General features: G+C 62.2%; 56 protein-coding genes and 1 tRNA gene (2 of these 57 only partly in view). 13 read left to right on the plus strand and 44 right to left on the minus strand.

Going from position 1 to position 56,575, the window contains the following annotated elements:
* The 3 genes in view from BMZ70_RS10145 to BMZ70_RS10155 are tightly spaced (each overlapping or abutting the next) and all read right to left on the minus strand, a layout consistent with a single transcriptional unit that may run on beyond the window.
* Positions 1-919: the 5' portion of an efflux RND transporter permease subunit gene (locus BMZ70_RS10145; RefSeq protein ID WP_092273178.1), read on the minus strand. The gene continues 2,309 nt to the left of window position 1, outside the view; only the first 919 of its 3,228 coding nucleotides appear in the window; the start codon lies at positions 917-919; its stop codon lies beyond the left edge, outside the window.
* Positions 916-4,026 (minus strand): efflux RND transporter permease subunit, encoded by a 3,111-nt coding sequence (locus BMZ70_RS10150; RefSeq protein WP_092273181.1) that lies wholly within the window; start codon positions 4,024-4,026, stop codon positions 916-918. The genes BMZ70_RS10145 and BMZ70_RS10150 overlap by 4 nt, the downstream gene beginning before the upstream one ends.
* Complete coding sequence (locus tag BMZ70_RS10155; protein ID WP_092273184.1) at positions 4,023-5,360, minus strand: efflux RND transporter periplasmic adaptor subunit; 1,338 nt, start codon at positions 5,358-5,360, stop codon at positions 4,023-4,025. The genes BMZ70_RS10150 and BMZ70_RS10155 overlap by 4 nt, the downstream gene beginning before the upstream one ends.
* A 254-nt stretch (positions 5,361-5,614) precedes the next feature.
* Between BMZ70_RS10155 and BMZ70_RS10160 the strand changes: the two genes are divergently transcribed.
* From BMZ70_RS10160 to BMZ70_RS10170, 3 genes are read left to right on the plus strand one after another with little or no spacing between them, the layout of a single operon-like run.
* Positions 5,615-6,067, plus strand: a complete 453-nt coding sequence (locus BMZ70_RS10160; protein ID WP_092273187.1) for a Spy/CpxP family protein refolding chaperone — start codon at positions 5,615-5,617, stop codon at positions 6,065-6,067.
* A gap of 12 nt (positions 6,068-6,079) precedes the next feature.
* On the plus strand, positions 6,080-6,808 hold the full coding sequence (locus BMZ70_RS10165) for a response regulator (protein ID WP_092273190.1): 729 nt from the start codon (positions 6,080-6,082) through the stop codon (positions 6,806-6,808).
* Positions 6,808-8,064 (plus strand): sensor histidine kinase, encoded by a 1,257-nt coding sequence (locus BMZ70_RS10170; protein ID WP_092273192.1) that lies wholly within the window; start codon positions 6,808-6,810, stop codon positions 8,062-8,064. Before BMZ70_RS10165 ends, BMZ70_RS10170 begins: the two co-directional genes overlap by 1 nt.
* Here the strand turns inward: BMZ70_RS10170 and sppA are convergent.
* The 4 genes from sppA to BMZ70_RS10190 all read right to left on the minus strand — a co-directional run bounded on the left by sppA (position 8,061) and on the right by BMZ70_RS10190 (position 13,020).
* Positions 8,061-9,935 (minus strand): signal peptide peptidase SppA, encoded by a 1,875-nt coding sequence (sppA, locus tag BMZ70_RS10175; RefSeq protein ID WP_092273195.1) that lies wholly within the window; start codon positions 9,933-9,935, stop codon positions 8,061-8,063. The genes BMZ70_RS10170 and sppA overlap by 4 nt on opposite strands.
* Positions 9,936-9,954: 19 nt before the next feature.
* A complete protein-coding gene (locus BMZ70_RS10180) occupies positions 9,955-11,412 on the minus strand; it encodes a sodium:solute symporter (protein WP_092273198.1) in 1,458 nt (485 codons plus the stop codon).
* A 46-nt stretch (positions 11,413-11,458) separates the two neighbouring features.
* Positions 11,459-12,670 (minus strand): MFS transporter, encoded by a 1,212-nt coding sequence (locus BMZ70_RS10185; protein WP_092273201.1) that lies wholly within the window; start codon positions 12,668-12,670, stop codon positions 11,459-11,461.
* A 92-nt stretch (positions 12,671-12,762) separates the two neighbouring features.
* Complete coding sequence (locus BMZ70_RS10190; RefSeq protein WP_092273204.1) at positions 12,763-13,020, minus strand: hypothetical protein; 258 nt, start codon at positions 13,018-13,020, stop codon at positions 12,763-12,765.
* Positions 13,021-13,127: 107 nt separating this feature from the next.
* Between BMZ70_RS10190 and BMZ70_RS10195 the strand changes: the two genes are divergently transcribed.
* The 5 genes from BMZ70_RS10195 (at position 13,128) to BMZ70_RS10215 (ending at position 16,414) form a co-directional block, all read left to right on the plus strand.
* Positions 13,128-13,352 carry a DUF3820 family protein gene (locus tag BMZ70_RS10195; protein WP_092273207.1) on the plus strand — a complete coding sequence of 75 codons (225 nt, stop codon included), beginning with the start codon at positions 13,128-13,130 and terminating at the stop codon, positions 13,350-13,352.
* A 180-nt stretch (positions 13,353-13,532) separates the two neighbouring features.
* Positions 13,533-13,871, plus strand: a complete 339-nt coding sequence (locus tag BMZ70_RS10200; protein WP_092273210.1) for a hypothetical protein — start codon at positions 13,533-13,535, stop codon at positions 13,869-13,871.
* A complete protein-coding gene (locus BMZ70_RS10205; protein WP_175500771.1) occupies positions 13,868-15,001 on the plus strand; it encodes a sensor histidine kinase in 1,134 nt (377 codons plus the stop codon). Before BMZ70_RS10200 ends, BMZ70_RS10205 begins: the two co-directional genes overlap by 4 nt.
* Positions 15,002-15,072: 71 nt before the next feature.
* The gene (locus BMZ70_RS10210) at positions 15,073-16,098 is read left to right on the plus strand and encodes a M4 family metallopeptidase (RefSeq protein ID WP_092273213.1); all 1,026 of its coding nucleotides are present in this window, start codon (positions 15,073-15,075) and stop codon (positions 16,096-16,098) included.
* Between the two features lie 10 nt (positions 16,099-16,108).
* On the plus strand, positions 16,109-16,414 hold the full coding sequence (locus BMZ70_RS10215) for a protealysin inhibitor emfourin (protein ID WP_229205366.1): 306 nt from the start codon (positions 16,109-16,111) through the stop codon (positions 16,412-16,414).
* Here the strand turns inward: BMZ70_RS10215 and BMZ70_RS10220 are convergent.
* The 5 genes from BMZ70_RS10220 to BMZ70_RS10240 all read right to left on the minus strand — a co-directional run bounded on the left by BMZ70_RS10220 (position 16,411) and on the right by BMZ70_RS10240 (position 21,658).
* Positions 16,411-16,776 carry a glutaredoxin gene (locus tag BMZ70_RS10220; protein WP_092273216.1) on the minus strand — a complete coding sequence of 122 codons (366 nt, stop codon included), beginning with the start codon at positions 16,774-16,776 and terminating at the stop codon, positions 16,411-16,413. The two genes, BMZ70_RS10215 and BMZ70_RS10220, sit on opposite strands and share 4 nt — an antisense overlap.
* Before the next feature lie 7 nt (positions 16,777-16,783).
* Positions 16,784-17,371, minus strand: a complete 588-nt coding sequence (locus tag BMZ70_RS10225) for a BPSL1445 family SYLF domain-containing lipoprotein (protein WP_092273219.1) — start codon at positions 17,369-17,371, stop codon at positions 16,784-16,786.
* A gap of 154 nt (positions 17,372-17,525) precedes the next feature.
* Positions 17,526-19,682, minus strand: a complete 2,157-nt coding sequence (locus tag BMZ70_RS10230) for a putative bifunctional diguanylate cyclase/phosphodiesterase (protein ID WP_092273222.1) — start codon at positions 19,680-19,682, stop codon at positions 17,526-17,528.
* The gene (locus tag BMZ70_RS10235; RefSeq protein WP_092273225.1) at positions 19,675-20,670 is read right to left on the minus strand and encodes an EAL and HDOD domain-containing protein; all 996 of its coding nucleotides are present in this window, start codon (positions 20,668-20,670) and stop codon (positions 19,675-19,677) included. Before BMZ70_RS10235 ends, BMZ70_RS10230 begins: the two co-directional genes overlap by 8 nt.
* Before the next feature lie 70 nt (positions 20,671-20,740).
* Positions 20,741-21,658, minus strand: coding sequence for a LysR family transcriptional regulator (locus tag BMZ70_RS10240; protein ID WP_092273228.1), 918 nt, complete (start codon positions 21,656-21,658; stop codon positions 20,741-20,743).
* 110 nt (positions 21,659-21,768) lie between these two features.
* Here BMZ70_RS10240 and BMZ70_RS10245 point away from each other — a divergent pair, with 110 nt between their 5' ends.
* The 4 genes from BMZ70_RS10245 (at position 21,769) to BMZ70_RS10260 (ending at position 25,700) form a co-directional block, all read left to right on the plus strand.
* Entirely contained in the window at positions 21,769-22,470 is a 702-nt protein-coding gene (locus tag BMZ70_RS10245) for a pirin family protein (protein WP_092273231.1), read from the plus strand.
* A 99-nt stretch (positions 22,471-22,569) separates the two neighbouring features.
* Entirely contained in the window at positions 22,570-23,208 is a 639-nt protein-coding gene (gene ribA / locus BMZ70_RS10250; RefSeq protein ID WP_092273234.1) for a GTP cyclohydrolase II, read from the plus strand.
* Positions 23,209-23,223: 15 nt separating this feature from the next.
* Positions 23,224-24,705, plus strand: a complete 1,482-nt coding sequence (locus BMZ70_RS10255) for a S1 family peptidase (RefSeq protein ID WP_092273237.1) — start codon at positions 23,224-23,226, stop codon at positions 24,703-24,705.
* The gene (locus tag BMZ70_RS10260; protein ID WP_092273240.1) at positions 24,702-25,700 is read left to right on the plus strand and encodes an FHA domain-containing protein; all 999 of its coding nucleotides are present in this window, start codon (positions 24,702-24,704) and stop codon (positions 25,698-25,700) included. The genes BMZ70_RS10255 and BMZ70_RS10260 overlap by 4 nt, the downstream gene beginning before the upstream one ends.
* A gap of 37 nt (positions 25,701-25,737) precedes the next feature.
* Here the strand turns inward: BMZ70_RS10260 and BMZ70_RS10265 are convergent, their stop codons facing one another.
* Positions 25,738-26,334, minus strand: coding sequence for a TetR/AcrR family transcriptional regulator (locus BMZ70_RS10265; RefSeq protein WP_092273243.1), 597 nt, complete (start codon positions 26,332-26,334; stop codon positions 25,738-25,740).
* 100 nt (positions 26,335-26,434) lie between these two features.
* Here BMZ70_RS10265 and BMZ70_RS10270 point away from each other — a divergent pair, with 100 nt between their 5' ends.
* The gene (locus BMZ70_RS10270; protein ID WP_092273246.1) at positions 26,435-27,679 is read left to right on the plus strand and encodes an MFS transporter; all 1,245 of its coding nucleotides are present in this window, start codon (positions 26,435-26,437) and stop codon (positions 27,677-27,679) included.
* On the opposite strand, the gene BMZ70_RS10275 is transcribed toward BMZ70_RS10270, so the two are convergent.
* From BMZ70_RS10275 to BMZ70_RS10425, 31 genes are all read right to left on the minus strand, one after another.
* Positions 27,676-27,981, minus strand: coding sequence for a hypothetical protein (locus BMZ70_RS10275; RefSeq protein WP_229205367.1), 306 nt, complete (start codon positions 27,979-27,981; stop codon positions 27,676-27,678). The genes BMZ70_RS10270 and BMZ70_RS10275 overlap by 4 nt on opposite strands.
* Before the next feature lie 189 nt (positions 27,982-28,170).
* Complete coding sequence (gene ispF / locus BMZ70_RS10280) at positions 28,171-28,659, minus strand: 2-C-methyl-D-erythritol 2,4-cyclodiphosphate synthase (protein WP_092273252.1); 489 nt, start codon at positions 28,657-28,659, stop codon at positions 28,171-28,173.
* 2 nt (positions 28,660-28,661) lie between these two features.
* Positions 28,662-29,369, minus strand: a complete 708-nt coding sequence (gene ispD, locus BMZ70_RS10285) for a 2-C-methyl-D-erythritol 4-phosphate cytidylyltransferase (protein ID WP_092273256.1) — start codon at positions 29,367-29,369, stop codon at positions 28,662-28,664.
* Between the two features lie 8 nt (positions 29,370-29,377).
* On the minus strand, positions 29,378-30,064 hold the full coding sequence (locus BMZ70_RS10290) for a hypothetical protein (RefSeq protein WP_092273259.1): 687 nt from the start codon (positions 30,062-30,064) through the stop codon (positions 29,378-29,380).
* The gene (locus BMZ70_RS10295; RefSeq protein WP_092273262.1) at positions 30,061-30,612 is read right to left on the minus strand and encodes an NUDIX domain-containing protein; all 552 of its coding nucleotides are present in this window, start codon (positions 30,610-30,612) and stop codon (positions 30,061-30,063) included. Before BMZ70_RS10295 ends, BMZ70_RS10290 begins: the two co-directional genes overlap by 4 nt.
* Before the next feature lie 33 nt (positions 30,613-30,645).
* Positions 30,646-30,951: a DUF2818 family protein gene (locus tag BMZ70_RS10300; RefSeq protein ID WP_092273265.1), complete on the minus strand. Its 306-nt coding sequence runs from the start codon at positions 30,949-30,951 to the stop codon at positions 30,646-30,648.
* Entirely contained in the window at positions 30,951-32,456 is a 1,506-nt protein-coding gene (gene nuoN, locus BMZ70_RS10305; protein WP_092273268.1) for an NADH-quinone oxidoreductase subunit NuoN, read from the minus strand. The genes BMZ70_RS10300 and nuoN overlap by 1 nt, the downstream gene beginning before the upstream one ends.
* A gap of 19 nt (positions 32,457-32,475) precedes the next feature.
* A complete protein-coding gene (locus tag BMZ70_RS10310) occupies positions 32,476-33,975 on the minus strand; it encodes an NADH-quinone oxidoreductase subunit M (RefSeq protein WP_092273271.1) in 1,500 nt (499 codons plus the stop codon).
* Positions 33,976-34,006: 31 nt separating this feature from the next.
* Entirely contained in the window at positions 34,007-36,088 is a 2,082-nt protein-coding gene (gene nuoL / locus BMZ70_RS10315; protein WP_092273274.1) for an NADH-quinone oxidoreductase subunit L, read from the minus strand.
* 36 nt (positions 36,089-36,124) lie between these two features.
* Positions 36,125-36,433, minus strand: coding sequence for an NADH-quinone oxidoreductase subunit NuoK (gene nuoK / locus BMZ70_RS10320; RefSeq protein ID WP_072780604.1), 309 nt, complete (start codon positions 36,431-36,433; stop codon positions 36,125-36,127).
* Complete coding sequence (locus tag BMZ70_RS10325) at positions 36,430-37,059, minus strand: NADH-quinone oxidoreductase subunit J (protein WP_092273277.1); 630 nt, start codon at positions 37,057-37,059, stop codon at positions 36,430-36,432. Before BMZ70_RS10325 ends, nuoK begins: the two co-directional genes overlap by 4 nt.
* A gap of 74 nt (positions 37,060-37,133) precedes the next feature.
* A complete protein-coding gene (gene nuoI / locus BMZ70_RS10330; RefSeq protein ID WP_092273280.1) occupies positions 37,134-37,622 on the minus strand; it encodes an NADH-quinone oxidoreductase subunit NuoI in 489 nt (162 codons plus the stop codon).
* A 12-nt stretch (positions 37,623-37,634) separates the two neighbouring features.
* Entirely contained in the window at positions 37,635-38,717 is a 1,083-nt protein-coding gene (gene nuoH, locus BMZ70_RS10335) for an NADH-quinone oxidoreductase subunit NuoH (RefSeq protein ID WP_092273285.1), read from the minus strand.
* Entirely contained in the window at positions 38,717-41,035 is a 2,319-nt protein-coding gene (gene nuoG / locus BMZ70_RS10340; RefSeq protein WP_092273288.1) for an NADH-quinone oxidoreductase subunit NuoG, read from the minus strand. Before nuoG ends, nuoH begins: the two co-directional genes overlap by 1 nt.
* Before the next feature lie 22 nt (positions 41,036-41,057).
* The gene (gene nuoF / locus BMZ70_RS10345; RefSeq protein WP_092273291.1) at positions 41,058-42,353 is read right to left on the minus strand and encodes an NADH-quinone oxidoreductase subunit NuoF; all 1,296 of its coding nucleotides are present in this window, start codon (positions 42,351-42,353) and stop codon (positions 41,058-41,060) included.
* The gene (nuoE, locus tag BMZ70_RS10350) at positions 42,350-42,829 is read right to left on the minus strand and encodes an NADH-quinone oxidoreductase subunit NuoE (RefSeq protein ID WP_092273294.1); all 480 of its coding nucleotides are present in this window, start codon (positions 42,827-42,829) and stop codon (positions 42,350-42,352) included. The genes nuoF and nuoE overlap by 4 nt, the downstream gene beginning before the upstream one ends.
* Before the next feature lie 18 nt (positions 42,830-42,847).
* A complete protein-coding gene (locus BMZ70_RS10355; RefSeq protein ID WP_092273297.1) occupies positions 42,848-44,101 on the minus strand; it encodes an NADH-quinone oxidoreductase subunit D in 1,254 nt (417 codons plus the stop codon).
* 4 nt (positions 44,102-44,105) lie between these two features.
* Positions 44,106-44,696, minus strand: coding sequence for an NADH-quinone oxidoreductase subunit C (locus BMZ70_RS10360; RefSeq protein WP_092273300.1), 591 nt, complete (start codon positions 44,694-44,696; stop codon positions 44,106-44,108).
* 17 nt (positions 44,697-44,713) lie between these two features.
* Positions 44,714-45,190: a NuoB/complex I 20 kDa subunit family protein gene (locus tag BMZ70_RS10365; RefSeq protein ID WP_008450353.1), complete on the minus strand. Its 477-nt coding sequence runs from the start codon at positions 45,188-45,190 to the stop codon at positions 44,714-44,716.
* 3 nt (positions 45,191-45,193) lie between these two features.
* On the minus strand, positions 45,194-45,553 hold the full coding sequence (locus BMZ70_RS10370) for an NADH-quinone oxidoreductase subunit A (RefSeq protein ID WP_072780614.1): 360 nt from the start codon (positions 45,551-45,553) through the stop codon (positions 45,194-45,196).
* A 159-nt stretch (positions 45,554-45,712) separates the two neighbouring features.
* Positions 45,713-45,797: transfer RNA gene (locus BMZ70_RS10375), tRNA-Leu, on the minus strand.
* 174 nt (positions 45,798-45,971) lie between these two features.
* Positions 45,972-46,355, minus strand: a complete 384-nt coding sequence (gene secG / locus BMZ70_RS10380) for a preprotein translocase subunit SecG (RefSeq protein WP_092273303.1) — start codon at positions 46,353-46,355, stop codon at positions 45,972-45,974.
* A gap of 61 nt (positions 46,356-46,416) precedes the next feature.
* Positions 46,417-47,163, minus strand: a complete 747-nt coding sequence (tpiA, locus tag BMZ70_RS10385; protein ID WP_092273306.1) for a triose-phosphate isomerase — start codon at positions 47,161-47,163, stop codon at positions 46,417-46,419.
* A gap of 126 nt (positions 47,164-47,289) precedes the next feature.
* Positions 47,290-48,270 carry an NAD(P)H-quinone oxidoreductase gene (locus BMZ70_RS10390; protein WP_092273309.1) on the minus strand — a complete coding sequence of 327 codons (981 nt, stop codon included), beginning with the start codon at positions 48,268-48,270 and terminating at the stop codon, positions 47,290-47,292.
* A gap of 44 nt (positions 48,271-48,314) precedes the next feature.
* Positions 48,315-48,923 carry a tetratricopeptide repeat protein gene (locus tag BMZ70_RS10395; RefSeq protein WP_092273312.1) on the minus strand — a complete coding sequence of 203 codons (609 nt, stop codon included), beginning with the start codon at positions 48,921-48,923 and terminating at the stop codon, positions 48,315-48,317.
* Between the two features lie 2 nt (positions 48,924-48,925).
* On the minus strand, positions 48,926-49,690 hold the full coding sequence (locus tag BMZ70_RS10400) for a GIN domain-containing protein (protein ID WP_092273315.1): 765 nt from the start codon (positions 49,688-49,690) through the stop codon (positions 48,926-48,928).
* Between the two features lie 192 nt (positions 49,691-49,882).
* Positions 49,883-52,360, minus strand: coding sequence for a family 20 glycosylhydrolase (locus tag BMZ70_RS10405; RefSeq protein ID WP_229205368.1), 2,478 nt, complete (start codon positions 52,358-52,360; stop codon positions 49,883-49,885).
* Between the two features lie 17 nt (positions 52,361-52,377).
* Positions 52,378-53,820, minus strand: a complete 1,443-nt coding sequence (locus BMZ70_RS10410; RefSeq protein ID WP_092273321.1) for an ATP-binding protein — start codon at positions 53,818-53,820, stop codon at positions 52,378-52,380.
* Positions 53,813-54,520, minus strand: a complete 708-nt coding sequence (locus BMZ70_RS10415; protein ID WP_092273324.1) for a response regulator — start codon at positions 54,518-54,520, stop codon at positions 53,813-53,815. The genes BMZ70_RS10410 and BMZ70_RS10415 overlap by 8 nt, the downstream gene beginning before the upstream one ends.
* Entirely contained in the window at positions 54,492-55,742 is a 1,251-nt protein-coding gene (locus tag BMZ70_RS10420) for an ABC transporter substrate-binding protein (protein WP_229205369.1), read from the minus strand. Before BMZ70_RS10420 ends, BMZ70_RS10415 begins: the two co-directional genes overlap by 29 nt.
* 141 nt (positions 55,743-55,883) lie before the next feature.
* Positions 55,884-56,575: the final stretch of a TonB-dependent receptor gene (locus BMZ70_RS10425; RefSeq protein ID WP_092273329.1), read on the minus strand. 1,912 nt of this gene lie beyond the right edge of the window; 692 of the gene's 2,604 nt are visible here — the last part of the coding sequence; its start codon lies off the right edge, out of view; the stop codon is at positions 55,884-55,886.

Raw genomic sequence — 56,575 nt, forward strand, 5'->3', positions numbered from 1 at the left:
GCGCGCGCACGCTGTCCACCGTTTCGATGACGTTGGCGCCGGCTTGCGAGCGCAGGATCACGATGATGGCCGGCTCGCCGTTGAACAGGCCGAGGTTATTCTGGTCCTCCACGCCATCCACCACTTCCGCCACGTCCTGCAGGCGAATCGGCGTGCCGTTGCGGAAACCGACGATCAGGTTGCGGTAGTCAGCCGCGCTGCGGCCGCCGATGGCGTTGGCCGATTCCGAATAAATCTGCAAGCGCCGGCCGTCGCCCTGCAAGGCGCCGCGCGGACGGTTTGCATTGGTGGCCTGGATGGCGGCGCGCACATCCTCCATCGCCAGCCCTTGCTTGTTCAGTGCATACGGATTCAGTTCCACGCGCACGGCGGGCAGCGAGCTGCCGCCCAGTTCCACGTCGCCCACGCCGGTCACTTGCGACAGGCGTTGCAGCACGATGTTGGAGACCGAGTCGTAGATCTGTCCAGGCGTGCGGGTCTTGGAGGTCAGCGCCAGGATCATGGCCGGCGAGCCCGAGGTGTTGGCCTTGCGGTAGGTCGGATTGCTGCGCAGCGAGGCCGGCAGGTCGACCCGGCTGGCGTTGATCGCCGCCTGCACTTCGCGCGCCACCGAGTCCACATTGCGGTTCAAGTCGAACTGCAAAATGACGTTGGAAGTGCTGGTGCTGGACTGCGAGGTCATTTCGTTGACCCCGGCGATGGTGCCGAGGTGGCGCTCCAGCGGCGTTGACACGCTGGTCGCCATCGTGGACGGGCTGGCGCCCGGCAGCGTGGCGTTCACCGAAATGATCGGGAAGTCCACCTGCGGCAGCGGCGCCACCGGCAGCACGAAGAACGCGCCGATGCCGGCCAGCGCCACGCCGATCGTCAACAGGACGGTCGCGATCGGGCGCTTGACGAATGGAGACGACAGGTTCACAGCGCACCGCCTTCAACTTGGGCCTCAGGTTTGCCGCGCAGGCGGCGCGCCAGGCTATCGAAGCCGAGGTAAATCACGGGCGTGGTGTACAGCGTCAGCATCTGGCTGACAATCAGGCCGCCGAAGATGGCCAGGCCCAACGGGCGGCGTAATTCCGCGCCCTCGCCAAAGCCCAGCATCAGCGGCACGGCGGCAAACAGCGCGGCCAACGTCGTCATCAGGATAGGACGGAAACGCAGCAGCGCGGCCTGATGGATCGCCTCGCGCGGCGGCTTGCCCTCATCGCGCTCCGCCTCGATGGCGAAGTCGATCATCATGATGGCGTTCTTCTTGACGATACCGATCAACAGGATGATGCCGATAATCCCGATCACGCCCAGCCCCTGCCCCGTGACCAGCAGCGCCAGCAAGGCGCCCACGCCGGCCGACGGCAGCGTCGACAAGATGGTCAGCGGGTGGATATAGCTTTCATACAGCACGCCCAGCACGATGTAGACGCAGATCACGGCGGCCAGGATCAGCCACAGTTGGTTCGACAGCGAGTTCTGGTACGCACCGGCGGCGCCGAGGAAGGTCATGGTCACCGAGGCCGGCATCTTGATCTCGGCAGCGGCGGTACGGATGCTGTCCACGGCGGTGCCCAGCGAAACGCCCGGCGCGGTGTCGAAGCCCAGCGTGGTGGCCGGGTACTGCGCCACGTGCGTGATTTGCAGCGGCGCCGGACGCTCGGTCACAGTGGCCACGGCCGACAATGGCGTGGCCTTGCCGGAGCCGGTCTTCAGCTGCAGGTTGCCCAGATCAGCAGGCGTGCTGACATCGTCGCGGCGCGCTTCGAGGATCACGCGATACTGGTTGGTCTCGGTGAAGATGGTCGAAACAATGCGCTGGCCAAACGCACTATAAAGTGCGTCGTCAATGGCGGCGGCGGTCACAGACAGGCGCGAAGCCGTGTCGCGGTCCACGCTGACATACGCCGCATTGGCGCTGGCGCCAACGTCCGACACCACGTTGCGCACCTGCGACTTGGTGCGCATTTGCGCCGCCAGCTTGGTGGCCCACTCGTTGACGGTGGCGTTGTCCGCGCCTTCGATCGATACGCGGAACTGGGTCGGGCCGGTTTCGGCGTCGATGGTCAAGTCCTGCGTCGGTTGCAGGTATAGCGTCAGGCCCGGAATCTCGGCCACGCGGGCGCGCAGGCGGTCCATCGTCTCCTGCTGGCTGCTGGTGCGCTGGTGTTTCAGGTTGATCAGCATGCTGCCGGTATGGAGCATGGTGTTATTGGCCGCGTCCACGCCGACCACGGAACTCAGGTTGTTCACGTCCGGATCTTCCAGGATCACCTTTGCCGCTTGCTGCTGCAGGTCCGCCATCTTCACATACGAGACAGCCTTGCCGGTTTCCAGGCGCGCTTGCAACTGGCCGGTGTCCTGCGTCGGGAACAGGCCTTTCGGGATCACGATGTACAGCACCGCCGTCAACACCAGCGTGCCCAGTGCCACCAGCAGGGTCAGGCCGCTATGCTTGATGACCCAGGTCAGCGAGGTGTCGTAGTGATGGATCACCCAGTCGAAGAATTGCTGGAAGCGTTGCGCGAAGCGGGTTGGTTTCTCATCGGCGTGATTCTTCAGCCAGCGCGCCGACATCATCGGCACCAGCGTCAAGGACACCACGGCGGAAATCAGGATGGTGATGGCCAGCGAGATCGCGAATTCGCGGAACAGGCGCCCCACCACGTCGCCCATGAACAGCAGTGGGATCAGCACCGCGATCAGCGACACAGTCAGCGAGATAATGGTGAAGCCAATCTGCTTGGCGCCCTTGAGCGCGGCGGCCATCGGCGTTTCGCCCTCTTCGATATAGCGGGCGATGTTCTCGATCATGACGATGGCGTCATCGACCACGAAACCGGTGGCGATGGTCAGCGCCATCAGCGACAGGTTGTTCAGCGAGTAGCCGAGCAAGTACATCACGCCGCAAGTGCCGATCAGCGAAATCGGCACCGACAGCGAGGCGATGATGGTGGCGCGCAGGCTATGCAGGAAGGCGAAGATCACCAGCACCACCAGCACCACGGCCAGCAGCAGTTCAAACTCCACGTGTTCCACCGAAGCGCGAATGCCGGTGGTGCGGTCGCTCAGCACTTCGACGTGCATGGCGCCCGGCAGGCCGGCTTGCAGTTCCGGCAGGCGGGCCTTGATGCCGTCCACGGTGGCGATCACGTTGGCGCCGGGCTGGCGCTGCACGTTGAGGATGATGGCTTGCCTGGTGCCGGCCGAAGTGCCAGCCCATGCGCCCAGTTCCACGTTTTCTGCGCTGTCCACCACTTGGGCGACGTCGGTCAGGCGCACCGGGGCGCCGTTCTTGTAGGTCAGGATCAGCTCTTTGTAATCCTTGGCCGTCACCAGCTGGTCGTTGGCGTTGATGCTGTAGGCGCGGGTCGGGCCGTCGAAGCTGCCCTTGGCGCCATTGGCGTTGGCAGCGGTGATGGCGGTGCGCAGCGTGTCGAGGCCAAGGCCGTAGGATGCCAGCGCGTTGGTATCGGCCTGAATTCGCACCGCAGGACGTTGGCCGCCGCTCAGGGTCACCAGGCCGACGCCCGAGACCTGGCTGATCTTCAGCGCCAGGCGGGTGTTGACGATGTTCTGCACTTCCGTCAGCGGCATCGTGTCGGAGGTGATGGCCAGCGTCAGCACCGGCGCGTCGGCCGGGTTGACCTTGGCGTAGACCGGCGGCGCCGGCAGATCGGTCGGCAGCAGCGAGTTGCCGGCGTTGATCGCGGCCTGCACTTCTTGCTCAGCCACGTCCAGCGACTGGCCCAAGCCGAATTGCAGAGTGATGATGGAGACGCCGGCCGCGCTGGTGGAGCTCATGCGCGACAAGCCCGCCATCGCGCCGAACTGGCGTTCCAGCGGCGCGGTCACGGTCTGCGCCATCACTTCAGGGCTGCCGCCGGGGTACAGCGTCTGGACCTGAATCGTCGGGAAGTCCACCTGCGGCAGCGCCGACAAGGGCAGGAACTTGAAGCCGACAATGCCCGCCAGGACGATGGCCAGCATCAGCAGCGATGTCGCTACCGGGCGCTGGATGAATGGTGCGGATGGACTCATTGTTTTGCTGCGCCTTCCTTGTTGCGGCGATGGTGTTCACCGGATGGCGACGACGCATCACCCTTGCCGTCCTTGCCGCCTTTAGCGCCGCCCTGCCCTGGCAGCGTGACTTTCGCGCCTTCCTTCAGGCGGTCGGCGCCTTCGGTAATCACTTGCTCGCCCAGTTTCAGGCCTTCGGCGATCTGCACCTTGTCGGTGGTGGACGCGCCGCGCTTGACCGGACGCACGGTGACGGTCTTGTCTTCCTTCAGCACGTAGACAAAATCACCGCTGTTACCGTGACGCAGAGCCGTCACCGGCACCATCACCGCATCCTTGATGGTGCGCAGTTCCAACCTCACGTTGACAAACTGGCTTGGGAACAGCGCCGACTTGGCGTTGGCGAAGCGCGCCTTGGCCTTGACGGTGCCGGTCTGCGTATCGATCTGGTTATCCAGAGCATAGAACTTGCCACTATCGAGCGTATTGGTGCGGGTGCGGTCAAGCGCCAGCGCCGGCAGATTCGCGCCTTCGTTCACGCGTTGCGCCACATCCGGCACGCTGTCCTGTGGGATCGAGAACTCTACATCGATCGGCGACAGCTGGGTAATCGTGGCGATGCCGGTGGTGTCGCTGGCGCCCACCAGATTGCCGATATCGACCGCGCGCAAGCCCACGCGCCCCGAGATCGGCGCCACCACCTTGGTGTAGCCGAGGTTCAGGCGCGCCGTGCCTTCAGCCGCCTTGTCAGTCATGACCGTGCCTTCCAGCTGCTTGACCAGCGCCGCCTGCGTATCCACGTCCTGGCGCGCGATCGAGTCCTGGCTGAGCAGCGTGCGATAGCGGTTCAGGGTCAGCCTGGCGTTTTCCAGCTGCGCTTCGTCGCGCTGACGGTTACCGGTTGCCTGCATCAGCGACATCTCGAACTGGCGCGGATCGATCTGCGCCAGCACCTGGCCGGCCTTTACCATCTGGCCTTCTTTAAACAACACAGTTTGCAGGATGCCCGATACCTGCGGGCGCACCGTGGTGGTGGCCGCCGCCGTGACAGTGCCCAGCGCTTCCAGCGTCACCGGAATATCAGCCTTCTCCGCCGTCGCCACGCCGACCGTGGTGGCCGGCGCGCGTCGGCCGCCACCGCCACCTGGGCCGCCCGGACCACCAGGACCGCCGGGGCCGGGACCGCCCGGGCCTTGGGCGCTGGCCGCGCCGCCGGCGCCTGCCGGCTGGTGCGTCAGGTACCAGGCCAGACCGCCCAAAGCAGCCATGACGGCGACGGCGATCACACTGCCCAAGATCTTGCGGCTGCGTTTAGGTGGGTTGGTATTCAAAGTCGGCTTGGCTTGCGAATCCATCGTTATCCTTTTTGTAGGCGTGCGTAGTCATGGCAAACACGCCATGACGATCAATGCGTGGACTCTAGCATAAGGTTTTACCGGTGTCTGTCTGCGCCGGCGCGCCGATACAAACTCGCTACAAATCAAGGACTTTGCGCACGGTTCGTTAATCTGGCTTTACATATCTTTACCGGAGCGACATCGCTGCTCAACGTGCGGCTTGCATACTGATTCCACTGTCAATTCATCCACAACGCACCAAGGACGACATCATGAGCATCTTCAACCGCCAGACCATCGCCGCCTTCCTGCTCGGCTCCACGCTGGCCGTGGGCATCGGCGCCTACGCCGTTGAGCGCCACTCCGACCATCACGGCGGCGGCCCCGGTTCGCACATCGGCCGACTGTACGCCGAAGTGCAAGCCACCGACGCGCAGAAAGCCAAGATCGATCCGCTGGTCAAAGCCGCGATGGCCGACCTCAAGCCGCTGCATGAACAACTGTACGAGTTGCATAAAAAGCTACTGGAACAGGCCAGCGCGCCGACCATTGACCGCGCCGCACTGGAAGCGACGCGCCAGCAAGGCCTGGCGCTGGCCGACAAGGCCTCGAAACGCATCATCCAATTGGTGGCCGACGTCGGCGACACGCTGACGCCTGAGCAGCGCAAGAAACTGGCCGACCACATAGGCCGCCTCCACGGACGCCGCATGCACGGCATGTAATAAAATAAACGCATGAATCCTGTAGACCGCATACTGTTAGTTGAAGACGATCCCCGCCTGGCCGAGATGCTCACCGAGTACCTCAGCCAGGCGAGCTTCCGCGTTACCCACGCCCCGACCGGCGCCGCCGCGATGGAACACATCGCCGCCGCCGAGATCGACGCCGTGATCCTGGACCTGATGCTGCCCGATATGGACGGCCTCGATGTCTGCCGCAAACTGCGCGCCAATTCCGACGTGCCGGTGCTGATGCTGACCGCGCGCGGCGACGCCATCGACCGCATCGTTGGTCTGGAAATCGGCGCCGATGACTACCTGCCCAAGCCGTTCGAGCCGCGCGAACTGCTGGCGCGCCTGCGCGCCATCCTGCGCCGCCGCGTCGATGTGCGCCATCTCGATGCGCCGCGCAACGCCGGCGCAGCAGCCGGTGCGGACTTCCTGCGCTTCGGCCGCCTCGAAATCGATCCCGCCGCCCACGCCGCGCGGCTGGACGGCGTACCGTGCGAGCTGACCGCCTACCAGTTTGACCTGCTGCTGGTATTGGCCAAACACGCGGGCCGCGTGCTGTCGCGCGACGCGCTGATGGACCTGCTCAAAGGCGAACCGCTGGAAGCGTTCGACCGCTCCATCGACGTTCACATGTCGCGCATCCGCGCCGCCGTGGAGGACGATCCCAAGAAACCGCGCCGCATCATCACCGTGCGCGGCGCCGGCTACCTGTTCGCCAAGGTGCAAGACTGATGGCGCGCTTTTCTATCGGCCTGCCGCGCCTCTACTTCCGCTTTTATGTGGCGCTGCTGTTCATCCTGGTGCTGTTCGCATTTGCGGTGGTGATGATCTGGAACCGCACCGGCAGCCCGCTGGAACGCTCCAACAACACACTGGCGCAAGTGATGCAGAACGTGCTGGCGCCGATCGACGCGCCGCCCGAAGTGCAGCAGGCGGCGCTGGCCCGCGTGGCCGCGAACCTCAACGCCCACATGACCCTTTACACGCGCGACTGGCGTCCGCTGGCCGTGGTCGGCGAACAGATCCCGGCGCGCCACTGGCGCCGGCAAGGCGTGACCGGCCCGCCGCCGGAGTCCTTCGTGCGCCTGCCCGACGGCCGCAAGCTGCTGTCGAGCGAACCACTGGGCTTCACGCGGCCCAAAGCCATGCTGCACAACGCCTTGCTGCTGCTGGCGATCGGCCTTGGCGTGGCGGCCTTCCCGCTGGTGCGCCACCTGACCAAGCGGCTGGAACGCTTGCAGATGGGCGTGGAAAAACTCGGCGCTGGCGATTTCACGGCGCGCGTGCCGGTGGAAGGCAAGGATGAAGTAGCACGGCTGGCGCAAAGCTTCAACCGCGCAGCCGACCAGATCGAACAGCTGGTAGGTGCGCACAAGACGCTGCTGGCCAATGCCTCGCACGAACTGCGCACGCCGCTGGCGCGCATCCGCCTGGCGCTGGAGCTGATCCCGGAAGGTATCGACCCGAAACGCCGCAAGGGGCTGGAGCAGGATATCGCCGAACTCAATCACCTGCTGGATGAAATCCTGCTAGCCAGCCGCCTCGGCGCTATCCAGGAGAACACCGACACCGAAGAACTGGACCTGCTGGCACTGGCAGCGGAAGAATGCGCGCACTACGACGACGTTGAACTGGACGGCGAATCGGCCGTGATGCAGGGCGATCCGCGCCTGCTGCGCCGCCTGCTGCGCAATCTGCTGGAGAACGCGCACCGCCACGGCGTGGCGCCGGCCAGCGTGCAGATCACCTGCGCCGATGGCGTGGCAACGTTGAGGGTGTGGGATAAGGGACCGGGCGTACCGGATCCGGAATTCGAGCGCGTGTTCGAGCCCTTCTTCCGTCGTCGCGGCACACTGGATAACACCGGCGCCGGACTTGGTTTGGCGCTGGTACGCCAGATCGCCCGCCGCCACGGTGGCGAAGCACGCTGCGCCCTGATGAAAGATGGGCGCAGCTGCTTTGAAGTGACGCTACCGCTGCAGGTTTAAGGTGATTCGCACAAGCAGTGCGTGATCGCGGTGAACGGTTTTTTCTGCGTCGTGATATCGGACAGCCAGCCAAAGTCGTTCGCGATACCGGCAGCCGCACTTGGCGGCAAACCGGTGGTGGCGGTAGCGCCCAGCTTCAACTGCGCCGCCACGGCTTGAGCCACAGCTTGTGCGGTGCCGCCGCCCACCATCTCGATAATGCGGTCAAACTTGCTGATCTCGCGCTCGACATACACCACGCGATAATCGGCCGGCAGTTTGGCGCGCGCCGCTGCAGATTTCAACGCGTCGCCATAGCTGCCCAGGCGGTCCACCAGGCCGCGATCCTTGGCCTGCGCGCCAGTCCACACCCGGCCCTGCGCCACTTCGTCAATCTTCTCCGGCGTGGTCTTGCGCGCCGCCGCCGCCTTGGCGGTAAACTCCGCATAAATGTGATTGATGCTGCCCTGGATGACCTGGCCGAAGCGCGGATCCAGCGGACGAAGCGGATTGCCCGCATCGCCCAGCCAGGTGGTCGGCTGGCCGGCGGTATGGATGCCCAGCTTGTCGATCACCTTGTCGGCGGTCGGCAGGATGGCGAACACGCCAATCGAACCGGTAATGGTGGTCGGCTCCGCAATCACCTCATCCGACGACATCGAAATCCAATAGCCACCCGATGCGGCCACGTTACCCATCGAGACCACCACCGGCTTGCCGGCGGCGCGCGTCAGTTCCAGTTCGCGGCGGATCAGCTCCGAAGCGAACGCACTGCCGCCAGGCGAATCGACGCGCAGCACCACCGCCTTGATGTTGTCATCCTCGCGCGCCATGCGAATCAGCTTGGAAGTCGAATCGCCGCCGATCGAGCCGGGACCGGCCGAACCGTCGCTGATTTCACCCTGCGCCACGATCACGCCGACGGCGTCGCCGGTCAGCTTGCGCGGCACGCGGTTCAGGTAATCATCAAAGCTGACCTGACGGAAGCTCTTGTTTTCCGCATCGGCCACGCCGCGCTTGATCATCATCTGGCGCAGTTCATCCTTGGTCTTCAGGCCATCCACGAACTTGGTCGACAGCGACAGCTTGGCCAGGTCGCCATTCACCGCCGCCACTTGCGCAGGCAGATCGTTGATGGTCTTCATAATCTGTCCTTGCGGCAGCTTGCGCGCCTTCTCCACGTTGTCCGTGTAGGCAGCCCACAGCGCGCCATTCAGATAGGACTCGGCCTCGCTGGCCGCCGGCGACGGGCCGTTGGCGATGAACGGCTCGGCGAAGCTCTTGTAGGTGCCGACGCGCAGCAGGTTCACCGTCACGCCCAGCTTGTCCAGCGCATCGCGGTAGTAATTGCGATAGCGGCCGAAGCCCTCGATCAGCACCATACCCATCGGATGCAGATACACCTCGTTGGCATGCGCCGCCAGCAGGTACTGGCGCTGGTCGTAGCTCGAACCCCAAGCCACCACCGGCTTGCCGGAAGCCTTGAAGCGGTCGATGGCGCTGGCCACCTCGCGCAGCGAAGCCTGGCCCGCGCCTTGCAGCTCGTCGGTCAGCAGCACGGCGGCGCCGATATCGGGATCCTTGGCCGCTTGCTCCAGCACTGCCAGCACGTCGCGCAGCTGGATCATCTTGTGCACTTCGCCGCCGCGCAGGTTGGTCACCAGCGCATCGCGCGCGTTGACGCTCGATTGTTCAACCAGTTGCCCCTTCAGTTCCAGTACCAGCGTGGTCTTGGGCTGCAGCGGCTTTGCGCCGCCGCCGAAGATAGCGTACAGCAGCACCAGCACGATGATCAGGAAGATCAGATTGAGGACCGTACGGCGGCTGGTGTCCAGCGCGCGCCAGAAAAAGGCGAAGCCGTTACGGATGTAGGAAATCGGTGATTGGCTCATCAACACTCCAGTGGTTGCGTTATTTGCAAGGATAATACTGCTTTTTCGAGATGAATAGCAGACCAACGAACACCAGCAATCCATTCAGGATAAGCAATTCGAGGCCGATGCGGTAGCTGCCAAACAGCAATTGTTGATTCGAATCAATGACATAGCACACAATCGGGCCGGCCAATGCCACCAGCGGCACCCAGCGGTCGCGCACCGCACGGCGGGTCAGAATGCCGAAGGCGAACAGGCCAAGCAGCGGGCCGTAGGTGTAGCCGGTCAGCTTCAGCACCAGGCCGACCATGCTGGCGTTGTCCACCCATTTGAACACCAGCACCAGCGCCAGGAAGATGGCGCAGAACACCAGGTGCACGCGGTGGCGCAAGCGTATCTGTGCCTGCTCCGTCAGGTCGGTGCGGCGCTGCACGCCGAGGATGTCGATGCTGAACGAGGACGTCAGCGCGGTCATGGCGCCGTCCGCGCTGGGGAACAGCGCCGAAATCAGGCCGATGAAGAAAATCAGTTGCAGTACAGCGGGCATGTGCGCCATCACTACAGTTGGGAAGATCTTGTCACCCACCGCCGATACACCTGCCGTGGGAGCGTACAGGTACAGCAACCCGCCAAGGTACATGAACAGTACCAGTACAGCTGTCAGTACAGCCGTCAACAGCAGCATATTCTTTTGCGAATCGCGCAGGGTTTTGACCGAGATATTCTTCTGCATGGTTTCCTGGTCCATGCCGGTCATGGCCAGCACGATGAAGAAGCCGGCCAGCACCTGTTTCCAGAAATAGGCCGGGCTGTCGACTGTGCTGGTGACCACCCGCGTCAGGCCGTGGGCCTGCATTTGCGCGATACTGTCCAGCGGCGACAAGTTCATCGCGTGCAGCAGCCAGCCGGCGCAGCTCACCAGGCCCAGCACCATGCCGGCGGTTTGCAGCGTGTCGGTCCAGACGATGGTTTTGACGCCGCCCTCGTAGGTGTACAGCAGGATCATGGCGAGGATGACGGCGGTGGTCAGCCAGAACGGCACGCCCATGCTGTCGAGGATCGTCAGCTGCAGGATATTCACCACCAGGTACAGCCGCGCCGACGCGCTCAGCGTGCGCGAGAGGATGAAGAAAGCCGCACCGCTTTGATACGAGCGCGGACCGAGGCGCTGCTCCAGATAGGTGTAGATCGAGGTGAGCTTGAGGCGGTAGTACAGCGGCAGCAGGATGTAGGCGACGGCGATGTAGCCGAGCACATAGCCAAGGATTACCTGCAGGTAGCCGAAACCATCGCGGCCCACCGCGCCCGGCACGCTGATGAAGGTGACGCCGCTCAGCGTCGTGCCCACCATCCCGAACGCGACCAGCATCCAGTTGCTGTTCTTGTTGCCGATGAAGAAGCTGTCGTTATTGGCGTTGCGGGAGGTGCGCCATGCCACCAGCAGCAGCACGGCGAAATAAGCGGAGACGAGGCAAAACAGGGAGACTGCGGACATGGGATATTGGCGGCGAGTGATTCAAATCGCCGCCAATATACCTCAATCAGTGCGCCACGGCGTGGATGGACCTGGCGCCGCCAACGCTGGCCGGACAAGGATTCAGGCGATCCAGGCGACCGCTCAGCGCAGTCAGGCCGAAGGCGCCCAACACCACCAGTGCGCCGATCCAGCCGGTGTGCACCAGTCCCAGATGCTCGACGATCAAGCCACCGCCCCACGCGCCACCTGCGATGCCAAGGTTGAACGCAGCGATATTCAGGCCCGACGCCACATCCACGGCGCGCGGCGTGAAGTGCTCCGCCTGCTGCACCACGTACACCTGCAAGCCAGCCACGTTACCAAACGCCACCGCGCCCCATGCCAGTACAGTTGCCAACACCAGCCATTTGTACGGCGCAGTGAAAGTCAGCACCAGCAGTACAGCGGCCAGACCGAGGAAGATGATCTTCAGCGCGCCCACCGGGCCGCGCCGGTCGGCCAGCTTGCCACCCCAGATATTTCCTACCGCGACCGATACACCGTACACCAGCATCACCAGGCCCACCGCATTCACGCTGAAACCGGTGATATCGGTCAGGATCGGCGCCAGGAACGTGAAAGCAGTGAACGAACCGCCGTAGCCCAGCGCCGTGATGGCATACACCAGCAGCAGGCGCGGCTCGCCCAGCACCTTCACCTGCTGCAGCAGCGAGGCAGGCTTGTTGTGGGCGATGGTCGACGGCACAAAGATCGCGCTGCCAACCACGGCCAGCACACCCAGTGCGGACACGGCGAGGAAGGTCTCGCGCCAGCCGAAGTGCTGGCCGATGAACGTCCCGAGCGGTACGCCGGTGACGAGGGCCACGGTCAAGCCCGTGAACATGATGGCGATCGCGCTGGCCGCCTTCTCCTTCGGCACCAGCGAAGTGGCGATCGTCGAGCCGATCGAGAAGAACACGCCGTGTGCCAGACCGGTGAGGATGCGGGCGATCACCAGCGATTCATAGCTGGGCGCCTTCCAGGCCAGCAGGTTGCCGAGCGTGAACAGCACCATCAGCGACACCAGCAGCAGCTTGCGCGGCAGTTTGCCGGTCAGCGCCGTCAGCACCGGCGCACCGACGGCCACACCCATCGCATACAGGCTGACCAGCAGCCCGGCCGAGGGCAAATTCACGCCCAGATCGGCGGCGATAGTCGGCAGCAGGCCGACAATAACAAACTCGGTAGTCCCGATGGCAAACGCGCTGATGGTCAGCGCAAGCAGTGCAATAGGCATGACATAACTCCTGAAAAGTTGATGTCATGCAGTATCGGGCTTCCCGTTAGTGAGAAAAAGACACGAAAATCCAAAACACTCTTGCTTTGAGATCAAATATCAGAGGAAATAATCGCCAGTCGGCCGTTGCCCGACTTGGTGGCCAGCAGGCTGGCGGCAATTTGCTTGATATCCGCTTCGTATTGCTCGAACGCCTTTAGTCCGGACATCTTGGCCGAGCCTCCCAGCATCGCCAGCGCCGTGCCGGAAATGCGGCACTGGCGCCAGGAATCGACGACCCGCAGGTCAAAGTCGATAAAATCGCCGAATGTGCTTTTATTCACATTTCGCACACCATGATCTTGTTCCATGTTAGCTCCACTCAGGTGACTAATTTCTAGAAACAAAGGTTATCATTAAGCATTCTATAGTGGTTTTCAAGCAAAATACTATCAAAATTTCACCTTCATCAATACAAGTGAATTCAGAAAAACTCGCCCAACTGCTCATCCGGGAGATGCCTTACGGGAAGTACAAGGGGCGCAAGATTGCGGATTTGCCAGGGCACTATCTCGGCTGGTTCGCGCGCGCGGGTTTCCCGTCCGGCGAACTTGGCACGCTGCTCGCACTCATGTACGAAATCGACCACAACAACCTGCGCATGCTGCTCGATCCACTCAGGCAGGCGAGCGCGGCAGCTTAGCGCTCAGATAGGAAAGCTTAATTCATCGTCAAATGCAATCGTCTCCGCCCATAAGGGTGCTATATTCAATCTGGTCATAAAAGTGTTGGTCGCCGCTTGCAGCGCGATGGCCAGCCAACCTCTACCGCAGCCTCTTCCATTTGTGATGGCCCACCGGCAGCAGTACCGATCGGAGATGCCATGCTCGATCTCAATACCGCAGAACGCATTCAGCTCAAGTCGAACGGCTCGCTTTGCCACGATGCTGAAGGCAACGAAGCCCTGATCGGACTCACCGCGCGCGAATCGATTTTTGTACTGCGCTATCAAAAGATTTTTGACGACCGACGCTCGTCTGCACACCAGCACGCCTACTTGCAGTTGCGCCAGCGACATGCCCACGCCTGCAACGCAGTCCAGAACCTGCGCGATCAACAGCGATTAATGGATGTCGAGTCGGCACTCGACCTGGCGCTGGCAGACAGCTTTCCGGCCAGCGACCCCACCGCAATATCGATCACCAAAAAGGCCTTCCCATGATGCACGAATTCCTAGCCAATAATCGAGCCGAGCTGGAGCGGCGCTGCCGCGAGAAGGTCGCGCAGCGGCCAGGCAGGTCGGCCTCCTCCGTACAATTGGAAAACGGCGTGCCGATTTTCCTCGACCAGCTGATACGAACGCTGAGGATAGAGCAAACTCCCGATCCGTCCGCCAGCCACGCCATTTCCGGCTCCGCCGGGGGCACATCGGCATTGTCCGAAGTCGGCGCATCCGCCACCCAGCACGGCAAGGACTTACTGGACATGGGCTTCGCCGTCGACGAGGTGGTGCACGATTACGGCGACCTGTGCCAGGCCATCACCGACCTGGCGGTCGAGCGCGATGCGCCGTTCCAGATCCACGAGTTCAGGACCCTGAACCGCTGCCTGGACAATGCAATTGCCGATGCCGTCAACGAATTCAGCTACCAGAAAGAGCTGGTGACGGCCGAAAAACTGGCGCGCGAAAGCAAAGAGCGCGTGGGCATGTTTGCTCACGAACTGAGAAATATTCTGGGTACGGCCGCCCTCGCCTTTTCGGCCGCCAAGGCCGGTAGTCTGAGCCTGTCGGGGGCAACCGGTTCCATCCTTGAACGCAGCCTCGCCGGGCTGGCCCGGATGATAGACGACTCCTTGCTGGATGTCCGCGCCGGCGACCAGCATGCCATCGTGCTGCACTCCTTTTCCCTGTCGCTGTTCGTGGCGGAACTGGCCGCTGCGGCGCATCTGGCGGCAGCGGCGAAAGGCTGCACCCTGGTGGTGGCGCCGGTGGATCCCTTGCTGGCCTTGAGCGGCAACCGCGAACTGCTGCTCTCGGCCGTGGCGAATCTGCTGCAAAACGCCATCAAGTTCACCCAGCCGGGCACCGAGGTCCGGCTGAGCGCCTACGGCGCCGCCAATCGCATCCAGATCGACGTTGCCGATCACTGCGGCGGCCTGCCGCCCAACGCCGAGGCAACGATGTTCTTGCCGTTCGCGCAAAACGGCGCCGACCGCAGCGGGCTCGGCTTGGGGTTGACCATTGCCAAGCAATCGGTCCACGCCTGTCACGGCACGCTGCAGGTGCGCGACGTACCTGGCGTGGGCTGTGTTTTCACCATCAGCCTGCCCAGGCAGCTGGTACCGGACTGAATCCTTAACGTGACATCCCGGCCATGCAATTCCGTGTATAAATACGTTATTGCATTGTTTAGGAGAACGTCATGAATCAGCATGCGCATGGCTGCACGTGTTTTATCATCCCGTCGAAGATGCTGCGCAAGCTGGCCGATGACGCCACCGACGCCCACGAACGCCACTGCCTGCTCGACCAAGCCGAACTCTCCGCCCACCTGCGCGGCCAGCGCTCGGTTGCGCCGATGATGATGGGGCTGGTTGCCGCCACCGGCGAAAAACGCCGCACGGTGTACGACGCCCAGAACAAATCCGCCCTGCCCGGCAAGCTGGTGCGCGGCGAGGACAGCAAGCCGTCCAGCGACAAGACCGTCAATCAAGCCTACGACGGCGCCGGCGCCACCTACGATTTCTTCCGCGAAGTCCTGAAGCGCAATTCCATCGATGGCAAGGGCCTGCGGCTGGACTCCACCGTTCATTACCAGCAAAAGTTCAACAACGCTTTCTGGAACGGCCAGCAAATGGTCTACGGCGATGGCGACGGCAAGCTGTTCCTCAGCTTCACCGGCGCCATCGATGTGATCGCCCACGAGCTGACCCACGGCGTCACCCAATACGCCGTGCCAGGCGGTCTGGTCTACGCCGACCAGAGCGGCGCGCTCAACGAATCGATCTCGGACGTGTTCGGCAGCCTGGTCAAGCAGTGGACGCTCAAGCAAACCGTCGAGCAGGCCGACTGGCTGATCGGCGCCGGCATCATGGCGCCGACGGTTGGCAAGGCGCTGCGCTCGATGGCCGATCCTGGCAACACGAAAATCACCTGGTCGGGCGACGACCAACCGAAAACAATGGCAGGATATGTGGAAGGCGGCGATGTGCACACCAATTCCGGCATCCCCAACCACGCCTTCTACGCAGCCGCCATCGCGCTCAAGGGCAACGCCTGGGACAAGGCCGGGCCGATCTGGTACAAGGCACTGTCGCTGCTGACGCCGAACGCCACCTTTGCCGACATGGCCAAAGCCACCTCGGAATCGGCGGCGCTGCTGTACGGGACTAACTCAGCCGAACAGCACGCCGTGCAAGCGGCGTGGAAAGTGGTCGGCGTGGCATAAAGGAAGCATCATGCGTTTGACGTTGCGATGTAAAGGCGGTTTCACCGGGCCGGCCGGGGCGCAAACGCGCACGGTCGATCTGGCACAGCTGCCGGCCAACCAGGCCAACGAAGTGCAGAAGCTGCTGCAGGCCAGCGATTTCTTCGCGCTACACCCCAAACTGCTCAGCCCAGCGCCCAAGTCGTGGGACTTTCAGTACGATCTGGAAGTGGACGACGGCCAGCAGACGCACTGCGTCCAATACCATCTGAACGAGGCGCCCCCGGCCCTCAAAGCGCTGACCGAAAAACTCAGCGACGAGGTGGCGCCGGATTAAGCCAGCAGACGTTTCAATTCGCCGCTGGCGATCAGCTTCTGCAAATCGGTGGCGCCGCCGATCAGCGTGCCGTTCACAAACACCATCGGGAAGGTCGCCCAGCCGCTCCACAGCTTGAGCGCCAGGCGCGGCCGCCAGCTTGAGAAGTAGTTGCCGTAGCTGAGGTATTGGTAGGCAATGCCTTGCGCGTCCAGCAGCTTGCGCGCCTTGGCGGGGAATGGATTCAAGCCCATGCCGACCACCACCACCTTGTTGGCGGCAATGGCGGCTTCCACTTCGGCGATCAGATCGCGGTGATAATTGCTGATCTGTGCCAACGCGGCAGGATGGATACGGGCTAGCTCCAGGGTTTGACGAGTCATTGTTGCCTTATAAATTGAGTTTGTTTATCTTGGTGCCTTCAAGATTCAGGTTCGCCATCAGGCCGGCATTGGTTAAGACGAATGCCTGTACCGGATTATTGGCTGTGGCGGTGTCGATTTCACCATTGGCGCCAATTTTAATCAAGGCCACCGAACCATCCACCCCGGCGGTCCAGCCTTTGCCATTGCGGAATTTGTCCAGCGCTTCGCGGCTCATGAACAGCAGCACCACCGCCTTCGACTGCGCGCCCGCCTGGAAGCCGACCGACAACGAGGCCACGCTGTAGTAATCGGCCACCACGCCGCCGGTGCGCAGCACGCCCTTGCCGTACTCGCCGCCGACCACCAACCCGGCCGCCACCACGTTCGGGAACACCAGCACGCCGTTGGCCTTGTGTACCAGCTCGCGCGAACCCTTCACTTCCTTGTACAGGCGTTCCAGCGTGTTGTAGGCGCCCTGCTCGATCTCGGTCTTGACGGCGGCGCTGCTCGGCTCGGCCGCGCCGGTGGTGGTGGTGCAGCCGCTCAGCGCGACGCCGCTACAGGCCAGTGCCAGCGTCACCGCCGCCCGCACCAGGAAAGTCCGTTGTTTCATGGCAGTCTCCAAAAGAAAAGGCCGCAGCAGCGGCTGACGTTAAAAGGAAAGCAATGCTCAATCAATTATAAACGCGAGCTGTCCCTCATCCTCGCACTGCTGTGCGCTGCTTCCTCAAATGCCGAACAGCCCAAAGGCGGTGTGACCTAACACCTCAGCGGGTATTGAATGCGAGGCGTTTGCCTTCGCGCAGCATGGCCGCGAACTCGACCGCCGGCACCGGCTGGCTGAACAGATAGCCTTGCAGCTGGTCGCAGCCCAGCTCGCGCAGGAAGGCCATCTGCTCGGCCGTCTCCACGCCCTCCGCCACGATCTCCTGGCGCAGTTGCTGCGCCATCGTGACGATGGCGCGGGCGATCGCACAATCGTTTTCTTCGTAGGGCAAGCCGATCACGAAGGAACGGTCGATCTTCAGGGTGCTGATCGGGAATTTCTTCAGGTAGGCCAGGCTGGAATAGCCGGTGCCGAAGTCGTCCAGCGCCAGCGCCATGCCCATTGCCACCAGCTGGTTCATGATGGCGATCACCTTGTCGGTGCCGCGCACCAGCAGGCTCTCGGTGATTTCCAGGTTGATCTGGTCCGGCTGCACGCGGTGCTTTTCCAGCACCGCCGCTATCCGCTTCGGCAGTTCGTTGTCGAACTGGCGCGCCGACAGGTTGACCGCGATCGGCGGCATCAGCAGGTTGGCGTCGCGCCACTCGCGCACCTGGCGGCAGGCTTCCTCCAGCACCCAGGTGCCGAGGTCGAGGATCAGCCCGGTCTCTTCGGCCACCGGGATGAACACGCCCGGCGACACCAGCCCGCGTACCGGATGGCGCCAGCGCAGCAGCGCTTCGGCGCCGACGATGCGGCCGCTGCGCAAGCTGACCTTGGGCTGGTAGTACAGCTGCAGCTCATTGTTCAGCAAGGCTTGCCGCAGCTCGCTCTCGATGCGCAAATGCTCCTTGGCGCGCTGGTTCATCTCTTCGCTGTAGAACAGGAAGTTCGATTCGATGCTTTGCGCGGCCTTGGCCACGGCGACGTCGGCGCAGCGGATCAGGGTCGGCACGTCGAGCCCGTCCTCGCTGTACGAGGTGATGCCGACGTGCGCGCCCACCTGCAAGCTGTGCGAGGCGATCTCGATCGGCGCGGCCAGCGCCGACAGCAGTTTCTTGGCGACGATGCCGGCGTGCTCGCGCTTTTCCAGGTGCAGCAGCGCGATGGCGAAGCGATGGCCGTCCAGCCGCGCCAGCACGTCGCCCTCGCGCAGCGCGTTGCGGAAGATGCGGCCGATTTCGCACAGCAGTTCATTGCCGATCTCGTGGCCCAGCGTGTCGCTGATCGCGCCGAGGCGGGTAATTTCAACCACCAGCAGCGCGCCCTGCTCGCCGGAGCGCTTGCTTTCAGTCAGCGCCTGCTCCACCAGCTGCGACAACAGGCACAGGTTGGGCAAGCCGGTCAGCGGATCGTAGTTGGCCATGCGCTGCATGCGCGCCTCGGCATCCTTGTGCACGCTGATGTCGGAGAACAGCGAGAATGTGTGGCTGATCTTGCCGTTATGGTCGCGCACCGCGCTGATGGTCACCGATTGCGGGAACATCTCGCCGTTCTTGCGCTTGCCGACGATCTCGCCGCGCCACGGCCCGCCGCCCTGCATGGCCTCGCGCACCTTGGCGCGGAAGTCGGCGTCGTGCACGCCGGAGCGCAGCAGATCGGGCGTCTTGCCGATCGACTCGGCCGGCGTATAGCCGGTGATGCGCGTGAACGAGGAATTGATGGAGACGATGCGTTCGTGCGCATCGGTAATCAGCACGCCCTGCTCGCTGTCCTCGATGATGCGCGCGTGCAGGTTGACCTTGTCCAGGTCCGACAAGACCTGGTTGGCCTCCGACAGCCGCACCAGCATGCCGGCCGGCTCGCCGTCCTCGTGGCGCAGTTCGATATCGAGGTGGACCCAGATGATCTCGCCGTTCTTCTTGCGGCGCCGCACCTCGGTGCGCGCGGCCGCTTCGCCGGGATTGTGGTCGAAGAACAGCTCGGCGATATTGCCGTCATCATCGTCCTCGGCGTACAGGAACAGCACGTGCTGGCCGATCACCTCCTCGGTGGCGTAGCCGAACATCAGCTGGGCGCCGGCGCTCCACGCGGTCACATAGCCAGTCAGGTCAAGTTCCAGCGTGGCGTCCAGCGACGGCGGAATGGCCGGGCGCAGCCCCAGCTGGGCTTCCTTGAGAATGGTATCGAGTTCGGACAGCGTCTGCGCCAGCGCGTCGCCTTGTTCGCTCCGGGCTCGGCGGCTCAGGACAAGACAACGCTCGATGGCATTACGCATGGGGGCTTCCCGCTTTGCCGGCCGCCACGCTTTGCATCCAGACCGTCGCGTCGACGGTGATGCGGTTAAAGGCGGCGACCTCGATTTGCAGCGCCGCCAGGCAGCCGGTCAGCGCATCGAAATCCTCGCGCTCGGCCGATTCGACGACACACAGCAGCTGGCCCAGTTCGCCGTCATGCGACAGCAAGGCTTGCTGCACCGATTCGCTGATGGTCAGCGGCTTCAACACCTCTTCCAGCGGCATGCCGAACAACACGCCCAGCAGCGAGAACATGCCGACCATGAAGGCTTGCTCCTGGTGGTGCTTGTCCTCGCCCAGCGCCTTGGACAGCAGCTCCATCGAACGCGCCCGCACCGCCACGCGCGACAGCAGCATGGCTGAACGCGGATCGCCTTCGCGCGACGAGAACAGCATCAGGTTCAGCCAGCGCCGCAGCTGCGAGCGGCCGAGGATCAGGATGGCTTGCGAAAAACTGGTGACGCGGCGGCCGGTGCCCATGCCCAGCGAATTCACCAGCTTCAGCAAGTGATACGACAGCGTCGGATCCTGCCGCAGCAGCGCTTCGATTTCGTGGGTGTCGGCGTCGGCGGTGACCAGCTGCACCAGTTGCAGCGCCAGCGCGCGCGAGGCCGCTTGCGCCCCCACCGCCTTGGCCGGCGGCGCCAGGAACCAGTCGCCTTCTATCCATTGCACCGCCGGGTCGAGATCCTTGGGCAGCGCGGCGTCGGCGCGCGCCATCTTCTCGGGCAGCAGCGGCTTCCAGCCGGCCTGGCCCAGCGCCTGGTTCAGCTCCTGTGAGGCGCCGGCGCGGTAGTAGCAGGTCATGCTGCCGTTGGCCAGTTCTTCCAGCAGGGGCAGCGGGACGTTAGTCACAGCAGCCACGCCGGCCGGCAAGCGCGCTGCGTCGAACAGCAATGCCGCCGGAATGCCGTTACGGTCGGCAAGCGGATGCAAGAACACAGGCGGCGCGGTGGTCGATACGGTCATGGAATAATTCCAGCGAGAGACAGACGATTATCCTGCTATGGTACTCCGAAACTATTGGCGTTAGTCAATATTATGATGGAAGGTGGCTGATCAAACGCTCGAACAGACCCGGTTGTCGCATGCGGTTCAACCACCAGTTGAGCGCCGCGCCGTTTTCGCCGCTGCGCCAGGCCAGGTAGAAAGTCTCGGCCGGCTTGGGCTCTTCCACCTGCTTCTCCACCAGCAGACCGGCCGCAATGGCGGCGCGTGCGCACGGCTCGGGCAGGAAACCGAAGCCCATGCCGGCCAGCTGGTACTGGTATTTGGTCTTCATGTCGGGCACGGTCAGCGTGTCTTGGCCAAGCAACAAACCCACCGTGCGCGGCGCCATCTGGCGTGCCGAATCCGCCACGCTGATGGCGCGATGGTGTTGCAAATGCGTGCGTCCCAGTTTGTCCTGAACATCCGCCAGTGGATGCGACGGCGCCACCGCAAACACGAAGTTGATCTTGCCGATCGGCTCGGACACATAGCCGCCGCCGGCCGGGCCATCGCCGGCCGCGCCCACCAGCAGGTCGGCGCGGCGGTCAAGCAAGGCCTCCCAGGTACCGGACAGCGCTTCCTGCACGATGCGCAGGCGGGTCTGCCTGGCCACCTCATAGAAGGCCGGCACATCGTCATGGAACAGGCAGGCCGAGAACATCGAATCCATCGCCACCGCCAGCTCGGTCTCCCAGCCGGAAGCCACGCGGCGCACCCGGTGTTCCAGGTCTTGCGCCGCCTTCAACAGATAGCGGCCCTCTTTCAGCAATTCGGCGCCGGCCTTGGTCAGCTCGACACGCGGGCCGTTGCGTTCGAAAACTTGCACGCCAAGGTCGTCCTCCAGCTTGCTGACGGTGTAGGAAATGGTCGAGGGCACGCGGTGCAATTCCTTGCCGGCGGCGGAGAATGAGCCGCGCCGGTCGATGGCGTCCACGATTTGCAGGGCTTCCAGGCTGAGTCTGAGCATTCGAATTTTTCGATAGTAGAGGGGTAATTTTTCCGTTTTTTTATTTCGAAACGGGGGTCTACAATGTGTTCATCGCTTTCAAAATTATCGCACATTAAAGGAGCCCCACCATGTTACAAGTACGTCATTCCGATTCCCGCGGCAAAGCCAACCACGGCTGGCTGGATTCCAAACATAGCTTCTCGTTCGGCCACTACCATGACCCTGAGCACGTCGGCTTCGGCCCGCTGCTGGTCATCAACGAAGATAAGGTCATGGGCGGCCAGGGCTTCGGCACCCACGGTCACCGCGACATGGAAATCATTTCCTACGTGCTCAGCGGCGCGCTGGAACACAAGGACAGCATGGGCACCGGCTCGGTGCTGCACTACGGCGACGTCCAGCGCATGAGCGCCGGCACTGGTGTGCGCCACAGCGAGTTCAACGGCGACCGCACGGAGCAAGTGCACTTCCTGCAAATCTGGATCCAGCCTGACCAGGTCGGCATCCCGCCTAGCTACGAAGAGAAACACTTCACGCCGGAGAGCAAAAAAGGCAAGCTGGCGCTGATCGCGTCGAATGATGGCCGCAACGGCTCGGTGCTGATCCATCAAAACGCCGAGATCTACGCCTCCATCATGGACGAAGGCGACCGCCTGACCCATACGCTGAAAGAGGGCCGCATCTCCTACGTGCACCTGATTCGCGGCGCGGTGACGGTCAACGGCGTGCACCTGAAGCACGGCGATGCGCTGAAAATCACCGACGAAGCACTGGTGACGCTGGAACAAGCCGAAGACGCGGAACTGCTGGTATTTGACTTGCCGAAATAAGTTTCTTCCGTTTTTGGTATCATGAGGGGCGCGCCGGGTCTGTTGGAACAGCCCGGCGCGCCTTTTTTACATTATGACGAACCGAATAAAGAGCAAAACATGTCGCAGTCCCAAGACGAAGTGAATTACGTCACCTCCTGCGCCCTGCCAACCCCGTGGGCCCAGTTCACCCTGCACGCCTTCGTGGAACCGGCCACGGGCAAGGAACACCTGGCGATGGTGCTGGGTGATATCGGCAACGGCGCGCCGGTGCTGGCGCGCGTGCACTCGGAATGCCTGACCGGCGACGTGCTGTTCTCGCAGCGTTGCGACTGCGGCGCCCAGCTCGAAGGCGCGCTGAAGAAGATCGCCGACGAAGGCCGTGGCGTGCTGCTGTACCTGCGCCAGGAAGGCCGCGGCATCGGCCTGGTCAACAAGATCCGCGCCTACCGCCTGCAGGAAGCCGGTGCCGACACGGTGCAAGCCAACGAACAGCTGGGCTTCAAGCCCGACCAGCGCACCTACGGCCTGGTGAAACCGATGCTGGCGCAATTCGGCGTGAAAAGCTTACGCCTGATGACCAATAATCCGCGTAAGATCGATGCCATGACCAAACTGGGCGTTGAGGTAGCCGAGCGGGTACCCCTGCTGGTGAACCGCAATGCTTTTAACCAGTATTACCTGGATACCAAAGCCGCCAAGCTGGGCCACATGATGACGCCGCTGACCCCGGCGCCGGTGGAGGATGGCGCGCTGTAACGTTTTAAGGACTGCATGAAAGTCATCAAGCTTGCCGCACTACTTGCATTGACCTGGGGCTGCGCCGGCATCGCGCCGGCCGCGCCCGAAACAAGCGCCGCAGCGCAGCCCGCCCAGCCGGCGGCACGCGGCGGCGCCCCCGCAGCCGGCCACGGCGCCAAGACGCCTGCCGCGCCAGCCGCGCCCGTCACCACCGCAACCACGCCGGCCGGCGCGCCCGCCGCAACCGCCGACGCCAACCCCGACTCGGCCCCGCTGCCGCCGCCCTCGAGCGCGGCCCAGCATCTGTATGCCTCCGCCAAGAACGACATCCTGCAAGTGCGCTCGCTGCTGAAAAGCGGCCGCACCCAATCCTCGGTCGGCTCCGGCTTCCTGATCGGCACCAGCAACCTGGTGCTCACCAACTACCACGTGGTCTCGCAGTTCGCGCTGGATCCCGACACCTACGTCGGCGAATGGGTCGACACCGGCGGCCAGCGCGGCAACGTCGAACTGCTGGCGGTTGACGTGCTGCATGACCTGGCCGTACTGCGCGTCAACCGCAGCGGCACCGGCTTCTTCAAGATGCCCGAACAGCTGGCGCGCCTGACGCAGGGCCAGTACCTGTACTCGATGGGCAATCCGCTCGACCTCGGCTTTGCGATTTCCGAAGGCGCCTACAACGGCGTGATCGCGCGCAGCTTCTACGACCAGCTGATGTTTACCGGCCCGATCAACTCCGGCATGAGCGGCGGACCAAGCGTGACGGTCGATGGCTCGGTAGCCGGCGTCAACGTCTCCAAGCGCCTCGACGGCGAGCTGGTCAGCTTTCTGGTGCCGGCCCGCTACGCCCAGGACTTGCTGAAGAAAGTCGAAGCCCAGCAGAAAGCCCCGACCGACTTCACCGCCGTGGTGGCGGGCCAGCTGTTGACCCACCAGACCGCGATGGTCAACCAGCTGCTATCGAGTCCGCTGAGCCTGAAGCCGATGGGGCCATATCAAGTGCCGGTGCGCGAGTCCGAGCAGATGCGCTGCTGGGGCCGTTCCAACGTCAAGGCCGACAAACCGTTCACGGTGGACGACGCCAGCTGCGCGATGGAATCGGCGATCTTCGTCAGCGGCTCGCTGCAAACCGGGCAGATCAGCATCCGCCATCAGTTCCTGCGCAGCACCAACCTCGACAAGCTGCGCTTTGCCCAGCTGGCCAGCGCCTCCTTCAAGAACGAGCATTTCGGCAGCAACAAGGACGCACGCCTGACCGGCCCCAACTGCACCGAAGATTTTGTGAAGAACAAAGACTTGCCGCTGCGCGCCGTGCTGTGCGTGCGCGCCTACCGCAAGTTCGCCGGCCTGTACGACTTCGCGCTGCTGACCGCCAGCACCGACCAAGGCTTGATGAGCTTGCAGAGCCGCATCGATGCGCGCGGCGTGTCGTATGAAAACGGCCTGCGCCTGACGCGCGTGTTCCTCGAATCGCTGTCGCTGAACCAGAAGCCGAAGAAAGGAGGCGCGAAATGAAAGCCCCCTACTTCGTCGAAATCCTGGCCCGCAACGGCGACGTGCTGCACCGGCACAAAGTAGCGCAGCTGCCGATCCGCATCGGTCGCAGCTACGACAACGAAATCATCCTCGACGACGCCCACAGCGCGGCCAGCCACGCCGTGGTGGAAATGGACGAGCACAACCAGATCGTGCTGCGCGACCTCGGCAGCAAGAACGGCACCGTCTTCAAAGGCCGGCGCCACGCCAGCGTCACGCTCGATGGCGACACCGTGGTGCGGCTCGGCCACACCCGGCTGCGCGTGCGACCGTACGACTTCCCGGTCGCGCCGGAAATCGCCGACACCACCATGCACGGCTGGGAAGGCGCAACGCCCGCCACCATTGGGCTGGTGCTGATCGCCGTGTTCAGCTGCCTGGAAACCTGGCTGTCCGATGTGGAGCCGTTCGCGCTGATCCGCTATCTGCTGGTGCTGGCGTCCAGCCTGGCGGCGGGCTTGCTGTGGAGCGGCGTGTGGGCGCTGGCCAACCGCCTGTTCGGCAGCCATGCGCGACTGGGACGGCACCTGTTCATTCTGGGCAGCGCGCTGGCGACGGTGGGCTTGTGGCGTGCGGCCAGCTCGGTGCTGGCCTATGCCTGGTCGATCGAATCGCTGACGCGCTACGGCAATCTGGTCACACTGGCGATCGCCTGCGGCATGGTGTTCTTCCACCTGCTCACCATCAAGCCGCACCATCCGCGCCGCTTCCTGATCACGGCGACTGTGATGCTGCTGGCGGGATCGGGATTGATGGTGATGGCCAACCTGCAAAGCACCGGCCGCGCGGCGGATGAGCTCTACATGTCGGTATTGTTGCCGCCGGAAGTGCGGCACAGTGAGGAGCGCAGCGTCGACCAGTTCATGACCAACGCCGGCAAACTAAAGACGGCGCTGGACGCCGCCCGTACTGAATCGGTGAAAAACGGCGTCCCCGAAACCGATGATGATGACGAGGACGGCACCACCGATTAAGCCGGATTAAGCCTGCCTCTTGCGGCTGGCCGCCGGGTCAGGCGGGCCAGCCGCGTAGCACCTGATCGACCACTTCCTGTAATTGCTGGCGCGTGGCGCCGGCGGCGGCCTGCACCGCCATGCCGTTCGAGACCGTCATCACATAGCGCGCCATCTGGCTGGCGCAGAAATCGGGCGGCAGATCGCCCTCCACCTTGGCACGCTCGAAACGTTCACGCAGGCGCACCTCGGCGGCGGCGCGGCGTTCGATCAGCGACTGGCGGATCGGCAGCGCATCGTCGCTGCAAGCCAGCGCACCGTTGATCACCAGGCAGCCGTGCGGCGCTTCTTCCTCGGTTTGGGCGTTGGCGTTACCGCGCAGGAAATGCTCGACCACGGCGCGAGCGGTCTTCAATTCCAGCGCGGCATCGAACAGCGGATCGTGGGTGGCGCCATAGCGCTCCAGCGCCAGACGGAACAAGTTTTCCTTGTTGCCGAAGACTGCATACAGGCTGGGACGGTTCATGCCCATCGCCTCGGTCAGCTCCGGCAGCGAACTGCCCTCGTAGCCCTTCTCCCAGAACACTTTCATGGCCTTTTCCAGCGCGCTGTCTGCATCAAAGGTGCGCGGACGGCCGATTTTTCGCTCTTTCATACCATTCGGTTAAAAATTCATTGACAAAGCATCTCGCAGACGACATTATGAACCGACCAGTAAAAAACTCAAGCATTTTTACCGATCATAGGAATTCGTCATGCAAAATCAAACCACTGCGCTCCGCGAGGACGCCCCTCCCTCATCACCCGCCCCCTCGCCTGCGCCGCACGGCTCGCCGTGGCTGGGCGTACTATCGATCGCCATCGGCGCCTTTGCGCTGGTGACCACCGAGTTCCTGCCGGTCGGCCTGCTGCCTGCGATCGCCGCCGAACTGGGCGTGACCGAGGGCGTGGCCGGCATGCTGGTCACCGTGCCCGGCCTGGTGGCAGCGCTGGCGGCGATATTGGTCACGGTCGGCGTCGGCAAGACCGACCGCCGCTACGTGATCTGGGGACTGACCGCCACGCTGGTGTTATCGAACGCGATTGTCGCGCTGTCGCACTCCTTCCCGCTGATCCTGGTTGGCCGCGCGCTGCTGGGTATCGGCGTCGGTGGCTTCTGGGCCATCGGGCCGGCGCTGAGCACGCGGCTGGTTTCGCCCGAAGCGGCGACGCGCGCCACAGCTGTCGTGTTTGCTGGTGTCTCGGTCGGCACCGTGGCCGGCGTGCCGGCCGGCGCCTTCCTCGGCGAACTGTTCGGCTGGCGCACCGCGTTCGCGGCGGCCGGCGCGGTTGGCCTGCTGGTGCTGCTGACCCAAATGTATCTGCTGCCCAAGCTGCCGCCGGACAAAGCCATCACCTTCCGCCAGCTGCCAGAACTGCTGCGCGTGTCGAAAGCGCGGTTGGGCATTTTGGCGACCGTGCTGGTATTCCTTGGGCAGTTCGCGGCTTACACCTACATCACACCCTTCCTGGTCCAGGTCACGCACCTGAGTGCGACCACCATCAGCAGCCTGCTGCTGGCGTATGGCGCAGCCGGCTTCTTCGGCAACCTGGTTGGCGGTGCGCTGGTTGCGCGCAGCGTGCGCACCTCGCTGATCGTCACCGGCATCACGCTGGGCGTGGCGATCGGCGCGTTGCCGCTGCTGGGTGCGAACGCGTGGACGGCAACCGCGCTGGTGGTGCTATGGGGCGTGGGCTTCGGCATGATGCCGATCTCGGTACAGACCTGGATCTTCCAGGCGGCGCCGCACGCGATGGAAAGCGGTGGCGCGGTGTTCGTCTCCGTCGTGCAGATCGCCCTGGCCAGCGGCGCGCTGGTGGGCGGCATGACGGTCGATCACACCGGTGTGTGGGGTGCGATGGCGCTGGGCGGCGCGTTGGCGCTGGCGATGGCGGCGGTGGTTGCAGCGTTCGCCAAAGATGATGGCCAGCCGCCGGTCAAACTACAGGCCGTGCATTAAAGGCGTACGCGGCGGTAAGCGCCGAGGAACACCTCGGCCTCGCTGTCGGACAGGACCTTGACCTCATCGCCGTGCCAGACATACAGATACTGCGGACCGCCCATGCGGTCCGTTAGTTTGGCGTTGACGAGAAAAATCGTACCGAGCGGATAAACGCTGGTATCGCTCATGCGGCGCGAGCACTGCACCGGCAAGTCCGTCGCATAAGCCTGGCCGGACACCGGATGAATCTCCACCCGGCCATTCCACTCCACCGACTCCACCGCCATTTGCCGGTAAGCATACGCATCACGCACCATCATTACTCCTTAGAAATTCAGGGTCAGCTCTGTCATTTGGACAGCTGCAGACCACAATTGAGGCATATCAAAGCGCTCGCGAATACTCCTGTGCTAAATCGCGTTGAGATATGCACCATAGATTTTGAAAGTACGCATTGATACTTCTCAAACCTTGCACGTGCGTGTCCAAATGACAGAGCTGACCCCGAATTAGGCGGCGATCAGCAACGCGATCGATTCGGCGGCGATGCCTTCTTCGCGGCCGAGGTAGCCCAGCTTTTCGTTGGTCTTGGCTTTGACGTTGACCTGGCTGATGTCCACGCCCAGATCTTCCGCGATGTTGGCACGCATGGCCATGATGTGCGGCGCCATCTTTGGACGCTGGGCGATGATGGTGCAGTCCACGTTGCCGATGCTGTAGCCGGTAGCGACTACGCGCCTGGCCGCCTCCTGCAGCAGCTTGCGCGAATCCGCGCCTTTGAATTCGGGATCGGTGTCCGGGAAGTGTTTGCCGATGTCGCCCAGCGCGGCCGCGCCAAGGATCGAGTCGGTGATGGCGTGCAGCAGCACGTCGGCATCCGAGTGGCCCAGCAGCCCGAGGTGGTGCGGGATGTCGACGCCGCCGATGATCAGTTTGCGGCCCTCCACCAGCGCGTGGCAATCATAGCCCTGGCCGATGCGGAATGGGAGTTTGTTCATGGTTAGTCTTCCTTGTTAGCCAGGTACATCTCGGCGATGCGGATGTCCGCCGGCAGCGTTACTTTTAAATTCCGTGGATGGCCTTCGATCAGGCGCGGTGCGTAGCCCAGCATTTCGACGGCGCTGGCGTCGTCGGTGATGGCGTTGGCGTCCGGCGCGCTGCCCAGCGCGCGCAGCAGCAGCGCGTAGCTGAACATCTGCGGCGTCTGCGCCGACCACAGGCCGTTGCGCGGCACGGTCGCCGCGCTGACGCTGGCGCCTTCCGTTCCCGGCGCGCTGCGCTTCATGGTGTCGACCACGGGCAAGGCCAGCAGGCCACCGGCAGTATCGTCGCCCACGCCGTCAATCAGGCGCGCGATCAGCGACGGCGTCAGACCGGGACGTGCTGCATCGTGCACCATCACCATATCGCCATCCGCCAGTTGGCCGTCCAACGCGCGCAGGCCGTTCAGCACGGAGTCCATGCGGGTGGCGCCGCCGCAGCGCAGGACGGTCACACCATCCAGATCCGGAGGCAGAACGGAGTCGATCACGCCATCTTCCGGACTGACTACAACGTAGGTGTGCGCCACCAGCGGCGAGGCGCGGAATGCATCCACTGCGTGACGCAGCATCGGCTTGCCGCCCACGGTCAAATACTGTTTCGGTCCATTCGCCGCCATGCGCGCGCCGACTCCGGCGGCTGGCAGCAGTGCAAAATATTTCTTCATCGTTCTCTTTATCTGCGGCGTTTCGCGATGATGTCCGCGATCTCGCCATTACATGCCTTGCCCAAACGTGCATATTCTTCCGGCGTGTCGATCTTGGCCTGTTCGGCCCTGCCCTTATCGAATTCGCCCTGGATGAACGGGAACCACGTGCCGTTGATCTCATGCTCCAGCGCAGACATGGCGGTGCCGGACGGCGCATACATCGGCTGCCCGGCGAAGCGCTTGTTCAAGGCATCGGTCACCACTTTCTCCACGCGCGCCAGATTGTCCATGTAGGCTTTCAGGTGACGCTGCTCGTGCTCGAGGATCTCTTTATACGCGCAAGTGCCCGGTGCGAATTCATTGCCAACGTAGATCAGCACCGGCGAGTAATTCAGCGACACGTCCACCTTCGGCGCGATGCATTCGTAGCCGCTGGCCGCATCCTGCAGCACCGCCCCACCCAGCTTGACCTTGTACATGCCCTTGGTCACGGTCAGACCCAAGGTCTCCATGCGGTTGTCCATGCTGCCCGCTTTGACGGTCAGCGCGCGATACGGCAACTGGTTGTTGATGGTGAAGCCGTTCTGCTGCGACGACAATACCGATACGGTCTTGCTGATCGAATCTTCGCAGCGTATCTGGAACGGCGTGCGCTCCGCCGCCTGCGCGCCACCAACGGCGAGCAGGCCAACGAGCGTCAAAGCGAGTTTCATAGCTTCCAGTCGCCCGCGCGCAGTTTGTCGAGCCAGAACACGCCGATAATGGTTTTCACGTCGGTGATTTTGCCGACGCGGACCCATTCCAGCAGTTCGTCGATGGTGGCGGTGAAGGTCTCCAGGAATTCGCCTTCGTCCAGCTTCGAAGGACCAGCTTTCAAGCCGCGCGCCAGGTACAGGTCGAGGTGCTCGTCCGAATACGCAATCGCGTTGTGGATCTTGGTGACGAACTGCCACTCGCCGCCGATGTAGCCGGTTTCTTCTTCCAGCTCGCGCTTGGCCGCGACCAGCGGATCTTCACCCTTGTCGATTTTCCCGGCCGGGAATTCGATGAATACATCGCGCAGCGGATAGCGATACTGGCGCTCCATCAATACCGTGCCGTCATCGAGCAGCGGCAAAATCACCACCGCACCAGGGTGCAGGATGTATTCGCGCGCGGTGCGCTTGCCGTCCGGGAGTTGGATTGTGTCGCGCTGGACTTTGAGGAAATGGCCTTCATAGACCAATTCACCGTCGATATGCGTTTCTTTGAGATTGTCCATCACTGCTCCACATCGTTGAAGAACGATAGTGTATCAGCCGTGCGCCTTGCGCAGGTAGCGGACGATGAAACCGGGGAAACCGAGTACGAGGAAGGTGCAGGCGGAAATCGCGTAGAACTCCCACGTCTGCGGGAAGCGAGCGCCGATGTTGGCTTCAAGGGCGAAACCAACCGCGCCAACGACAAGGTACAGCGCCGTCATTTCCAGCAGCCGGATGGCCAGCGGCTTGCGCTGCCATTTGGCGCCGACCACGGCGAATACCTTGTCGTTGAAGAACGGCAGGTTGGCGGCCGCGATAGCAATCGCGATCACCAGCCAGCCGGCGGTGGAGGTATCCATCAAGTAGCGAGGGTTACCTTGATAGCGTTCAGGCAAGCTGCCAACAGCGGACCAGGCAGCACGCCCAGTGCGACGATGGCCAGGCCGTTCAGGCTCAGGACCAGCTTGACGTCGCCGTAGGCGGCCAGTGGCGCGTTGTCTTCAGGCTCGTCGAACCAGATGTGCTTGATAACGCGCAGGTAGTAGAACGCGCCGATCAGCGAGAACATCACTGCGAACACGGTCAGCCAGATCTGGCCGGTGCCCAGCACCGAGTTCAGCACGGCGAACTTGGCGGCAAAGCCCATCATCGGTGGCACGCCGGCCAGCGAGAACAGCAGGATGGTCATCACAACCGCGAACCAGCCGCTACGCTTGCTCAGGCCCTTGAAGTCGCTGATGTTGTCGGCGTCGAAACCGGCGCGCGACAGCAGCATCAGGGTGCCGAAGGTGCCAACGGTGGTCAGCACGTAGGTGATCACGTAGTACATCGCGCCACTGTAGGCAGCGGCGATACCGGTGCGGTCGGTGGTGCCGGCTACGCCCGACAGCAGGCCCAGCAGCACGAAGCCGATTTGGGCGATGGTCGAGTAAGCCAGCATACGCTTGATGTTGGTCTGCGCGATTGCGGTGATGTTACCGATCGCCAGCGACAGCACTGCCAGCACCAGCAGCATTTGCTGCCAGTCGAATGCCATTGGCAGCAGGCCTTCCACCAGCAGGCGGATGCAGATGGCGAAGGTAGCGATCTTCGGTGCGCCGCCCAGCAGCAGGGTCACGGCGGTTGGCGAACCGTCGTAGACGTCCGGTACCCACATGTGGAATGGCACGGCGCCCAGTTTGAAGGCCAGGCCAGCCACCAGGAACACGATACCGAATACCAGGATGGTCGGTTTGATGGTGCCGGCGGCAACAGCAGCCGAAACGCCACGGATGTCCAGCGTGCCGGTCGCGCCGTACAGCATCGACATGCCATACAGCAGGAAGCCCGACGCCAGCGCGCCCAGGATGAAGTACTTCATCGCCGCTTCGGTCGCACGCACGTTATCGCGGCGCATGGCCACCAGTGCGTACAGCGACAGCGACATCAGTTCCACGCCCAGGTAGATGGACAGGAAGTTCGAGCCCGAGATCATGATCAGCTGGCCCAGCATGGCGAACAGCGCCAGCACGTAGAACTCGCCGCCCAGGTTACCGGACAGCATGCCACGGTCATCGGCGTACTGGCGCGAATACACCAGGGTCATGCCTACGGTCAGGTAGGTGAACAGTTTCAGCAGGTTGGCCATCGGGTCGGCAACGAACATACCGTGGAAGGTGTAGGTCGTCGCGCCCGAAGCGAAGTCGGCGTAGCTGATGCCGGCGCAAACCAGCAAGGTCAGCAGGGACAGCACGTAGGTGATCGACCGCTGCGCCTTGGACAGGAACATGTCGATCAACAGGATGGCGGAAGCGCCGATCAACACCGCGACCTCGGCATACGCCGGGACCAGGTTGATCGCCTCTTGTGGAATAGGTGTAGTCATTTATGTGTTTCCGTTCTACTTAAGGCAGCTTGCTGTGTGCAACGTGCGCCAGCAGGTCAGCGACTGCGGTTTGCATCGTGTCGGTGAATGGCGCTGGATACAGACCCATGTACAGCGTAGCGACCGCCAGGATGCCCAGCATGAAGAACTCGCGACCGTTCAGGTCGACCAGCTCAGCCACGTGGTGGTTGGCCACTTTGCCGAAGATGACGCGCTTGGCCATCCACAGCGAGTACGCTGCACCGAAGATCAGTGCCGTTGCTGCCAGCAGGCCGATCCAGAAGTTGTACTGGGTGGCGCCCAGGATCACCATGAACTCGCCAACGAAACCGGAGGTCGCTGGCAGGCCGCAGTTGGCCATCGAGAACAGGATGAAGAAGGCGGCAAACTTAGGCATCTTGTTGACCACACCACCGTAGTCGGCGATCTGGCGCGAGTGCGCCTGGTCGTACAGCACGCCGATGCACAGGAACATCGCGCCCGACACGAAGCCGTGCGAAATCATTTGCATGATGGCGCCCTGCACTGCCATGTTGTTGAACACGAAGAAGCCGAGGGTCACGAAGCCCATGTGCGCGATCGACGAATAGGCGACCAGCTTTTTCATGTCTTTCTGTACCAGTGCCACCAGGCCGACGTAGATCACGGCGATCAGCGACAGGGTAATCACGAAGCCCGACAGGTAGTGCGAAGCGTCCGGGGTGATCGGCAGCGAGAAACGGATGAACCCGTACGCGCCCAGTTTCAGCATGATCGCGGCCAGCACGGCGGAACCGCCGGTCGGCGCTTCCACGTGGACGTCCGGCAGCCAGGTGTGGACCGGGAACATCGGCACTTTCACGGCAAACGCCATGAAGAAGGCCAGGAAGATGAAGATCTGCTCTTTCATCGTCAGCGGCGTTTTGTGCCAGTGCAGGATGTCCCAGCTACCGGTCACGTTGTACAGGTAGACGATGGCAACCAGCGTCAGCAGCGAGCCGAAGAAGGTGTACAGGAAGAACTTGAACGACGCATACACGCGGTTCTCGCCGCCCCAGATACCGATGATGATGTACATCGGGATCAGGGTCGCTTCGAAGAAGAAGTAGAACAGCAGGCCGTCGGTCGCGGTGAACACGCCGATCATGATGCCCGACAGGATCAGGAACGCGCCCATGTACTGGGCGACGCGCTTCTGGATCACTTCCCAGGCCGAGATCACCACGATGATGGTGATGAAGGCGGTCAGCGGCACGAACCACAGCGACAGGCCGTCGATACCCAGCGAGTACCAGATATTGAAGCGCTCGATCCACGGCGCTTTCTCGACGAACTGCATGCCGTGGGCGGCATTGTCAAAGTTGGTGATCAGCGGGATCGTCGCGCCGAAGCTGACGATCGAGCCGATCAGGGTCAGCACGCGGGTGAAGCCCGCGTTGCTGTCACGACCTACTGCAAGGACGATCAGGCCGAAGATAATCGGGAGCCAGATCGCCAGGCTCAGGTACGGAGGTAGAGTAGATATGGTGGACTGCATCATGGTTATCGTTATCTCTTTGCGTATCAGCTAATTAAGCGTGCCAAAACGGCAGGAAGTAGACCAGGAACCCCAGAATGCCGAGGATCATGACGAACGCATAGTGGTAGATGTAACCAGTCTGCGCCAGGCGGGTCAGCGTCGAGAACCAGCCAACCAGTTTGGCGCTGCCGTTGACCAGCAGGCCGTCGATCAGGGTCTTGTCGCCAACGTTCCACAAGCCATTGCCCAGCACGCGTGCACCGCCTGCGAACACCGCTTCGTTGAACTTGTCCATGTAGTACTTGTTGTCCAGCAGGGTGTGCAGGAACTTGAACTTGTCGTAGAACCAGGCAGGTACGCGCGGGTTGATCATGTAGCAGTAGTACGACGACGCCACGCCCAGGATCGCCAGCCACAGCGGCAGCGAAGTCAGCGAGTGGATGGCCATTGCTACCGGACCGTGGAACTCGTGTGCCAGTTCTTCCATTGCATGGTGGTTTTCACCAACAAAGATCACGCCTTTGAAGAAGTCGCCGAACAGCATAGGACCGATCGCCAGGGCACCGATGATGACCGACGGGATCGCCAGCGCAACCAGCGGGAACCAGACCACGAATGGCGATTCGTGCGGTTTCTGGCCAGGCTCCAGGCCGTGGTGGGCGTGGTCGTCGTGGTCTTCGTCGTGGCCGTGGTCATCGTGACCGTGGTCGTCGTGCGCAGCGGCAGCATGGTGGTCATCGTGTGCGTGAGCCTTGCCGAAGCGCTCTTCACCGTGGAAGACCAGGAAGTACATACGGAACGAGTAGAACGCGGTAACAAACACACCAGCCAGCACAGCAAAGTGTGCAAAGCCCGCACCAGCGATATGCGTCTCAGCGACAGCCTCAATAATCGAATCTTTCGAGTAGAAGCCCGAGAAGAACGGGGTACCGATCAGAGCCAGCGAGCCCAGCAGCGAGGTGATCCAGGTGATAGGCATGTACTTGCGCAGGCCACCCATGTTGCGGATGTCCTGATCGTGGTGCATACCGATGATGACCGAACCGGCGCCCAGGAACAGCAGTGCCTTGAAGAACGCGTGGGTCATCAGGTGGAACACGGCCACCGAGTAAGCCGAGCAACCCAGCGCCACGGTCATGTAGCCCAGCTGCGACAGGGTCGAGTAAGCCACAACGCGTTTGATGTCGTTCTGGATGATGCCCAGGAAGCCCATGAACAGCGCGGTAATCGAGCCGATCACGATGATGAACGACAGCGCGGTGTCCGACAGTTCGAACAGCGGCGACATGCGCGACACCATGAAGATGCCGGCGGTAACCATCGTCGCGGCGTGGATCAGCGCCGAAATCGGGGTTGGGCCTTCCATCGAGTCAGGCAGCCATACGTGCAGCGGGAACTGTGCCGACTTACCCATCGCGCCGATGAACAGGCAGATACAGGCAACGCTCAGCAGCATCCAGTCGGTGCCCGGCAGGGTCAGCAGAGCCAGCGCTTCGCGCTTGGCAAACACTTCCTGGTAGTTCATCGAACCGGCGTAAGCCAGCAGCAGGCCGATACCCAGGATGAAGCCGAAGTCACCCACACGGTTGACCAGGAAGGCCTTCATGTTGGCGAAGATGGCGGTCGGACGGGTGTACCAGAAGCCGATCAGCAGGTAGGACACCAGGCCCACGGCTTCCCAGCCGAAGAACAGTTGCAGGAAGTTGTTCGACATCACCAGCATCAGCATGGAGAAGGTGAACAGCGAGATGTACGAGAAGAAGCGGTTGTAGCCTTCGTCTTCCGCCATGTAGCCGATGGTGTAGATGTGCACCATCAGCGACACGAAGGTCACCACGCACATCATCATCGCCGACAGCGAATCGATCTGGAAGCCGACTTCCATTTTCATGCCGGCCACGGTCATCCAGTTGTAGATGGTGCCGTTGAAGCCTGCGCCGTTGATGACATCATTCAGCGTGAACGCCGAGATGATGAATGCTACCAGCACGCCCAGGATGGTCGCCGCAGTCGCGGTCTTGCGACCGACCACGTTGCCGAAGAATTTAGTTCCCAGCAGGCCGGCCACTGCTGCGCCCGCGAGGGGCGCCAGTGGAACGGCTAGCAAGAGATTAGCGTTAAGTGTACCCGCCATGATGAACCTTAATCGTTATTTTTCGGAGGTTAAAACTTAGCCCTTCAGGCTATCCAGGTCTTCTACGTTGATGGTGTCCAGATTACGGAACAGCACCACCAGGATCGCGAGGCCGATTGCCGATTCGGCAGCAGCGACGGTCAGGATAAAGAAGACAAAGATTTGGCCTGCCGCATCACCGAGGTAATGCGAGAACGCGATGAAGTTCATGTTCACTGCCAGCAGCATCAGTTCGATGGCCATCAGCAGGATGATGATGTTCTTGCGGTTCAGGAAAATACCGACGATCGAGATCGCGAACAGGATCGCGCCCAGGACGAGGTAGTGAGCCAGGGATAAAGTCATGGTGCCTCCTTAACTTCAGTTTCGGCCTGGCCACGGGTGGTGACCGGATCGATTTTCACGATCTTCAGACGGTCATTCCGTTTGACGCGCACGGCGTCGGCTGGGTCGAAGTGTTTGGTGTCCTTGCGCTTGCGCAGGGTCAGCGCTACAGCAGCAATAATCGCGACCAGCAGGATGGCGGCGGCGATTTCAAAGCCGTAGATGTATTTGGTGTAGATCAGCAGGCCCAGTTCCTTGGTGCCGCCGATATTGGCGGTGGCCGCAGGACGCGGATCGAACGACAGGAACGAGCGCCACAGCACGGCGGCCATTTCCAGCACGATCACCACGCCAACCAGCGAGGCGACCGGCAGGTAGCCCCAGAAGTTTTCGCGCAGCTTGTCGGTGTCGATGTCGAGCATCATCACCACGAACAGGAACAGCACCATCACGGCGCCAACGTAGACCAGCACCAGCACGATGGCCAGGAACTCGGCCTCGAGCAGCATCCAGATGCCGGCGGCGTTGAAGAACGCCAGCACCAGGAACAGTGCTGCGTGCACCGGATTACGGGCCGTAATTACGCGCGTCGAGGCCAATACCATGATGGCCGCGAAGACGTAGAACAAAATAGTTTTAAATTCCATAACTAACCCAAGAGACGTACAGTTTGTTGATCAGATCGCTATAAGGGCGGCCGGTACGGCGCCGCCCTCCTCCATCAGCGATATGGAGCGTCCGCTTCGCGCGCTGCGGCGATATCGTTCTCGTAACGATCGCCAACGGCCAGCAGCATCTCTTTCGTGTAGTACAGATCGCCGCGTTTCTCGCCGTGGTATTCCAGCACGTGCGTTTCAACGATCGAATCAACCGGGCACGACTCTTCGCAGAAACCGCAGAAGATGCACTTGGTCAGGTCGATGTCGTAACGGGTGGTGCGGCGCGAGCCGTCATCACGCTGTTCCGATTCGATGGTGATGGCCATCGCCGGGCACACCGCTTCGCACAGTTTGCAGGCGATGCAACGCTCTTCGCCATTCGGGTAGCGGCGCAGCGCGTGCAGGCCGCGGAAGCGAGGCGACATCGGGGTCTTCTCTTCCGGGTACTGCACGGTGATCTTGCGCGAGAACATGTACTTGCCCGTCAGCGCCATCCCTTTGATCAGCTCGGTCAGCATGAAGCTGCCGACGAAATCTTTTAATCGTTCCATAATCTCTATTCCTTACTTCCAGATATTCCAGGAGGTCTGCATCCAGCCTGCGACGATCACCAGATACACCAGCGTCAGCGGGATAAAGACTTTCCAGCCCAGACGCATAATCTGGTCGTAACGGTAGCGAGGGAAAGTACCACGCACCCAGATAAACACGGACACCAGGAAGAACGCTTTCGCGAACAACCAGAAGAAGCCGCCGAAACCACCCCAGAATTCCAGGAAGGCAAATGGAGCCGACCAGCCGCCCAGGAACATGATGGCGCCCAGGACTGCGATCAGGATCATGTTGGCGTATTCGGCCAGCATGAACATGGCGTAGGCCATGCCCGAGTATTCAACCATGTGACCGGCAACGATCTCGGATTCACCCTCGACCACGTCGAACGGGTGACGGTTGCACTCTGCCAGGCCGGAGGTCAGGTAGACCACGAACAGCGGCAGCAGCGGGATGAAGTTCCACGACAGGAAGTTCAGGCCGTGGTCTGCGCCCATGCCCTTCTGCTGGCCTTGCACGATGTCGATGAAGTTCAGCGAACCGGACACCATCAGCACCACGACCAGCACGAAGCCCATCGCGATTTCGTAGGAAATCATCTGTGCCGAAGCGCGCATCGCGCCCATGAACGAGTACTTCGAGTTCGACGCCCAGCCGGCGATGATGATGCCGTAGACTTCCATCGAGGTGATGGCCATCAGCAGCAGCAGGCCGGCGTTCACGTTGGCCAGCACGGCTTCCGGACCGAACGGCACCACCGACCAGCACGCCAGTGCCGGCATGATGGTCATGATCGGACCGATCACGAACAGGCCGGGATTCGACTTGGCCGGGGTGATGATCTCTTTGAACAGCAGTTTCAGCGCGTCGGCGATCGGCTGCAGCAGGCCCATCGGGCCCACACGGTTAGGACCCACGCGGATCTGGATCCAGCCGATGAACTTACGTTCCCACAGGGTCAGGTAAGCAACCAGACCCATCAGCGGCAGCAGCACCACGACGATGCGGATCAGGGCCCAGGCCAGCGGCCAGTACTGCCCCAGCGCTTCCGCGCCGGTGGCATTGATAGTAGTGACGAATTCAGGCAGAGCCATTATTTCACCTCTCCTGCTTTTTCAACGGTGATGGAACCGAACATGCCGCCCAGTACTGCGGTCGATGCGTGAGCAGCGGCCACGCGCACGGCGTTGGCTGGCAGCTTGGCGTCCACAGCGGCGACCAGGATCGCGCTGCCGGAACCTTGCGTTACTTTGACCTTGTCGCCAGCGGCAACACCCAGCTGCTGCGCCAGTGCGCTCGACAGGTGCGCTTGGGGCGCAGCCGCATCGGCCATCTTTTGCAGCGACTCGGCGCGGCGCACCACGGCGTCGGCGAAGTAGATCGGTACATCAGCGATACGCTCAGGACCGGTAGAAGCCGCAGTAGCGGCTACCAGCGCTACTTTGCTGACGTTGTTCAGCTTGGCCGACACGTCGGTCACGCCGGCGCCCAGCACTTCGTCGCGGATCGCTTCCGAGGTGTCGTAGTCGAAGCCCGACAGGCCCAGTACGTTGCCCAGTACGCGCAGCACTTTCCACGCAGGACGGGTTTCCAGCAGCGGCTTGACGGTGCCGTTGAAGCTTTGCGCGCGGCCTTCGCAGTTGACGAAGGTGCCCGAGGTTTCGCTGAATGGCGATACCGGCAGCAGCACGTCGGCGTAGTCCAGACCGTGTTTGTAAGCGGACATCACAACTACCATCTCGGCTTTTTTCAGCGCGGCGACGGCAGCTTGCGGGTTGTACGCGTCCAGTTCCGGTTCGGCGTTCAGCAGCAGGTAGGCTTGCTTCGGCTCGGTGAAGGCAGCTGCCTTGCCGGCGTTGGCGTTGACGATGTAGGAACCAACGGTGTTGGCTGCTTCGGTCAGGTAGCCCAGCTTGGCGCCGGTCTGTTCAGCGATCCACTGTGCGGCTGCGTGCAGCGCGGCAGCTTGTGGGTGCTGGGTGGCAGCGTTGCCCAGGAAGACGGCTTTGTTTTCGCCCGACAGCAGCGAAGCGGCGATCGCGGTAGCCGCGTCCGAAGCTTGTACGCCTTCGAAGCCGGCTGGTGCTGCGATCTCTTTGGCTTTCGCCACAGCGGCCACAACTTGCGACAGCGCCGACAGCCACTCCGACGGAGCAACGATCATCTTGTTGGCGACGTTCATCAGCAGGTCGTCGTCGGCTGCGTGCAGGATCGACAGCTTGGCGCCGCCCTTCACTGCGGTACGCAGACGGGTGGCCAGCAGCGGGTGATCCTTGCGCAGGAACGAGCCGATCACGAAGGCGCGGTTCAGCGCGCCGAATTCGGTGATCGACATGCCCAGCCAAGGGGTCACGTCCAGCGAGAAATCGCTTTGACGCAGGCGGGTGTCCACGCTGTCCGAACCCATAGCACGGGTCAGCTTTTGCAGCAGGTGCAGCTCTTCCAGCGTCGAGTGCTGGGTAGCGACCGATGCCAGCGCGTTGGCGCCGTGTTCGTGCTTGATGTTCTTCAGGCCGTGCGCCACGTATTCCAGCGCGGTCTGCCAATCGACTTCTTTCCACTCGCCGCCCTGCTTCAGCATCGGCTGGGTCAGACGGTCAGCGGTGTCCAGGCCTTCGTACGAGAAGCGGTCCTTGTCGGAAATCCAGCATTCGTTGACGGCGTCGTTTTCCAGCGGCAGCACGCGCTTGACCTTGCCGCCCTTGACCTGAACGATCAGGTTGGCGCCCAGGCCGTCGTGCGGCGAGACCGATTTACGACGCGACAGTTCCCACGAACGGGCGCTGTAACGGAATGGCTTCGACGTCAGTGCGCCAACCGGGCACAGGTCGATCATGTTGCCGGACATTTCCGAGTTCACGGTCTGGCCGACGAACGCGGTGATTTCCGAGTGTTCGCCACGGCCGATCATGCCCAGCTCCATCACGCCGGCCACTTCCTGGCCGAAACGTACGCAACGGGTGCACTGGATGCAGCGGGCCATCTCCTGCATCGAGACCAGCGGGCCGGCGTCCTTAGGAGCCACCACGCGCTTGTCTTCTTCGTAGCGCGAATCGCCCTTGCCGTAGCCGACTGCCAAATCCTGCAGCTGGCACTCGCCGCCCTGATCGCAGATCGGGCAGTCCAGCGGGTGGTTAATCAGCAGGAATTCCATCACCGACTTCTGTGCCTGCACTGCCTTGTCGGAAGCGGAGCGCACAATCATGCCTGCCGATACCGGCGTGGCGCATGCTGGCAAAGGCTTAGGCGCCTTTTCCACTTCGACGAGGCACATACGGCAGTTAGCTGCGATCGACAATTTCTTGTGATAGCAGAAGTGCGGAATGTAGGTTCCCAATTTGTTGGCGGCGTCCATCACCATGCTACCAGCAGGGACTTCGACTTTTTTGCCGTCTATTTCGATTTCAACCATGATGATCGTTACCTGACGCAGCTTAGATATATGCGGGCACGCAGCATTGCTTGTGCTCGATATGGTGTTCAAATTCTTCGCGGAATTGCTTGATGAACGCACGCATAGGCATTGCTGCCGCGTCGCCCAGCGCGCAAATCGTGCGGCCCTGGATGTTGTCGCAGATCGAGTTCAGCACGTCCAGGTCCGACTTGCGGCCTTGACCGTTTTCGATGCGGTGGATCATGCGGTACATCCAACCGGTGCCTTCGCGGCATGGGGTGCACTGGCCGCACGACTCTTCAAAGTAGAAGTACGCCAGGCGTTCCATCGCCTTGACCATGCAGCGGGTCTCGTCCATGACGATGACCGCGCCCGAACCCAGCATCGAACCGGCTTTCGCGATCGAATCGTAGTCGAGGTCGGTTTGCATCATGATCTCGCCGCGCACCACTGGAGCGGACGAACCGCCAGGGATGACTGCCTTGATCTTTTTACCGCCACGCATGCCGCCTGCCAGTTCCAGCAGTTTGGCAAACGGGGTGCCCAGCGGGACTTCGTAGTTGCCCGGACGTTCAACGTCGCCCGAGATCGAGAAGATCTTCGAGCCGCCGTTGTTCGGACGGCCAATCGCCAGGTACTTCTCCGGGCCCATGTTCAGGATGAACGGGACCGCGGCGAAGGTCTCGGTGTTGTTGATGGTGGTCGGCTTGCCGTACAGGCCGAACGACGCAGGGAACGGCGGCTTGAAGCGTGGCTGGCCTTTTTTGCCTTCCAGCGATTCCAGCAGCGCAGTTTCTTCGCCGCAGATGTAGGCGCCATAGCCGTGGTGCGCGTGCAGCTGGAAGCTGAACTCGCTGCCCATGATCTTGTCGCCCAGGAAGCCGGCAGCACGTGCCTCTTCCAGCGCTTCTTCAAAGCGGGTGTACACCTCGAAGATCTCGCCGTGGATGTAGTTGTAGCCGACGGTGATGCCCATCGCGTAAGCGCCAATGGCCATGCCTTCGATCAGCGCGTGCGGGTTGTAGCGCAGGATGTCGCGGTCCTTGAAAGTGCCCGGTTCGCCCTCATCTGAGTTACATACCAGATATTTCTGGCCCGGGAACTGGCGTGGCATGAAGCTCCACTTCAGGCCGGTAGGGAAACCTGCGCCACCACGGCCGCGCAGCGACGACGCTTTCAGGTCGGCGATGATTTGTTCCGGGGTGATTTTTTCTTCGATGATACGGCGCAGCGCGCTGTAGCCACCGCGCTTGACGTAGTCTTCCAGGTGCCAGTTATCGCCATTCAGGCCGGCCAGGATGACTGGATCAATGTGTCGGTCGTGGAGTGACGTCATTTCTTCAGTTCCTCCACCAGGGAGTCAATTTTATCGTTGGTCATGAAGCTGCACATGCGGTGGTTATTCACCAGCAGCACCGGTGCGTCGCCGCAGGCGCCCATGCACTCGCCTTCCATCAGCGTGAACTCGCCGTCTTCCGTGGTGTCACGGTAGTCGATGCCCAGCTTCTGTTTCAGGTGGTGCGCCGCGCGCTCGCCGCCCGACAGGGCGCAAGGCAGGTTGGTGCACACGGTGATCTTGTGCTTACCAACTGGCTTCAGGTTGTACATATTGTAGAAAGTGGCGACTTCCTGCACGGCGATAGCCGGCATGCGGATGTAGTCAGCCAGTTCCTGCATGGTTTCAGGCGAGACCCAGCCCAGTTCAACCTGGGCGTGCGCCAGCGCAGCCATCACGGCCGATTGGCGCTGATCGTCTGGATATTTCGCCAGCTCGCGATCGATTTTTTTGTAGCACTGCTCAGATAACAACATTCTTTTTGCCTCTCGGACTTAGCGGTCAATACTGCCGAACACGATGTCTTGCGTGCCAATGATGGTCACAGCGTCGGCAATCATGTGGCCACGCGCCATTTCATCCAGCGACTGCAAGTGTGCGTAGTCTGGAGCGCGCAGTTTCACGCGGTATGGCTTGTTGGCGCCGTCGGACATCAGGTAGACGCCGAATTCGCCCTTCGGATGCTCAACCGCCGCATAAGCTTCGCCCGGCGGGACGTGGAAGCCCTCGGTGAACAGCTTGAAGTGGTGGATCAGCGATTCCATGTTGGTCTTCATGTCCACGCGCGATGGCGGCGCCACCTTGCGGTTGCTGGTCATGACCGGACCTGGGTTGTTACGCAGCCATTCAACGCACTGCTTGATGATCTTGTTCGACTGGCGCAGCTCTTCCACGCGGACCAGATAGCGGTCGTAGCAGTCGCCGTTGGTGCCGATCGGGATGTCGAAGTCCATCAGGTCGTACACTTCGTACGGCTGGTGCTTGCGCAGATCCCACTGGATGCCCGAACCGCGCAGCATGGCGCCGGTGAAGCCCATTGCCAGCGCATCTTCAGGCGCCACCACGCCGATGCCGACGGTACGCTGTTTCCAGATACGGTTGTCGGTCAGCAGGGTTTCGTATTCGTCGACGTAGGTCGGGAAGCGGTTGGTGAAGGCTTCGATGAAGTCCAGCATCGAACCCTGACGATCCTTGTTCAGGTTGTCGATGGCCTTGGCCGAACGGATGATCGATGGCTTGTGCTGCGGCATGGCATCCGGCAGGTCGCGGTACACGCCGCCCGGACGGAAGTACGCTGCGTGCATACGCGCGCCCGACACCGCTTCGTAGCAGTCGAACAGGTCTTCGCGGTCGCGGAAGCAGTACAGGAACGGGCCCATTGCGCCGACGTCCAGCGCGTGCGCGCCCAGCCACATCAGGTGGTTCAGGATACGGGTGATTTCATCGAACATCACGCGGATGTATTGCGCGCGCAGCGGCACGTCGATACCCAGCATTTTTTCGATGGCCATGACGTAGGCGTGCTCGTTGCACATCATCGACACGTAGTCCAGGCGGTCCATGTACGGAACCGATTGCAGGTAGGTCTTCTGTTCCGCCAGCTTCTCGGTGCCGCGGTGCAGCAGGCCGATGTGCGGGTCAGCACGCTGGATCACCTCGCCGTCCAGCTCCAGCACCAGGCGCAGCACGCCGTGCGCGGCCGGGTGTTGCGGACCGAAGTTCAGGGTGTAGTTCTTAATTTCTGCCATGTTCTTACTTCCCGTAGTTTTCTTCGCGGATCACGCGAGGCACGTTTTCACGCGGCTCGATGGTGACCGGCTGGTAGATCACGCGCTTCTGCTCGGGGTCGTAACGCATTTCGACATAGCCCGACACCGGGAAGTCTTTGCGGAACGGGTGGCCGATGAAACCGTAGTCGGTCAGGATGCGGCGCAGGTCGTTGTGGTTCTCGAACAGGATGCCGTACATGTCGAATGCTTCGCGCTCGTACCAGTTGACCGCGCGCCACAGCGGGGTCAGGGATGGCAGCAGCGGCATGTCGTCGTCAGCGCAGAAAGCGCGTACACGCACGCGCCAGTTGTTCTTCACGGACAGCAAATGGACGACTGCGGCAAAACGCTGGCCGTCCCATGCACCGTCACCGTAGCTCAGGTAGTCCACGCCGCACAGGTCGATCAGCTGATCGAAGCCCAGCGATTTATCGTCGCGCAGCGTCTGCATGACGCTGTAGTAGTCGGCGGCTTTCACGGTCAAGGTGATTTCGCCCAGCGCAACGACCGTAGTAACGCGATCGCCCAGGGCAGTGCCGAGGGCGGTTTGGAGTTTTTCCAGATGAGTAGTCATTTCTTGTAGCGCCCCCGTTAGCGTGCGATGGTGTTGGTGCGCTTGATCTTGTTCTGCAGCTGCATGATGCCGTACAACAGGGCTTCAGCAGTTGGAGGACAGCCTGGCACGTACACGTCGACCGGTACGATGCGGTCGCAGCCGCGAACCACGGAGTAGGAATAGTGATAGTAGCCGCCGCCGTTGGCGCAGGAACCCATCGAGATGACCCAGCGTGGCTCAGGCATCTGGTCATAGACCTTGCGCAGTGCCGGGGCCATCTTGTTGCACAGCGTGCCGGCCACGATCATCACGTCGGACTGACGCGGCGATGGACGGAACACCACGCCGAAGCGGTCCATGTCGTAACGGGCTGCGCCCACGTGCATCATTTCGACCGCACAGCAAGCCAGACCGAACGTCATCGGGAACATCGAACCCGTACGCGCCCAGTTGATCAGCTTGTCGGCCGAGGTGGTGATGAAACCTTCGTTTAATACGCCTTCAATAGCCATGACTTATTCCCAATCAAGGGCACCTTTCTTCCAGATATACCAAAAACCGACCACGAATTCGGCGATGAAGACCATCATCGTCACGAAACCCTGCCAGCCCAGTTCGCGCATGGATACGCCCCACGGGAAGAAGAATGCCGTTTCCAGATCGAACAAAATAAAGAGGATTGCGACGAGGTAGTAACGCACGTCGAATTTCATGCGCGCGTCTTCGAAGGCTTCGAAGCCGCATTCATATGGGGAGAGTTTTGCTGCGTCAGGCTTTTTTGGACCAAGGATATGGCCCAGCACTTGGGGAGCGATACCTACGCCGAGGCCGACGAGGATAAACAAGAGAACGGGGAGATAATTTTCGAGGTTCACGATTGATGAGCTTAAGTTGACGGTCAGTTGAAAGGACACATCGCGGTGCTTTGCGGTGCGCTTAACGTTCGCCCCAATCGTATTACTACTAAGACCAGGATCGAACGACACATCCTCGTAAAAAAGCCAGCTTGGTACCACCCTTGCTGGCCTATGTTCTGGTGCCGACGACGAGACTCGAACTCGTACAGCTTGCGCCACTACCCCCTCAAGATAGCGTGTCTACCAATTTCACCACGTCGGCATAAGGCCGTTATTTTACTTCCTTTTCACGCGGTTGTTAATCCCGTATTGCGTCAAAACAAGAAGAAAAACGATAAATCTTTAACTATTTTCGCCATCGCTAAGATACTGCTAAAACAATGAGCAAACAACTTAATTATTTATCAACAACGACTGATTTACTACAGCGATTATATTACTTCGGGATCGAGTTTGCAGGAGCCGGGGCAGAAGCTGCTGGCGCGGCCGGTGCGGCCGGTGCGGTTGCAGGCGCTGCGGCTGGTGCTGCAGGTGCGGCCGGAACCGCTTTATCCATCACGCCGCCGCTGACATTATTGGTCTGGTGAGTAGTGATGTACGACAGGGCCAGAGTGGCGCTGAAGAAGATCGCCGCTGCCACGCCAGTCGACTTGGACATGAAGTTCGAGGAGCCGGTGGCGCCGAACAGGCTGCCGGAAGCGCCGGAGCCGAAGGCCGCGCCCATGTCGGCGCCCTTGCCGTGCTGCAGCAGCACCAGACCAATAATGGCGATTGCGGAAACCACCTGCACTACGATAACCAGATTGAACAAGCTGCCCATGTTATTCCATTCCAAAATAAAAGTTTTGTATCGTTTTGTTTCTACTGCTTAAATCAGTGCTTTAAACGGCCTGGATAATCCCGAGGAAATCAGTCGCCTTTAATGCCGCACCGCCAATCAGGCCGCCGTCGATATCCGGCTGCGCCATCAATTCTTTTGCATTCTCCGGCTTCATGCTGCCGCCGTACAGAATCTGCATACCCTGCGCCACTGCCGCATCCTTCTGCGCCAGCCGGGCCCGCAGGAAACTGTGCGCCGCTTGTGCGATCTCCGGCGTGGCGGTCTTGCCGGTGCCGATCGCCCAGACTGGCTCGTAAGCCAGCACGATCTTGGCCGCCTGCTCCACCGTCAACACATCCAGCACCGCTTGCAGCTGGCCGCAGATGACTGCTTCGGTCTCGCCCGCTTCGCGTTGCGCCAGCGTTTCGCCGACACACACCACCGGGGTCAGACCAACCGACAGTGCCGCCACGGTCTTCTGCGCCACCAGCTCGCTGCTCTCAGCGTGGTAGGCGCGGCGCTCCGAGTGGCCGCACAGCACATAGGTCGAACCGAAGTCCGCCAGCATTGCCGCCGATACCTCGCCGGTGTAGGCGCCCGAAGCGTGCACCGACACGTCTTGCCCGCCCCACTTCACCGCCGTGCCTTCCAGCTCGGCCTGGCACTGGGCCAGGTAAGGAGCCGGCACGCATACGGCGCAGTCAGCACCAAAGTCGTTCAGACCGGCAACGATGCCGGACAACAATGCCTTGTTACCGGCGCTGCTGCCGTTCATTTTCCAGTTTCCGATGACGAGTTTGTGACGCATGGCTAGCCTAATAATTAATCAACCCGCCATTTTACCGCGCCGCAAAAGGCAGGGTCAAACAGGCAAAGCGAATCCCCGGCTAGCGAAAACCGTAAATTTACTACGCATTTTACAACGGATTGCCTATCAAATCACCTGCAACATGATTTTTCCGACGTGCGAGCTGCTTTCCATGAGCGCATGCGCGGCGGCGGCCTGCTCCAGCGGGAAGACGGTATGGATCACCGGCTTGAGTTTGCGCTCGGCCATCAGCGGCCAGACTTTTTCTTTCAGGTTGCGCGCGATCTCGCCCTTGAATTCGGCCGAGCGCGGGCGCAGCGTGGAGCCGGTCACGGTCAGTCGGCGGCGCAGCACCTGCCCCATGTCGAGCGTGGCCTTGCCGCCGCCGAGGGTGGCGATAATGACCAGCCGGCCATCGTCCGCAAGGCAGGAAACCTCGCGTGGCAGGTAGTCTCCGGCCACCATGTCGAGAATCACGTCGACGCCGCGGTCGTTGGTGAGCTCTTTCACCACGGTGCCGAAGTCCTCGGTTTTGTAGTTGATGCCGCGCTCGGCGCCGAGCGCCACGCAGGCCGTGACCTTGTCATCGGAACCGGCGGTGGCGAACACGCGGTGCCCCAGCGCGGTGGCCAATTGGATAGCGGTCACGCCGATGCCGGAGCTGCCGCCCTGCACCAATAAAGTCTCGCCGACGGCCAGTTTGGCGCGGTCAAAAACGTTGCTCCAGACTGTGAAGTAATTTTCCGGAATTGTGGCCGCTTCGAGCATGGACCAGCCTTTTGGGACCGGTAAAACTTGCTGTATGGGCGCAACAACGTACTCGGCATAGCCGCCGCCCTGCACCAAAGCGCAGACTTTGTCGCCGATATCGAGGGTGGTGTAGTCGAGATCGCCGTCGACGATTTCGCCGGCAACTTCGAGGCCGGGGATGTCGGACGCGCCCGGCGGCGGGGCGTAATTGCCCATGCGCTGGAACACATCCGGGCGGTTGACGCCGGCGGCATGCACTTTAATCAACACTTCGCCGGATTTGAACACCGGCAGCGGGCGTTCGCAGAGTTTCAGGACATCGGCCGGGCCGGGTTGGATGATTTCAATCGCGCGCATGGTCTCGCCCTCTATTAAAAGGGCAATTTTACGCCAGCCGCCGTTTAGCCGCCGCCCGTGCGTGACTTTTGCGGCAGCGGCGTGTTGAGCTTCCATCCGGCCGACAGCGCCTGCCCTTCCTCGATCTGCTCCTGGGTCATGGTCTTGACCACCGCCGAGCGCTGCTCGGCCGCATTCATCGAGCCGTTGGCCGCCGCCAGGTTCCACAACATATAAGCAATCACATTATCCTGCGGCATACCGCCAATGTGATACCGATACATCAGCCCCAGGACCTGCTGCGCATCCGGGTGCCCCTGCTCGGCCGCCTTGCGGAACCACGACACCGCCTGCTTGTGATCCTGAATCACCGCATTGCCGGTGTAATACATGGCACCGACCACATACTGCGCATCGGCCTTGCCCTTGAGCGCAGCCTTGCGGTGCCATTCCAGCGCCGTCTTGTAATCCTGCGGCACGCCACGGCCCATGTAATACATCAGGCCCATCAAATGCTCGGCGTCGGCATTGCCCGCTTGCGCCAGCGGCCGGATCTCTTTTAACGCCACCGCGTAGTTCTTGTTGTTGTACGCCGTGGCCCCTTCGGTGAAGCCGGCCATCGCAGCTTGTTGCCAGCCGAGCGCAAGGGCCATCACTAACAGGATCTTCTTCATTATTATTTCCAGCTGACTTTACCAAGGCCGTCAACGCTGACGTTGCGGTTCAGCGGCTTGCCGTACACAATGACCGAACCCAGGCCGCTCAGGTTCAGGGTCGCGTTGGTCTTGGCGGTCACGGTGGCGTTGCCCAGCCCGCTCAGATCGACATTCACCGACTCGGCCTGGAACTGCTGCGCATTCAGGCCGCCCACACCGCCCAGATTGGCCTTGAGCAGTTTGCTGCGCCCGCCCAGCGTGATGTAGCCGGCGCCGCGCAAGTCGAGTTCCACGCGCTCGTTCTCGCTCACCCACAAATTCATGCTGCCCACGCCGCCGAGGTTGGCTTTAAGCGACTTGTAGTCGCACACCACCTTCATGCTGCCGGCGCCATCCATCGTCAATTCCAGCTCATCGCCGCTGAAGCCGTTGATTTCAGTCGAGCCCACGCCCTCGGACACCACCTCGCGCAGCATCGGCAGCACCAGCTCGGCGCGGGTGCTATTGCGCCCGATCTTGACGCCACGGCCTTCGGTTTCCAGATGCAGGGTGTCGCCGCTTTGAGAGGCGGTCAGCTTTTCGAGGTATTTCTTTTCGCCGATCAGGCGCAGCGAGGGCACATCGCCCTGGCGCAGCTTGAGGTCGATCACGCCATCCAGTTTGACGCGCACCACCCGCGCATCGATGGGAATCGAGCGGGTTTCGGTGTCATCGGCGGCGTCAGCACGGCCGAACAGGGCGCAGAAGGCGGCAAACAGCAAGCCAAACTGGAAAAGCTTCTTCATAGGGGAATCCTCGGATATTAGTCCGATTATCATACTCCCGGCCCGCCGCCCGCCTCCGGGAGATTGCGACAAACTGCAAAAATCGAGGAATAAACCGCCGTCATTCCGGCGCAGGCCGGAATCCAATAGAACGCTCGCGGTGACTCTACTCGCGCGTTCTCTTAGGTTCCGGCCTTCACCGGAACGACGGCCTTATCGGTTCACGACGCGCGCCACTAGACCGGCGCGGCCGGTGCGGTCGAAGGCGGCGGCCTGGATCACGCCCTTGGCGGTGATCGGCCCGGTGACCGGCTTGCTGCGTGCAGTGGGCGGCGTGCCGTCGGTGGTGTAGCGCAGCGTCAGGCCCGGCAGCGCGTGGTTGACCAGCACCTTGCCGCCCTCCACCACCATGCCCGGCGGCGCGATGCGGTAACGCACGTCACCGCGCTCCAGATCGAGGCGCGGCAGCACGCGCTGCCCCAGCACATTGACAAAGCCGGACCACGCAGCGCGGTGCAGCGCGGCCGCGCGCTTGGCGTCCGGCTCTTGCGCCCAAGCCGGATCGACGGCCCAGGCGCGCTCCGCCACCGCCAGCAGACGCGGCATCAGCAGGTAATCGAGGCGGCCGGCATCGCGGATGGTTTCCGAGAACAGCGTGGCTTCGATGCCGCGAATGCGGCGACGGCCGGCGTCGGTCAGGCTTGCGCCTGGCATGTTAAGTGGCTTGAAGTCGTACACCGTATCCAGCTCCACATAAGCGCCCCAGTTGACGCCCGGTTCCTCCGGATTCGGATTGGCCGCCATGTCGAGGTACATATTGGTGACCGGCGCCAGCACGATGTCGTAGCCGGCGTTGGCCAGCCGGTAGGCGAAGTCCTCGTTGCCCGGCGTGTTATTCCACACGTAGAGACTGAAACCGCGCTGCGTGAAGCGCGGATTGGGCAATTGCTGTCCGCCCTCCTTCTCCGAGCGGCGCGCGCCCAGCTCTTCCCAGCCGGAGGCAAACATGCCGTGCTTGCGCAGGATGCCGTCGACGCGGTTGTAGAAGTAGTCCCACAGGTCGGCGGTGCTGGACAGCTTTTCCTTCTGCATCAGCGCGCGGGCGACCGGCGACTGCTCCCATGCGCCATGCGGCAACTCGTCGCCGCCCATGTGCATGGTCTTCAGCGGCACACCCGCCTCGCGGTGCAGCGCCGCCACTTGCGACACCACCTGTTCGATGAAGGCGTAGCTCGATTCAAGACCAGGATTGATCACATGGTCGGTGTACTCCTGCGGCGACTTGTACACCGAGCGGTCGTCGAAGTCGTTCAGCAGATACTTGGCGGCGCCCTGCTCGCCCGCCGCCTGCATGCGGCGATAACGCGCTTCCATCGCCTTGACGGCGGCGCGGGCGTGGCCCGGCATTTCGATTTCGGGAATCACGTCGATGTGGCGCGCGGCGGCGTAGCGCAGGATTTCGATGTAATCGGCGCGGGTGTAATAGCCGCTGCCATGCGGATCGTCGGCGCGCGGGCCGGAGCCATAAGTCGGCGGCAGGCGCACACCCTCTTTGGTGCTGTGGCCACGCACCGCGCCGATGGTGGTCAGCTCCGGCAGGCCGGCGATTTCAAGCCGCCAGCCCTCATCGTCGGTAATGTGGAAGTGCAGCTTATTGAGCTTGTACTCGGCCATCAGGTCCAGCGTCTTGAACACCACTTCCTTGGGCTGGAAGTTGCGCGCCACGTCGAGCTGGAAGCCGCGATAGGCAAAGCGCGGCGCGTCGGTGATGTCCAGTTCCGGCAGTTCGATCTGGGCAGCGTTAGACGGCAGCGGCAGCAAGTCATGCAGTGATTGCAAGCCGCGCGCCACACCAGCCGCCGTGTTACCGGTGATGTTGATGCCGTTGTCGGCATCGATATTCAGTTCATAGGCTTCCGGCGACGACTGCCCGTCCACCGCGCCGATGCGCAGGCGCAGCGGCACCGCCGGACGGCTGGTGTCCCCCTGCAGCAGATAGCGCGCAAACAGCGCACGGGCAGTCATGGTTTCGTATTGCAGGCCGGGGCCGGAAATGACCTGCGGCGCGCGCGCCAGTTGCACACGGCCAGCGCCGGCCTTCAGTTCCAGCGGCGTCGGGAACACCAGCGGCAGCGCGGTCGCCGGCAGCACATCGGCGCGCGCATTGCGACGGTAGACATCCTGCGGGGTGACCAGCGCGTGCTGGCCGGCGGGACGCTTGAGCTGTTCCGGGCGCGTCGGCAGCTGCAGCTGGAAATCGTTGATCGCGTAAGCCACGTCCGGCGCAGCGTCAAACACCAGATAAGGGCCAACGGGCGCGCGCGCCATCTTGATGGTCAGGCCGGGATAGTCATAGTCGATGTTGAGCGTGCGGCCGGCAGGCAGGCCCTTGAAGCCGGCAGTGGGACGCACGCGGAACAAGCTGCCGCCCACCACCTTTTCCAGCACCAGGTGGCCGGGCAGCGGCCCGGTGATCACACCTTCCATGCAGTTGAAGTACAAGGACCAGCCCTGCGCCGGCAACGACTGTCCGCGCAGCGCGGTCACGCTCAGGCGCGCCTTGGAGCGCTCGCCCTGCGCCGTGGCTTCATTGCGCAGCACTTCCCAGCGCATCTTGATGGGTTCCGGCGCGGCCGCTGCGTTCAGCGCGCCGCAGGCCAGCAGCAGCGCTGCGATGGATTTGATGCTCATCGATTTCATTGTCTCTCTCATGCCGGAAGCCGAATGGTGGCCTGCAGGCCTCCCTCCGGATGGTTCTCCAATATCAGTTGGCCGCCGTGCGCCTCGATCACGCCGCGCGCGATGCCGAGGCCCAGCCCCATGCCATTATCATTCTGTTCGCGGCCATGCTCAAGCCGGATATAGGGATCGAACAAACTGGCCAGCGCATCCTCCGGCACACCCGGTCCGTGATCGCGCACCGCAATCGCCACCGCGTCCGGTTCCGCGCGCGTGCTGATTTCGGCGCGCTTGCCATAGTACAGCGCATTGTCCAGCAAGTTGCCAATCGCGCGTTTCAGCGCCAGCGGCTTGCCGCGCACCGTCAGGCCGGATTCTTCAAACCCCACCTCGTGCCCGGCCAGCCGCGCGCTGCGCACCATACGTGCCAGCAGCGCATCCAGCTTGATCTCGGCCGGGTTCTCGTGGATGTCGCTGTCCTTCACGCATTGCAGCGCGCCCTTGACCATCATATCCAGTTCGTCGAGGTCTTCTTCGAATTCATTGCGCAGGTCTTCATCGTCCAGCAGTTCGGAGCGCAGCTTGAGGCGCGTGATCGGCGTACGCAAATCGTGCGAGATGGAGACGAACAGCCGTTCGCGGTCTTCAATGTAGCGCTGGATGCGTTCACGCATGGCGCTGAAGGCACGCGCCGTATTGATGAATTCCCGGCTGCCTGTTTCCGGCAGCGGCGGCGCATGCTCGCCCTGCCCGAACGCGCCTGCCGCGTCGGACAGCGCCGCCAGCGGCCGCGTGATCCAGCGCACCACCAATAAGCACAGCAACAGCACCGCCGCCAGCGACAGGCCTTGCAGCGCCAGCCGGTCCCACGCCCACGGATCGTTCCCGCTCAGGAAATACGGATTGGGCATCAGCGCCGCCATGTACAGCCAGTTGCCCGGCTCAAGCTCGGCCTGGATCACCAGTATCGGCGCAGGCTCCGGCTGCACCAGCAGGATGTGCTGGACCCAGGCGTCGGGCAGGTCGCTCAGGTGCGCATCCTCCGACACCGCCAGTTGGTCCGGCCAGGCGAAAGCCAGGCGGGCAGCGGGCAAATGCGGCAGGTCGCTTTTCAGCGTCGCGCCCAGTGTGGCCTTCACGCTTTCCGCCAGCGGGTGCGGTGCGATCTCCTGGACCGGAACGTAGGCGTGATTGAGGTGGGCAAAAAAGCGCGTGCCGCCCATCTCGCGCATCTGCTGGATCACCAGCACGCGATAACTGAGCGGAAGGCTGCGATAAAAGCGGATCGCGGCGGCCGCGCTGTGCGCCACATACTGCGCCGCCGATTGCGCCTCCACCCGCGCCTTGGCGCGCAACTGCGCGGACCAGATGGCGTTGGCCGCCAGCTGCGTCACCAGCAGGCCGGCCACCATCACCAGCGTCAGGCGGCCCAGCAGCGAGGCTGGCCACAGGCTACTTAACCTTTCACGCATGCGAGACGTTGACTTCCGCCGAGAACACGTAACCTGCGCCGCGCACCGTCTTGATCAGCGCCGGCTGCTTGCCGTCGTCGTTGAGGCGCAGCCGCAGGCGGCTGATCTGCACATCCAGCGAACGGTCCAGCGGACCGGCGTCGCGGCCGCGCGTCTCTTCGCACAGCAGGCTGCGGTCCAGGATCACGCCCGGATGTTCGACGAAGTATTTCAGCAGCTGGAAGTCCAGCCCTGTCAGCGCCAGCGGCGCGCCGGCGCTGTCGACCACCTTGCGCTCCTTGAGGTCCAGTGTGAATCCAACGAAGCGGTAGTAGCGCACCGACGGCGTCTCCACCGCCGCGCGCCGCAGGATGGCTTTGATACGGGCCAGCAGTTCGCGCGGGCTGTAAGGCTTGGCGATGTAGTCGTCCGCGCCCAGTTCCAGCCCGACGATGCGGTCGGTTTCGTCCGAGCTGGCGGTGAGCATGATGATCGGCACATTGGAGCGCTGGCGCACCTGCTTGCACAGCGCGAAGCCGTCGGTATCCGGCAGCATCACGTCCAGTATCACCATCGACAGCTGGTCGGCGTGCGTGTGCAGCTCGGCCAGGAAGCTTTCGCCGTCATGCGACAGCACCACCTCGTATTGGTTCTTCTCAAGATAAGTCTTGAGCAGCACGCGGGTCTTTTGGTCATCGTCTACGATCAGTATCTTGCGCACCGAATGCTCCTTGGCTTCTGAGGTTAAACAGCCGGAATAACACGCCGAGGCGACGCTGCGCCTCGGCCGGTGTAGTCCGGTCGTCCAGAAAATAACGATGTATCTCGGCGATGATGGCGTCGCGGCTGGCCTCATCGGTGGCCATGCGGTGCACCAGGCTGGGCGCCTGCACCGCCGCGCCTTGCGCAAAGGTGGTCCACGAAGCGCGCGCGCAGCTATCCATGCGCGCTGGATCTGCGTCGCGCCGCACCGGCACCGAGCCTTTGAGGAAGTTGTACTCCACCTGCACCGGCGGCGACACCAGCAGGCGCGCCATCTTTTCCTGCGCCGGCATATGGCGATATTCGCCGGCAAACATGGTGAAGGTGTCCACGCTGTAGAGATGGTATTTAGAGGTACCGGGCGCCGCGCCGCAGGCGAAGTCCTCGTCCAGCACCATGCCCATGTCGCGCAGCTCGGGTTTGGCCCAGTCGCCCATGATCATCATTGCGGCTTCGCGCCGGGCAAACTGGCGCGCCACATCCGGCCACGAACGCTCGTCGAGCGCACCATTGCTCCATCCCTTGACGGTGCGCAGGCGCTGCAGCGCTTGCGCCGTGCGCTTGTCGGCTGCGGCGGCCGGATCGCGCCTGACGAACAGCTGGCGATAAAATTCCGGCCCGCTTTCGGCCAGCACCAGGTTTTCAAACAGCGCAGCCACTTGCCACGCCTCGCTGCTCTGCGCCAGCGGTGCAATGCCTGCCGCCTTCAGCTTTTGCGCGGCCGCTTCGAAATCGGCCCAGCTTTGCGGCGGCGCGATCTTCAGCTGCGCCAGCAAGGCGCGGTTGTAAAACAAAGTATTGACGCGATGGATGCCGACCGGCGCCGCCACCACATGCTTGCGGTGCGTGATCAGTGTTTGGATGGTCGGGAACAGCGCGCCGTTCCAGTTGCCGCTGGCGGCGACGTTGTCGATTTCGAGCAGCAGCCCGAGGTCGGCCCACTCGGCGATCGACACGCCGATCATCTGCGCCACTTCCGGCGCATCGCCGGCCAGCACGCGGCTCTTCAGCACCTTGCCGGCGCCGAGGCCGGCGCCGCCGGGAATGGCGGCGTCCTTCCATTCGATGCCCTCTTCCGCCGCGCGCGCCGCCAGCGCATTGGCGGCTTTGCGTTCGGTCGGCGACGTCCACCAGTGCAGGACTTGCAGGGTCGCCGCCGCCTGCGCACTTTGCGCAAGCAAGCAGGCCGCCAACAGGCCGCAGATGGAACGAACTCGTAACCGGATCACTCGGCATCCCAAATGGAAATAATGACACGATTGTAATGGAAAAAAGCCCGACGCCATACAGGCAATCGGGCTTGGGAGGCTATGAAATCGCTATCAGAACTTGGCTTTCAGGCCGAGGCTATAGCGCGCGCCATTTTCATACACGCCGACCGGCAAACCGTCGGTGGTATTGGTGCGGATGACTTCATTCCCGATGTTCACCGCCGTCAGGTACAGCGAGATTTTCGGCGTGACGTCCCAGCTGGCCGACGCATCCCACTGGCCGTAGGCGCTGGTCACATCCTGGCCGCCTTCATCCAGCGCGCCATACGACTTGGAGCGGTAGTTGTACGACAGCCGCGCGCTGTAGCCGTTCTTCTCCCAGAAGCCGGTGATATTGGCCTGGTTGCGCGAATTGCCGATCACATTCAGCTTGCGGCCGGCCGCGTTGGCGCCGGTCTTGGCATCGGTGAAGGTGTAGTTGACGATGGCGCCGAAGCCGCTGCTGAACGCCTGCTGCCATTGCAGTTCCAGCCCGTTGACCGTGGCGCCATTGTTGGCGTTGTACGGACGGGTGACGGAGCGCGTGACACCGGCCACGTTCTCGCTGGCGGTCTGGGTATAGATGAAGGTATCGAGTTTTTTGGCGAACACCGTGGCTGACAGCAGCGAGGCATCAGCGTAATACCACTCGGCGCCGATTTCACCCTGATTGGCGTGGAATGGCTTGAGCAGTGGATTACCTGCGGTGGCGGCGTTGGTAGTACCACTTACCTCGGTGCTGGCGCTCAAATCGCTGTAGGTGT

Source organism: Duganella sp. CF402, assembly GCF_900109645.1.
GTDB lineage: Bacteria > Pseudomonadota > Gammaproteobacteria > Burkholderiales > Burkholderiaceae_D > Rugamonas.

Bases quoted from the DNA above. Each gene is read 5' to 3' on its own strand.
- BMZ70_RS10150 (WP_092273181.1), bottom strand. From the start codon at position 4,026: ATGAGTCCATCCGCACCATTCATCCAGCGCCCGGTAGCGACATCGCTG.
- BMZ70_RS10155 (WP_092273184.1), bottom strand. From the start codon at position 5,360: ATGGATTCGCAAGCCAAGCCGACTTTGAATACCAACCCACCTAAACGC.
- BMZ70_RS10160 (WP_092273187.1), top strand. From the start codon at position 5,615: ATGAGCATCTTCAACCGCCAGACCATCGCCGCCTTCCTGCTCGGCTCC.
- BMZ70_RS10165 (WP_092273190.1), top strand. From the start codon at position 6,080: ATGAATCCTGTAGACCGCATACTGTTAGTTGAAGACGATCCCCGCCTG.
- BMZ70_RS10170 (WP_092273192.1), top strand. From the start codon at position 6,808: ATGGCGCGCTTTTCTATCGGCCTGCCGCGCCTCTACTTCCGCTTTTAT.
- sppA (WP_092273195.1), bottom strand. From the start codon at position 9,935: ATGAGCCAATCACCGATTTCCTACATCCGTAACGGCTTCGCCTTTTTC.
- BMZ70_RS10180 (WP_092273198.1), bottom strand. From the start codon at position 11,412: ATGTCCGCAGTCTCCCTGTTTTGCCTCGTCTCCGCTTATTTCGCCGTG.
- BMZ70_RS10185 (WP_092273201.1), bottom strand. From the start codon at position 12,670: ATGCCTATTGCACTGCTTGCGCTGACCATCAGCGCGTTTGCCATCGGG.
- BMZ70_RS10190 (WP_092273204.1), bottom strand. From the start codon at position 13,020: ATGGAACAAGATCATGGTGTGCGAAATGTGAATAAAAGCACATTCGGC.
- BMZ70_RS10200 (WP_092273210.1), top strand. From the start codon at position 13,533: ATGCTCGATCTCAATACCGCAGAACGCATTCAGCTCAAGTCGAACGGC.
- BMZ70_RS10205 (WP_175500771.1), top strand. From the start codon at position 13,868: ATGATGCACGAATTCCTAGCCAATAATCGAGCCGAGCTGGAGCGGCGC.
- BMZ70_RS10210 (WP_092273213.1), top strand. From the start codon at position 15,073: ATGAATCAGCATGCGCATGGCTGCACGTGTTTTATCATCCCGTCGAAG.
- BMZ70_RS10215 (WP_229205366.1), top strand. From the start codon at position 16,109: ATGCGTTTGACGTTGCGATGTAAAGGCGGTTTCACCGGGCCGGCCGGG.
- BMZ70_RS10220 (WP_092273216.1), bottom strand. From the start codon at position 16,776: ATGACTCGTCAAACCCTGGAGCTAGCCCGTATCCATCCTGCCGCGTTG.
- BMZ70_RS10225 (WP_092273219.1), bottom strand. From the start codon at position 17,371: ATGAAACAACGGACTTTCCTGGTGCGGGCGGCGGTGACGCTGGCACTG.
- BMZ70_RS10230 (WP_092273222.1), bottom strand. From the start codon at position 19,682: ATGCGTAATGCCATCGAGCGTTGTCTTGTCCTGAGCCGCCGAGCCCGG.
- BMZ70_RS10235 (WP_092273225.1), bottom strand. From the start codon at position 20,670: ATGACCGTATCGACCACCGCGCCGCCTGTGTTCTTGCATCCGCTTGCC.
- BMZ70_RS10240 (WP_092273228.1), bottom strand. From the start codon at position 21,658: ATGCTCAGACTCAGCCTGGAAGCCCTGCAAATCGTGGACGCCATCGAC.
- BMZ70_RS10245 (WP_092273231.1), top strand. From the start codon at position 21,769: ATGTTACAAGTACGTCATTCCGATTCCCGCGGCAAAGCCAACCACGGC.
- ribA (WP_092273234.1), top strand. From the start codon at position 22,570: ATGTCGCAGTCCCAAGACGAAGTGAATTACGTCACCTCCTGCGCCCTG.
- BMZ70_RS10255 (WP_092273237.1), top strand. From the start codon at position 23,224: ATGAAAGTCATCAAGCTTGCCGCACTACTTGCATTGACCTGGGGCTGC.
- BMZ70_RS10260 (WP_092273240.1), top strand. From the start codon at position 24,702: ATGAAAGCCCCCTACTTCGTCGAAATCCTGGCCCGCAACGGCGACGTG.
- BMZ70_RS10265 (WP_092273243.1), bottom strand. From the start codon at position 26,334: ATGAAAGAGCGAAAAATCGGCCGTCCGCGCACCTTTGATGCAGACAGC.
- BMZ70_RS10270 (WP_092273246.1), top strand. From the start codon at position 26,435: ATGCAAAATCAAACCACTGCGCTCCGCGAGGACGCCCCTCCCTCATCA.
- BMZ70_RS10275 (WP_229205367.1), bottom strand. From the start codon at position 27,981: ATGATGGTGCGTGATGCGTATGCTTACCGGCAAATGGCGGTGGAGTCG.
- ispF (WP_092273252.1), bottom strand. From the start codon at position 28,659: ATGAACAAACTCCCATTCCGCATCGGCCAGGGCTATGATTGCCACGCG.
- ispD (WP_092273256.1), bottom strand. From the start codon at position 29,369: ATGAAGAAATATTTTGCACTGCTGCCAGCCGCCGGAGTCGGCGCGCGC.
- BMZ70_RS10290 (WP_092273259.1), bottom strand. From the start codon at position 30,064: ATGAAACTCGCTTTGACGCTCGTTGGCCTGCTCGCCGTTGGTGGCGCG.
- BMZ70_RS10295 (WP_092273262.1), bottom strand. From the start codon at position 30,612: ATGGACAATCTCAAAGAAACGCATATCGACGGTGAATTGGTCTATGAA.
- BMZ70_RS10300 (WP_092273265.1), bottom strand. From the start codon at position 30,951: ATGGATACCTCCACCGCCGGCTGGCTGGTGATCGCGATTGCTATCGCG.
- nuoN (WP_092273268.1), bottom strand. From the start codon at position 32,456: ATGACTACACCTATTCCACAAGAGGCGATCAACCTGGTCCCGGCGTAT.
- BMZ70_RS10310 (WP_092273271.1), bottom strand. From the start codon at position 33,975: ATGATGCAGTCCACCATATCTACTCTACCTCCGTACCTGAGCCTGGCG.
- nuoL (WP_092273274.1), bottom strand. From the start codon at position 36,088: ATGGCGGGTACACTTAACGCTAATCTCTTGCTAGCCGTTCCACTGGCG.
- nuoK (WP_072780604.1), bottom strand. From the start codon at position 36,433: ATGACTTTATCCCTGGCTCACTACCTCGTCCTGGGCGCGATCCTGTTC.
- BMZ70_RS10325 (WP_092273277.1), bottom strand. From the start codon at position 37,059: ATGGAATTTAAAACTATTTTGTTCTACGTCTTCGCGGCCATCATGGTA.
- nuoI (WP_092273280.1), bottom strand. From the start codon at position 37,622: ATGGAACGATTAAAAGATTTCGTCGGCAGCTTCATGCTGACCGAGCTG.
- nuoH (WP_092273285.1), bottom strand. From the start codon at position 38,717: ATGGCTCTGCCTGAATTCGTCACTACTATCAATGCCACCGGCGCGGAA.
- nuoG (WP_092273288.1), bottom strand. From the start codon at position 41,035: ATGGTTGAAATCGAAATAGACGGCAAAAAAGTCGAAGTCCCTGCTGGT.
- nuoF (WP_092273291.1), bottom strand. From the start codon at position 42,353: ATGACGTCACTCCACGACCGACACATTGATCCAGTCATCCTGGCCGGC.
- nuoE (WP_092273294.1), bottom strand. From the start codon at position 42,829: ATGTTGTTATCTGAGCAGTGCTACAAAAAAATCGATCGCGAGCTGGCG.
- BMZ70_RS10355 (WP_092273297.1), bottom strand. From the start codon at position 44,101: ATGGCAGAAATTAAGAACTACACCCTGAACTTCGGTCCGCAACACCCG.
- BMZ70_RS10360 (WP_092273300.1), bottom strand. From the start codon at position 44,696: ATGACTACTCATCTGGAAAAACTCCAAACCGCCCTCGGCACTGCCCTG.
- BMZ70_RS10365 (WP_008450353.1), bottom strand. From the start codon at position 45,190: ATGGCTATTGAAGGCGTATTAAACGAAGGTTTCATCACCACCTCGGCC.
- secG (WP_092273303.1), bottom strand. From the start codon at position 46,355: ATGGGCAGCTTGTTCAATCTGGTTATCGTAGTGCAGGTGGTTTCCGCA.
- tpiA (WP_092273306.1), bottom strand. From the start codon at position 47,163: ATGCGTCACAAACTCGTCATCGGAAACTGGAAAATGAACGGCAGCAGC.
- BMZ70_RS10390 (WP_092273309.1), bottom strand. From the start codon at position 48,270: ATGCGCGCGATTGAAATCATCCAACCCGGCCCGGCCGATGTCCTGAAA.
- BMZ70_RS10395 (WP_092273312.1), bottom strand. From the start codon at position 48,923: ATGAAGAAGATCCTGTTAGTGATGGCCCTTGCGCTCGGCTGGCAACAA.
- BMZ70_RS10400 (WP_092273315.1), bottom strand. From the start codon at position 49,690: ATGAAGAAGCTTTTCCAGTTTGGCTTGCTGTTTGCCGCCTTCTGCGCC.
- BMZ70_RS10405 (WP_229205368.1), bottom strand. From the start codon at position 52,360: ATGAGCATCAAATCCATCGCAGCGCTGCTGCTGGCCTGCGGCGCGCTG.
- BMZ70_RS10410 (WP_092273321.1), bottom strand. From the start codon at position 53,820: ATGCGTGAAAGGTTAAGTAGCCTGTGGCCAGCCTCGCTGCTGGGCCGC.